This is a genomic window from Streptomyces sp. NPDC058239 (assembly GCF_042882185.1).
Taxonomy (GTDB): Bacteria; Actinomycetota; Actinomycetes; order Streptomycetales; family Streptomycetaceae; genus Streptomyces.
Window position 1 is genome coordinate 49,467 of the sequence record NZ_JBHVWS010000039.1, and the last position, 42,646, is coordinate 92,112.

Annotated in this window: 51 protein-coding genes (1 of these 51 running past the window's edge); 8 read left to right on the plus strand and 43 right to left on the minus strand. The window is 68.6% G+C overall.

Annotated elements, in window-relative coordinates:
• From ACFVYE_RS32320 to ACFVYE_RS32360, 9 genes are all read right to left on the minus strand, one after another.
• Positions 1–246 carry the 5' portion of a hypothetical protein gene (locus ACFVYE_RS32320; RefSeq protein ID WP_389607918.1) on the minus strand. 192 nt of this gene lie to the left of the window's left edge, so 246 of the gene's 438 nt are visible here — the first part of the coding sequence; the start codon lies at positions 244–246; the stop codon falls past the left edge of the window.
• A gap of 449 nt (positions 247–695) precedes the next feature.
• Positions 696–1,115: a hypothetical protein gene (locus ACFVYE_RS32325; RefSeq protein WP_389607919.1), complete on the minus strand. Its 420-nt coding sequence runs from the start codon at positions 1,113–1,115 to the stop codon at positions 696–698.
• Positions 1,112–1,555, minus strand: a complete 444-nt coding sequence (locus ACFVYE_RS32330; protein ID WP_389607920.1) for a hypothetical protein — start codon at positions 1,553–1,555, stop codon at positions 1,112–1,114. The genes ACFVYE_RS32325 and ACFVYE_RS32330 overlap by 4 nt, the downstream gene beginning before the upstream one ends.
• Positions 1,552–2,475, minus strand: coding sequence for a WhiB family transcriptional regulator (locus tag ACFVYE_RS32335; RefSeq protein ID WP_389607921.1), 924 nt, complete (start codon positions 2,473–2,475; stop codon positions 1,552–1,554). Before ACFVYE_RS32335 ends, ACFVYE_RS32330 begins: the two co-directional genes overlap by 4 nt.
• Positions 2,472–2,771, minus strand: coding sequence for a hypothetical protein (locus ACFVYE_RS32340; protein ID WP_389607922.1), 300 nt, complete (start codon positions 2,769–2,771; stop codon positions 2,472–2,474). Before ACFVYE_RS32340 ends, ACFVYE_RS32335 begins: the two co-directional genes overlap by 4 nt.
• A 41-nt stretch (positions 2,772–2,812) precedes the next feature.
• Positions 2,813–3,031 (minus strand): hypothetical protein, encoded by a 219-nt coding sequence (locus ACFVYE_RS32345; RefSeq protein ID WP_389607923.1) that lies wholly within the window; start codon positions 3,029–3,031, stop codon positions 2,813–2,815.
• A gap of 269 nt (positions 3,032–3,300) precedes the next feature.
• Entirely contained in the window at positions 3,301–3,933 is a 633-nt protein-coding gene (locus ACFVYE_RS32350; RefSeq protein ID WP_389607924.1) for a WhiB family transcriptional regulator, read from the minus strand.
• On the minus strand, positions 3,933–5,024 hold the full coding sequence (locus ACFVYE_RS32355) for a hypothetical protein (protein ID WP_389607925.1): 1,092 nt from the start codon (positions 5,022–5,024) through the stop codon (positions 3,933–3,935). Before ACFVYE_RS32355 ends, ACFVYE_RS32350 begins: the two co-directional genes overlap by 1 nt.
• A gap of 78 nt (positions 5,025–5,102) precedes the next feature.
• Positions 5,103–5,885, minus strand: a complete 783-nt coding sequence (locus ACFVYE_RS32360) for a hypothetical protein (RefSeq protein WP_389607926.1) — start codon at positions 5,883–5,885, stop codon at positions 5,103–5,105.
• 230 nt (positions 5,886–6,115) lie between these two features.
• Here ACFVYE_RS32360 and ACFVYE_RS32365 point away from each other — a divergent pair, with 230 nt between their 5' ends.
• The 3 genes from ACFVYE_RS32365 (at position 6,116) to ACFVYE_RS32375 (ending at position 7,629) form a co-directional block, all read left to right on the plus strand.
• Positions 6,116–6,559, plus strand: coding sequence for a WYL domain-containing protein (locus tag ACFVYE_RS32365; RefSeq protein WP_389607927.1), 444 nt, complete (start codon positions 6,116–6,118; stop codon positions 6,557–6,559).
• Between the two features lie 326 nt (positions 6,560–6,885).
• A complete protein-coding gene (locus ACFVYE_RS32370) occupies positions 6,886–7,092 on the plus strand; it encodes a DUF6011 domain-containing protein (protein WP_389607928.1) in 207 nt (68 codons plus the stop codon).
• A 12-nt stretch (positions 7,093–7,104) separates the two neighbouring features.
• Entirely contained in the window at positions 7,105–7,629 is a 525-nt protein-coding gene (locus ACFVYE_RS32375; protein WP_389607929.1) for a hypothetical protein, read from the plus strand.
• Here ACFVYE_RS32375 and ACFVYE_RS32380 read toward each other — a convergent pair.
• The 5 genes from ACFVYE_RS32380 to ACFVYE_RS32400 all read right to left on the minus strand — a co-directional run bounded on the left by ACFVYE_RS32380 (position 7,626) and on the right by ACFVYE_RS32400 (position 11,329).
• On the minus strand, positions 7,626–8,708 hold the full coding sequence (locus tag ACFVYE_RS32380) for a hypothetical protein (protein WP_389607930.1): 1,083 nt from the start codon (positions 8,706–8,708) through the stop codon (positions 7,626–7,628). The two genes, ACFVYE_RS32375 and ACFVYE_RS32380, sit on opposite strands and share 4 nt — an antisense overlap.
• Positions 8,705–9,856, minus strand: coding sequence for an integrase (locus ACFVYE_RS32385; protein ID WP_389607931.1), 1,152 nt, complete (start codon positions 9,854–9,856; stop codon positions 8,705–8,707). Before ACFVYE_RS32385 ends, ACFVYE_RS32380 begins: the two co-directional genes overlap by 4 nt.
• 22 nt (positions 9,857–9,878) lie before the next feature.
• Positions 9,879–10,331 (minus strand): hypothetical protein, encoded by a 453-nt coding sequence (locus ACFVYE_RS32390; protein WP_389607932.1) that lies wholly within the window; start codon positions 10,329–10,331, stop codon positions 9,879–9,881.
• Positions 10,332–10,589: 258 nt separating this feature from the next.
• The gene (locus tag ACFVYE_RS32395) at positions 10,590–10,943 is read right to left on the minus strand and encodes a hypothetical protein (RefSeq protein WP_389607933.1); all 354 of its coding nucleotides are present in this window, start codon (positions 10,941–10,943) and stop codon (positions 10,590–10,592) included.
• A gap of 236 nt (positions 10,944–11,179) precedes the next feature.
• Positions 11,180–11,329: a hypothetical protein gene (locus ACFVYE_RS32400; RefSeq protein ID WP_389607934.1), complete on the minus strand. Its 150-nt coding sequence runs from the start codon at positions 11,327–11,329 to the stop codon at positions 11,180–11,182.
• 160 nt (positions 11,330–11,489) lie between these two features.
• On the opposite strand from ACFVYE_RS32400, the gene ACFVYE_RS32405 reads away from it, so the two are divergent.
• The 4 genes from ACFVYE_RS32405 to ACFVYE_RS32420 are packed head-to-tail and all read left to right on the plus strand — an operon-like array spanning position 11,490 to position 12,732.
• The gene (locus ACFVYE_RS32405; protein ID WP_389607935.1) at positions 11,490–11,912 is read left to right on the plus strand and encodes a hypothetical protein; all 423 of its coding nucleotides are present in this window, start codon (positions 11,490–11,492) and stop codon (positions 11,910–11,912) included.
• 33 nt (positions 11,913–11,945) lie between these two features.
• Entirely contained in the window at positions 11,946–12,248 is a 303-nt protein-coding gene (locus tag ACFVYE_RS32410; protein WP_389607936.1) for a hypothetical protein, read from the plus strand.
• 11 nt (positions 12,249–12,259) lie between these two features.
• A complete protein-coding gene (locus ACFVYE_RS32415) occupies positions 12,260–12,544 on the plus strand; it encodes a hypothetical protein (RefSeq protein WP_389607937.1) in 285 nt (94 codons plus the stop codon).
• A gap of 11 nt (positions 12,545–12,555) precedes the next feature.
• A complete protein-coding gene (locus tag ACFVYE_RS32420; RefSeq protein ID WP_389607938.1) occupies positions 12,556–12,732 on the plus strand; it encodes a hypothetical protein in 177 nt (58 codons plus the stop codon).
• Between the two features lie 52 nt (positions 12,733–12,784).
• Here the strand turns inward: ACFVYE_RS32420 and ACFVYE_RS32425 are convergent, their stop codons facing one another.
• The 28 genes from ACFVYE_RS32425 to ACFVYE_RS32560 all read right to left on the minus strand — a co-directional run bounded on the left by ACFVYE_RS32425 (position 12,785) and on the right by ACFVYE_RS32560 (position 41,219).
• Positions 12,785–12,991, minus strand: coding sequence for a DUF6207 family protein (locus tag ACFVYE_RS32425; RefSeq protein WP_389607939.1), 207 nt, complete (start codon positions 12,989–12,991; stop codon positions 12,785–12,787).
• A 178-nt stretch (positions 12,992–13,169) separates the two neighbouring features.
• Positions 13,170–15,494, minus strand: coding sequence for a glycerophosphodiester phosphodiesterase family protein (locus ACFVYE_RS32430; RefSeq protein ID WP_389607940.1), 2,325 nt, complete (start codon positions 15,492–15,494; stop codon positions 13,170–13,172).
• 9 nt (positions 15,495–15,503) lie between these two features.
• Entirely contained in the window at positions 15,504–16,190 is a 687-nt protein-coding gene (locus ACFVYE_RS32435) for a hypothetical protein (RefSeq protein ID WP_389607941.1), read from the minus strand.
• On the minus strand, positions 16,190–16,534 hold the full coding sequence (locus ACFVYE_RS32440; RefSeq protein ID WP_389607942.1) for a hypothetical protein: 345 nt from the start codon (positions 16,532–16,534) through the stop codon (positions 16,190–16,192). Before ACFVYE_RS32440 ends, ACFVYE_RS32435 begins: the two co-directional genes overlap by 1 nt.
• Before the next feature lie 29 nt (positions 16,535–16,563).
• Positions 16,564–16,923, minus strand: a complete 360-nt coding sequence (locus ACFVYE_RS32445) for a hypothetical protein (RefSeq protein WP_389607943.1) — start codon at positions 16,921–16,923, stop codon at positions 16,564–16,566.
• A 38-nt stretch (positions 16,924–16,961) separates the two neighbouring features.
• Positions 16,962–18,341 (minus strand): peptidoglycan-binding protein, encoded by a 1,380-nt coding sequence (locus tag ACFVYE_RS32450; RefSeq protein WP_389607944.1) that lies wholly within the window; start codon positions 18,339–18,341, stop codon positions 16,962–16,964.
• Positions 18,338–19,162 (minus strand): hypothetical protein, encoded by an 825-nt coding sequence (locus ACFVYE_RS32455; RefSeq protein ID WP_389607945.1) that lies wholly within the window; start codon positions 19,160–19,162, stop codon positions 18,338–18,340. Before ACFVYE_RS32455 ends, ACFVYE_RS32450 begins: the two co-directional genes overlap by 4 nt.
• Before the next feature lie 152 nt (positions 19,163–19,314).
• Positions 19,315–20,985 carry a hypothetical protein gene (locus tag ACFVYE_RS32460; RefSeq protein ID WP_389607946.1) on the minus strand — a complete coding sequence of 557 codons (1,671 nt, stop codon included), beginning with the start codon at positions 20,983–20,985 and terminating at the stop codon, positions 19,315–19,317.
• The gene (locus ACFVYE_RS32465; protein WP_389607947.1) at positions 20,982–22,082 is read right to left on the minus strand and encodes a hypothetical protein; all 1,101 of its coding nucleotides are present in this window, start codon (positions 22,080–22,082) and stop codon (positions 20,982–20,984) included. The genes ACFVYE_RS32460 and ACFVYE_RS32465 overlap by 4 nt, the downstream gene beginning before the upstream one ends.
• Complete coding sequence (locus ACFVYE_RS32470) at positions 22,079–23,014, minus strand: hypothetical protein (protein WP_389607948.1); 936 nt, start codon at positions 23,012–23,014, stop codon at positions 22,079–22,081. Before ACFVYE_RS32470 ends, ACFVYE_RS32465 begins: the two co-directional genes overlap by 4 nt.
• Positions 23,015–23,026: 12 nt before the next feature.
• The gene (locus ACFVYE_RS32475; protein ID WP_389607949.1) at positions 23,027–23,938 is read right to left on the minus strand and encodes a hypothetical protein; all 912 of its coding nucleotides are present in this window, start codon (positions 23,936–23,938) and stop codon (positions 23,027–23,029) included.
• Positions 23,919–28,340, minus strand: coding sequence for a hypothetical protein (locus ACFVYE_RS32480; protein ID WP_389607950.1), 4,422 nt, complete (start codon positions 28,338–28,340; stop codon positions 23,919–23,921). The genes ACFVYE_RS32475 and ACFVYE_RS32480 overlap by 20 nt, the downstream gene beginning before the upstream one ends.
• A 401-nt stretch (positions 28,341–28,741) precedes the next feature.
• Positions 28,742–29,302, minus strand: coding sequence for a hypothetical protein (locus ACFVYE_RS32485; RefSeq protein WP_389607951.1), 561 nt, complete (start codon positions 29,300–29,302; stop codon positions 28,742–28,744).
• A gap of 101 nt (positions 29,303–29,403) precedes the next feature.
• Entirely contained in the window at positions 29,404–29,883 is a 480-nt protein-coding gene (locus ACFVYE_RS32490) for a hypothetical protein (protein ID WP_389607952.1), read from the minus strand.
• Between the two features lie 136 nt (positions 29,884–30,019).
• Positions 30,020–30,469, minus strand: a complete 450-nt coding sequence (locus ACFVYE_RS32495; RefSeq protein WP_389607953.1) for a hypothetical protein — start codon at positions 30,467–30,469, stop codon at positions 30,020–30,022.
• Positions 30,466–30,855, minus strand: a complete 390-nt coding sequence (locus ACFVYE_RS32500) for an HK97 gp10 family phage protein (protein ID WP_389607954.1) — start codon at positions 30,853–30,855, stop codon at positions 30,466–30,468. The genes ACFVYE_RS32495 and ACFVYE_RS32500 overlap by 4 nt, the downstream gene beginning before the upstream one ends.
• Positions 30,852–31,310, minus strand: coding sequence for a DUF6093 family protein (locus tag ACFVYE_RS32505; protein WP_389607955.1), 459 nt, complete (start codon positions 31,308–31,310; stop codon positions 30,852–30,854). Before ACFVYE_RS32505 ends, ACFVYE_RS32500 begins: the two co-directional genes overlap by 4 nt.
• On the minus strand, positions 31,310–31,687 hold the full coding sequence (locus tag ACFVYE_RS32510; protein WP_389607956.1) for a hypothetical protein: 378 nt from the start codon (positions 31,685–31,687) through the stop codon (positions 31,310–31,312). The genes ACFVYE_RS32505 and ACFVYE_RS32510 overlap by 1 nt, the downstream gene beginning before the upstream one ends.
• On the minus strand, positions 31,684–32,238 hold the full coding sequence (locus ACFVYE_RS32515) for a 3'-5' exoribonuclease domain-containing protein (RefSeq protein ID WP_389607957.1): 555 nt from the start codon (positions 32,236–32,238) through the stop codon (positions 31,684–31,686). The genes ACFVYE_RS32510 and ACFVYE_RS32515 overlap by 4 nt, the downstream gene beginning before the upstream one ends.
• Positions 32,235–33,065 carry a hypothetical protein gene (locus tag ACFVYE_RS32520; RefSeq protein ID WP_389607958.1) on the minus strand — a complete coding sequence of 277 codons (831 nt, stop codon included), beginning with the start codon at positions 33,063–33,065 and terminating at the stop codon, positions 32,235–32,237. Before ACFVYE_RS32520 ends, ACFVYE_RS32515 begins: the two co-directional genes overlap by 4 nt.
• A complete protein-coding gene (locus ACFVYE_RS32525; RefSeq protein ID WP_389607959.1) occupies positions 33,062–33,343 on the minus strand; it encodes a hypothetical protein in 282 nt (93 codons plus the stop codon). Before ACFVYE_RS32525 ends, ACFVYE_RS32520 begins: the two co-directional genes overlap by 4 nt.
• A 144-nt stretch (positions 33,344–33,487) precedes the next feature.
• Positions 33,488–33,862: a hypothetical protein gene (locus tag ACFVYE_RS32530; protein ID WP_389607960.1), complete on the minus strand. Its 375-nt coding sequence runs from the start codon at positions 33,860–33,862 to the stop codon at positions 33,488–33,490.
• Positions 33,863–33,865: 3 nt separating this feature from the next.
• Entirely contained in the window at positions 33,866–34,933 is a 1,068-nt protein-coding gene (locus tag ACFVYE_RS32535) for a major capsid protein (RefSeq protein ID WP_389607961.1), read from the minus strand.
• A 13-nt stretch (positions 34,934–34,946) separates the two neighbouring features.
• A complete protein-coding gene (locus tag ACFVYE_RS32540; protein ID WP_389607962.1) occupies positions 34,947–35,681 on the minus strand; it encodes a hypothetical protein in 735 nt (244 codons plus the stop codon).
• Positions 35,682–35,784: 103 nt separating this feature from the next.
• Entirely contained in the window at positions 35,785–36,606 is an 822-nt protein-coding gene (locus ACFVYE_RS32545) for a hypothetical protein (protein ID WP_389607963.1), read from the minus strand.
• Between the two features lie 61 nt (positions 36,607–36,667).
• Positions 36,668–38,539: a hypothetical protein gene (locus ACFVYE_RS32550; protein ID WP_389607964.1), complete on the minus strand. Its 1,872-nt coding sequence runs from the start codon at positions 38,537–38,539 to the stop codon at positions 36,668–36,670.
• A 597-nt stretch (positions 38,540–39,136) separates the two neighbouring features.
• A complete protein-coding gene (locus ACFVYE_RS32555) occupies positions 39,137–40,714 on the minus strand; it encodes a terminase large subunit domain-containing protein (protein ID WP_389607965.1) in 1,578 nt (525 codons plus the stop codon).
• On the minus strand, positions 40,695–41,219 hold the full coding sequence (locus tag ACFVYE_RS32560; protein ID WP_389607966.1) for a hypothetical protein: 525 nt from the start codon (positions 41,217–41,219) through the stop codon (positions 40,695–40,697). Before ACFVYE_RS32560 ends, ACFVYE_RS32555 begins: the two co-directional genes overlap by 20 nt.
• 112 nt (positions 41,220–41,331) lie before the next feature.
• Between ACFVYE_RS32560 and ACFVYE_RS32565 the strand changes: the two genes are divergently transcribed.
• On the plus strand, positions 41,332–41,988 hold the full coding sequence (locus ACFVYE_RS32565; RefSeq protein ID WP_389607967.1) for a hypothetical protein: 657 nt from the start codon (positions 41,332–41,334) through the stop codon (positions 41,986–41,988).
• A gap of 215 nt (positions 41,989–42,203) precedes the next feature.
• On the opposite strand, the gene ACFVYE_RS32570 is transcribed toward ACFVYE_RS32565, so the two are convergent.
• A partial coding sequence (locus tag ACFVYE_RS32570; RefSeq protein WP_389607968.1) for a protein kilB occupies positions 42,204–42,646 on the minus strand: 443 nt, incomplete at its 5' end.

Sequence of the window (42,646 nt, forward strand, 5' to 3'; positions counted from 1 at the left end):
GGCGTCCGGGTGGTCGGGGCACAGGTGAAGCCGGAAGCGGCCGTGTGACCGGAGAGACCTGGTGTCCAGGGCCCGCAGCAGGGTTCGCCCGGACTTTGCCGACGGCAACGGGGGGTGTGACTGGTGGGCGATGCTGTCGATCTCAGTCCACCTTGCGGGGACGTCAGTCGTCTCGGAGAGGACGGACACCGTGCACTGGGCTGCGTCGCACCGGAACCGGTACGTATGCAGCACCTCGGTGGTCACGCGGTGGGTGAAGTAGTGGTGACAGGGCCCGTGCAGTAAGTCGCCGGTGTGATCTTCACGGCGGACTGCATGGTCCCACTGTCTGTATCCCGGGTGATCCGGGTAGGCTTCGCCATAGAGCTGGCACCTTCATTCGTAGCGACTGTGTGGTGTCGGCGGGCCCCGTGTCCTGATGCGGCAAACATCTGGACTGCTGCGTAAGCAGCGAGCGGGGCCTTTTGACGTTGTGGGTGACTCCGTTGAACCGGTCCCATTTCTGAGTGGTCGTCTGGCGCCAAGCGCAGCTTACTCGTTCGGCTCTCCACTTGTCCCCCTCCTTGACGATCGTGTTGTTCATCCGACTTGTCATCAGATCGGCTGCTCATCGCACGGCTGTACGGGCGACGATCTCTGTCCTATAAAAATTCACACCAAGTAACGGGATCTTGCTCGGGTGGCTCGGTACCCCTTCAAGAAGCCCTGGCCAGCGAAAAGGAAGTAGAAGACTTGGGCTCGGGCCGGATTTCGTGGACCTGCCCCACCGCCTCGGACGGCCCCTCAGGCTCTTCGGGTTGGACGCCAGCGCGCCTCTTCGCGCGGCCTTTGGTGGCGGCGGTGCAGCACACATCACACCTGCACTTCAGGCAGTTGTACCGGTACTCGCCATGTGCCACGTTCTCCTGCCGGATCTTCTTCCCTGCGGCTTTGGCGTCGGCGAGGGCTTGGGCGAAGCCAGGGTCGGTGCGTTCGTGGCGGCGGGGGACGTTGTGGTGGATGCCTGCGGTGGTGGCGGCGTCGGCAAGGTTCATGCCGGTGGCGACGGCTTCGAGGTACCGGCCCCGCTTCTCCTCGCTGAACAGGTCCCTCCGGTTGGTGGCGGTGTACGTCACGGGTGGCCCCCGTCCCGCACGGCGCGGGCAGCGGCGTCGAGTTCGTGGTCGGCGGGGTGCCGTGGCGGGTGGATGGCGGCGGAGCGAGCGGCCAGGTTGCCCATGGCCTTGTATCCGGCGTCGGCCAGTTCAGCCCGGAGCCGGGTCAATGCGTCGGGGGTCCAGCGGGGTTGGCCAGCGAGCTTTCCGGCCCGGAACCCGACGGGAAGGGCTGCCTCCCACACCGCCCGCACGACGGCCGGGTCGTAGTCGGGGAAGAGGAGCTCAGGCAACTTGCGGGGGGTACCCGCGGCTTCGAGCGTTCCGGCGGCCAGGAGTCCGGCGAGGTAGTCCCCGGAGGACTGGCACCGGTCGGCGAGGGCCTGATCGTCGGTGGTGCTGGGCTTGGCCGTGAGGTCCGTGACGGGGCCGGCAGGGGCTGGGGTGCGGTGGGTGGTCATGAGGCGGGCTCCAGCACAGGTGTCGGGACGAAGGGGATGCGGGGCTGCAGGACGGTCCGTACAGCAGTGAGGCGGTGAAGCCGGGTACGGCGCGGCAAGGGGTCGGAGCCGGGGCCCCGACCTGCCGGTGGCCGGCCCGGGCGGACCGGGGCGCGGCAGGTGCGGGGCATGTCTTCCAGGCCGGGCAGGATCAGCTGGACGGGGCGGCCGGGGGCGATGCGGCGCTGCCGGGCCCCGTCCGTCGTCGGCGCCGCGGCGTATGCCCACGGGCCGTCGGGCCGGATGCGGGTCGAGCGGGGCAGCAGGCCCTGGTCGATGGCGGCGGCAAGGAGCTGGTCGCGGGTCGCGCGCTCCTTGTCGAGGCCGAGCATCGTCACCAGCGCGGAGCGGTGCCAGTTCGTGGCCCGCAGGTCCAGCCCTGCTCGGTAGGCGACGAGTTCGGGGTCGGTCTCGCGGGCAAGGGCGGCCAGGACGGCGCGTTTTTGCGGGGTGCGGCCCTCGGACAGGTCCCGCACCACCACCTCGCCCCGCACCTCCACGGCGATAAGGCCGCCGGTGGTAGCGGCGTGCCGGCGGGCGATCAGCGCACGGTGCCGGGTCAGGGCCAGCTCCCCGCCCATGACCCCCTCCGGCTCCACCAGGTGCTCGACACCCTCCGCGTCGACCGTGGTCGTGTTCGCGTAGGTGCGGCACAGGGCAAGAACCGGGCACCGGGCGCAGATCTGCTTGGCGGCCCTCTCCCGGTCGAAGCGAGTCTTCTGCGGCTCCGCCCCGTCACCGGTGTACGGGCCCCACGCATCCAGGGACACGTCCGGGTCCGCGGCCGACACGGTCGGGTCGTCCGCGTCGGGGGCGCACCCCCGGTACTTGTAGTGCCGGTCGTCGACGAGCTGCTGCCGGGCTGCGATCGGATCCGTCATGGTGTCTCCCCCTCCTGCGGGTTGTGGCGTGTGGTGCGGGCGTACTCGGCGGTGATGATCTGCTCGGCCTCGGTCAGCAGTCGGTCCCGCAGTTCGGCGTCCCGCTGCTCGGTGACCAGGCGGCGGACACGGTGCTGGAAGGCGTCCATGTCGCGGTGGTGAGCGGCCTCCGTCAGGCGGACCGTGGCCCGCTCCAGCCGGATCAGACGCTGCAGGTTGCGCAGCCGCCACCACGCCAGGCCGGCGCTCACGGTCAGGGCGGCGAACACGGCCACGGCTATCGGGTACACGGACATCGCCTCCTCCTCATCGGGGCGCCAGGAACTGTGGGTGGGTGTCATCGGGCCGGGAGACCGGACAGGGTGGGGGTTTCGTACAGCGGAGCCAGCTCCCGGTACGCCTGCCGGACTTCGAGCTCGGCCAGGACGACCGCGGGGTGCAGGTGCGGGCGGTAGGCGACGTACGGGTCGGGCAGCTTGCGCGGCCGCGCCCGCAGCGCGCCGACCGCGACGACTGCGGCACTGGGGGCCAGGCACAGAAGAACGACGATGCCCACGGCGGGCCTCCCAACAAGGGTGGAGAAGACTGCGGCCGGCCCCGAATGGGACCGGCCGATGGATCAGGATGGATGGGTCTACCGACGGCCGGCACGCCAGCAATCGGGGCAGACGTCTCTGCCAGTGCGCGTCCTGTGCCACCCTTCGCGACGGAGACGCCGACGGGCTTCGGTCGCACTTCGCGGCGAGCCGAGCGGAGAGTCTTCGGCCATGCAACGTTCGCCGGGGCTCGTCTCCGCGTCGCAAGCGATCACTGCGTAGTCGCTCATCAGGCGGCGCTCCTCTCGCGGACGAACCAGACGACGGCCAGGTCGGCCGCCGCGCATTCGGGGCAGGGGACTTCGTGGTGCTGGGTGTGCCACTGGTAGCCGCTGCGCGTACCGCACGCGGGCCGTACCTCCGGAACGGGGCGCGGGATGTGGTATCGGGCCCGCTGTGCAGCCGTGCACGCCGGGTCGATGTCCTGACCGTTTCGCAGATGCCGCTGGTACGCGGCCAGCGTGCCGCACGGCGCCAGTTCACGGCGGCGACTGGGTTTCTTGCTGGTTTCGGCCGCGCAGCACGCGAAGCACCGGCAGCCCTTCCGGTACGTACGACGCTCCCCGTGCTCCTGCCCGTCGTCCGGTATCGGAAGGGGCCTGCGCGGGAGGCGGTGACCGCGCTGCAGCGCGTACCGCTCCCGCCCGTCCAGACCACCCCGGATACCTACACGGTCCGCAGCGGCATCGCGCTTCTCCGTGGCCAGCGCATCGTCCAGGCACAGGAGTTGGACCGGGCAGCGGGCGCACACCGCCCGGGCCCGCTCGGCCTGGGCGATGGACGCGTTACTCACGGGGCCCGGCTCGAACAGACGGGGGCTCAGGCCACGGCAGGCTGCTCGCGTCTCCCAACCCCCGGCCATCAGGCGGCGCTCCTCTCGGCCTTGGCGCGTCCAACTTGGGCGATCTGCTCCAAGTACTCCGGCACCGCGGAGTCGCTCTTCGCTTCCTGCCAGATGCGGCGCACTGTTGCCGCGTCCGGGGCTTCATGAGCTTCGTGCAGGTAGTCCCGCCCACCCGAATCCGTCTTCGGTTCGGACAAGGCCTCCTCGCGGCGCATGAGGTAGGAGCTGAGCACGTCCGGCTCCCCTGAATCGGGAGCGAGGATGCCCGAGTTGTCGATGCCCTGCGCCTCTGCGGTGCTCCGCAGGCTCTCCACTGCCGCCACGTTCTCGGCGGCGGCAGCCTGGTCGGCGAACTCCTGACCATCCGGGTGCGGCTGGAACGCGTCCCGACGTACGACCGCGTTCCCGACCCGCACCATGTAGTCCTGAGCAGGAGCCTCCTCCCGAACAGGTTGCGGCGCCGGCTGCGGAGCAGGGCTATCCAGCGGCATCCCGTCCGCGTCGACCGCGGCCCCGATCTCCTCGGGCGTGTAGATCGCCCCATGCAGCACCTCCGGGCATGCCATGCGCACGCACTCGGAGATGGCGCGGGCCCGAAGCATCGCCGCCGGGTACTGCTGCCAGGTGTCCTTGTTCAGCAGCTTCGCCCTGGTGGCCTTGGCCGTATCCCACACCGAGGTGAAGGGGAAGTCGGGGTCGTCCGAGCGGTAGATGGTTACTTCCGCGCGGTCGTCGGTGCTTGTCATTCGCATCCGGTGACCGGCCCGGCGGGTCAGAGCCGCCATCAGGTCCGCAGACTGGGTGGCCTTGCCCTGGATGACGTGGACGGACTGGATGGTGGTGATGACGTCCAGGCCGATGCCGCGGCCGTACTCCAAGGCCCACAGAACGGATCCCGGGTTGTTCTGGTACTGCCTTGGCAGGAGGCTCGATTCGGCAAGGGCCTTAGCGAAACCCCATGCGTCCTGTACGGACATAGCGTTCAGGGACAGCGCCTGGGAAGCGGCGGGCGCGGTGCGGGTGGTAGGCACGAGCGCGGCTCGGTTTTGGGTGTGCGAGGTGGGACCCTCCGCCGTAATGCTGGCGGGGGCCTCGACGGCCATAGCCATGTGAGGTCCTTTTGTGAGGTTGTTGCTACGCGGAGTGGGCCCAGTTGTCGGCGTCCAGGCCCACCCCGGCAGGGATGCTTACTGGCCCGCGCCCGGGTCGATGTCGTACTTGTCCAGCACGTACGCGATGCCCACCTGCAGCGGGCGAACGCCCTCGACGGCGCGCATCTTGTCGTGAAGGTCGTCGTTCGGGGTCATCCGCAGATTCACCATGTCCGACGTGTCCGACCACTTCGGAAGGTTCGCAGTGAACTCGCCGTCCAGGTACTTCTGCCAGCCTTCGTTGACGTCGTCGGTGACCTTGTTGCCAGCGGCGGCTGCACGTGAGCGGATCTCGTCCCGCACAGCGCGCGGAACCTGCGGGTTGCAGACCGTCCCGGGCGGCAGTGAATCAGCTGCATAGTCCGCCGCGTACGGGCCGGCCTTGTACTTGCGCATCAGGTAGTCCGCCGCCACGTTCGCGGCTGACATCCCTGTCTCTTCCTCGACCCGCTGGCGCAGCGAAAGGGCCGGGGTCACGTTGAGATTGACCTTCTCAACGGCGGCGCCGTACCGGGCTCGGACCGGCTTGCGCGGGGTGTACTCGCCGGCCAGGACGCTGCGGTACCCCTCATTGACGGCGTCCGTCACCGACGTACCGGCGGCCTTCGCGGCGGCCACGATCTGATCCCGCGCAGCCTTGTCCATCAGAACCGACAGGTTGGGGCCGGCGGTTCCGTCGGTGTCCGTGGCGCGCAGAGCAGCCCAGCCCCTGGGGGCGAGCACCGTTTCGACGGCTGCGGCAAGGGCGGGCGAGTCGACTTCTTGGAGCCGGGCGGATGCGGCTGCGAGCTGGGCGCGCAGGTCGCGGTTGGTGGGCACGGGGCGGTGTCCTCTCGGCGAGCGCCGGTCGGACCGTTGGGTCGGCGGGCGCTTCTTGGGGGCGTTGGCCACGCCAGTTTCCTCCATTTCGATTGCGGGCGCCATGTTCGTTGGGGTAGCGCCTGCCGCCGGGGCTGTCCCGACAACAGGAACTCTACCCTGATTCCCATTGCGGTCACAAGAGGAATGTGGAATGGTTGTCACACACCAATCACACAGCGGGGGCACCGATGAAGAACACCAAAGCTCAGAGCAGCACCAAGACCCTCGCCGATCTGTACAGGGCCCTCGATGCTCAGCGCGCCGTCACCATTACCTACGTCGACAAGCACGGCGTTGAGACGATCCGAACGGTTGAGGTGCACGAGGTTCGCACCACCAGCGAGGGCATCGAGATCGTGGCCATGTGCCGGCTTCGTGCCACCGAGATGCAGACCGACCCGCGCATCCGTTCCGCCGAGCGCACCTTCAACGTCAGTCAGATCGCCGCCTACACGGTGCACCGCATGGCCTACGTCCTGGTCCGCCCCGAGCCCACCAAGTACGTCCGCCCCGCCCCGGCGCCGACCACGGACGCGCAGGCCCTGTTCTTCTACGAGCTCGCCCGCGACCAGGACGACGCCGACCACACCCCTCGCGCCCTGATTCAGGCCGACACCGACCTCGCCGCATAGGAGAACCGCCTGATGTCATCCCGCCCTCGCTGCGAAGGCACCCTGTCTAACTGCAAGACGTGGCCGACTTGGAAGATTCGATCCAAGGGCGACCAGCTGGAGCGCAACTGGCTCTACGCATGTGGCCGCCATATCCACTCGGTTGCGGCGGACTTGGCCACTGATGCGGGCGAGGAACTCAATCTCGTACGAGTTGCAGCCAGCGAATGACGAAGGCCACCGCCCCGAACCGGGTGGTGGCCAACTCTGCGGGCATGCCCGGCAGATGACGGCGATTGTAGTCCGCGCGCTCACCGCCCCGCCACCACTTTCAGGACACTGGCCTCATGGACCGAGACGATCGGAACCAGCAGCAGCTCAACCTCGACGACCAGGCCACCGGCTACAGGCACCGATACTGCCGCAAGTGCGGACGCCCGCTTACCCTCCTCGCCTCTCGGCTCAAGGGTTGGGGGCCCGACTGTGACCCCAACCGCCTACCCCGACCCGCCGCCGAACACCACGTCGACCAAGACCAACTGCCCGGCCTGTAGAGGAGCGCCGCCATGCACGACGTCTACGCCCAGATGGCCGCCATCACCGACCTTCACCGCCTCGTAGGCGACGAGTACGCCAAGAGGTGCACTGTTTGCGGTATCTCCATCTCGCGCCGCACCACCCCACGGCACGAGCCCGGCACCCGAACATGGCTGCGCTGGTACGCCCCTGATGGCCGGATCTGGGACTCGTTCCCCGAAGGGGACAGCTGGGTGACCTACCCGGACAATGCCCCCTCCTGCCCTCCACAGAAAGTCGAGGCGGCATGCCCATGGGAGGAGAACGCCCGCCGTTACGGCGGTGTGTGGGGTGACGTGCAGCTCGAAACCGCGATGCGGACCTGGTGCGACCGGCACCAGATGGCCGTGGCCGACTGCCCCGCCCCCGGCCCCGCCTGCCCGGGGGCGGCCGCGCACGAATACGAAGCCGAGGAAGGACGCCCCGGACCATGCACCGGCCAGCAAGACGGCTGCCTATGCATGTGCCCAGCCTGCTGCGGCGACACCCCCGACGTATGGGGTGCGCCCGTCTAATGATTTGGGGGCTCCAGCAACGGCACCGCGTCCACGGAGCGCCGGATCTGCTCCATCGTCGTCGGCAACGGCTCCCACCCGTACTGCCCAGCCATCACCCAGTTCAGCGCAGTGATCCCGCGCGAATAGGAACGCCGCAGCCCATCCGGGAGCAGCGTCACCCCGGCCGGTCCCGACTTCGACGGTTGCAGAGTGACCCACAGCGCCCTCTTTGACCCCGTCAACGGCAGCGCGTCCACGATGCCCTGCCGCACCTTCAGCCAGCGGCGCACCGCCACTTGGGAGCCTTCTCTCAGCGGGTACCACTCAACCTCTGGCAACGGCTGCAATTCCTCGACCGCGGCCAGGACCCGTTGCCGCGTCTCCTCCGATACCCGCTCCACCCAGCCACCCAGTACCGACCGGGCCGCCTCCGTTCCCACCTCGGCCAGGGCGGCGATCTCCTCGACCCGGTTCGGCGGGGCTTTCTGCTGCTGCCGGCGCACCGCCACCGCCGCCTCATCCGCAGCCAGATCTGTCAGGGACTGAGCGGCCAACTCCCCGGACCGTGGCGCAGCGTCGAGCAGCACCGCGACGATTGCGAGCAGCCGGGTGCGTTCCTCATACGACAGGGCAGTCCCGTCCCGCTCCAACGGACCATGGCCCGCCAGGCCCACCATCCTCCGGTACAGGGCATCCAGAGACCGACCGTCGACCGTGGCCTTCGGCTCCGGGTTCGCGATCGATGGCAACCTGACCGTCTTCCCGGGCGGGAGCACCTCGCGGGCCAGGATCTTCAGACAGTCCCGAACAATCCGCAGCGTCCACTCCGGCAACGGCTTCCCGACGTCCTTCTGCAGGTGCCGCAACTGCCCCTCTGCCGCGAGGTCCCAGAACGGGCGCAGCGACGCCCAGGTGAACAACTGGGCCGCGGTTCGGGACGCCCGGCCTGGCATCTCGTCCCGTCCCACAGCCCGGTCGAACATCCCGACCACCATCCGCAGCTGCCGCAGTCGGCCCTCCGACACCTGCCCGGCCATCCCATCGACCACCGCGGACAGTTGCCGGACCGACGGGGCGCTGTACTGCTTCGGGGTCACGGAGACTCCTCCTGCTCGGGCGCGGCGGCTCTCTTCGCGATCTGCGTCAGCGGGTTCCGCTCTCCCTGGCTGTCCTCTTCGTCGATGTACCCGATCAGGGCCTTCGACCTGTCGTCCCAGCCGCCGTGCCGACCGATGTCCACGATGTCGGCCCCGGCAGCACGAGCCGTCTTCACCAGGCCGCGACGTAGCGAGTGCGACGTCCACTTCCCTGGCATCCCTGTGCGGTGGATCGACCGACTGACGACGTCTGACGCGCCGTTGATGCTGATCCGCCCGGTGGGGTCACCGATCGGTTTGCCTTCGCGGGTCATCTCGGCGCCCATGTATCCCCACTGGTCGATCCGCATGAACAGCGGCCCGGAGGTGTGCCCCTCGTGGGCGAGGGCTTCCACCAGGGCCCGTACCGCAGTCACCGCGCACAGATCCGCGTCGGGGTCCGGGACGACCTCAACAGACTGCCACTTCTTCCGCTTCTTCCGGTAGACCTTCACCTTGAACCCGCCCTTCGGCAGGTCCGTGAAACTGGCCGGCCAGTTCAGCGGCACAAGCTCGCTGCCACGCGACCCGATGGCGTGCCCCAGCAGCATGAGGGCAGCGTCCCGTCTTCCGACGAGGGTGGTGCGGTCGAGGTGGGCGAGTGCTTCGCTGAGCACGCTTCGGTCAGCGGCGGTCGCCTTCTTCGGGGTGGCGGCCGGGTCCTGTGCATCGGATAGGGCTTCCCGGTATCCGGCGACGACCTTGCGGGCTCCCATGGTGTCCGGGGGCTTGTATCCGGCGGCCCGATGCGAGGAGCGGATCGAAGCGATGATGCGGTCCATGGTCGCGGGACCGTATGGCTTCCCGGTCCGTTTGCGGGGAGTGCGCTTCAGGTACGACATGTACGCGGTGACAGTCTGCGGAGCGGCGGGCATCACCCGGCGGCCGACCGTGGCGCACCAGGCGGCGAACCGCTCCATGTCGCCTTCGTAGGCCCGGCTGGTGTCGCGGGGGATGCCAGCCTGAACGTCCTCCTGCGCTTCGGGCGGCAGCCACGCATCGGGGTCCTCATTCACCTGCAGAATGGCGGGAGTTCGGTCCTCGGCGATGGCGGGGAGCCGGTCCTCCCCGACCAGCTCCGCGTCCACCACGTCTTCGTGTTCGTTCACCGTTGTGCTCCGAGCCAGGCGATCACTGGGGCTCACCCGGGTACGGATTGACCCCGAACCGCTTGGTGAAGTCGCGGTTGGCGTAGATGGATTGGTGCCCGCCGTGGATGCGGGAGGCGGCCCACACGAGAGCGGCGGCCCATGCGTCGGCGTCCGGGTCGCTGCTGGCCGTCAGGATGCTTGCGTAGTCGCGGAGGACCTGTTCCGAGTCAAAGGCTTTCGCGGCTACGGCGGCGCGGATGGAGGCGTGCTCGTCCTCGGTGCGGATGTGGTGGCAGGAGCATTGCCGGTGGGCGGGTGCGGGGCCGCACTGCGGGGTACCGCTCTGCTCGGGGGAGCCCGTGCATGCCACTGGGTCGGCGTCGGTGCATTCGCAGCCGAGGAAGGTTTGGACGGTCGGCCACTCGGTGCGGGCGAGCTCCAGTCGGGCGAGCGTCTTTGAAGAGGGCTGATAGGGCACGTGTTCCTCCGTCATGCGTGACTCCATAGAAGGAACATTAACTGGAGCTATCACATCTGGTGCCCCCCGGCGGGTCATCTGACGGAGGGTTGCTCAATAGATGCGGACTATGGTCCGTTTCTTCGCTGAGCGCGATCCTAAGGAATCCCACCTCTGCAACCATATTCGCGGGGGGCGACGGTGCTGAGGGTGTCACGCAGCCAGTACAGGGCCTCCTCGGCGGAGCCCGGCCGGGCCAGTTCTGTGCGGGGCGGTCGGTGACGGCGTGCTGGGTCATGGCGTTGGCGTGTCATCCGAAGGAAGTTCTTTCAACTGGTGTGCCAGCAGGGCGAACTCGGGGAGATAGTCCTTGTGGTCTTTCCACTCCTTCGCGATGCCGGCGAGCTCGTTCCAGGCGAACGTCATGGCCAGGTTCGCAGCCGCTTCCATGCTGGGGTTCTCCTCGATGCTCTGCACCAGTGCCCTCTTGGACCGCATCTCTTGGACCGCGCGGCGCAGACCCCGCAGCAGGCGCGAGTCTGGCTCCTTGTCGTAATGTCGCGACGCGAGGTCGCCGGAGAACTGCTCGTCGATGCGAGCCTCGACGAAGTCGGCAATGCGGTTGATGTGCTCTGCGATGTGCGCCACGGAGGCCGCCTTCGGTCGGCGAACGTTCAATGATCAGCCTACCGTTGACCTCACTCTTAGCACACGTTATGCGCTTCTCAGGGAACGATCCTGCGCGTCGGCGGAATCTTGCCGCCAAGCCCGCTTCTCTCGGGATCGTTGCGTCTTCTTCGACCAGCTTCGCGACGGGCAGTCCTCCCCGGCCGGGCCGCGGCAGTACGGGCACCATGGGCGGGACCAGGCGCCCAGCATCCGCGTCACGGGTACAGCAGTCGGGACAGTGGCATCGATCGGGCTCCCGGTTCGTGCGGGTGGGCCGGCGGTTCGTCCGGCTGCTCGACGGGGAGCCGGAGGTTGCCGGGGCGGTCGGTCGCCTCGACCTCACGGGAGGCCAGTTCTGCGCTCATGCCTCAAGGGTGCGCCTCGGTGGGGCGACTGCTGCCCCGGCTCGACTCCTTCAACCTCCCTGCAATGAACCTGAGTTAACGGCTGACAAACGAGGCTCAGTGCCGTACCGTCGTTCACGTAAGAACAACGTCTATCCACTTCTGTTGCCACGGAGGCCGCATGAAGATCACCGTCACGGTGGAGGACCCCACCAACGACTTCCAGGAACGGCTCCTCGCGCTCCTCGCCGAACACACCGGCCAAGTCCACACCGACACCACCTGGACCAAGGAACGAGCCAGCCGCTACTACCTCGCCCTCCCCGCCCGAGCCCAACGCATCGTTAAGGAAGCTGCCGACCGCAAGGGATACGTCAGCGCCGACGACCTCCGCGACGGCGAAGACACCAGCCTCCGCGGCCACAGCGCAGCCCTCAAGCGCATCCTCGACCGCGGGGTACGCGAAGGATGGTGGCCCGACGGCATGGAGCCGCCGATCCAAGCCCAGGGACCTGGCTTTGGGAAGGTTGTCGGCTACCGCATGCCGGACCACCTGACCGCCACGTTCCGCATGGCTATCAACAACTGGTCTCGGGACTGGTAGACCGCACACCACCGAGCAGCGAGGAAGACGACTATGGCCTCACGCGAAGATCTCCTGGCCGATCACGGCCACTTCACTAATCAGGGCGCCAAGGGCCTTGCCGCAGATAACGGGGCCGCTTCGCGCAGTCGGCGCCGAGCGGAACCGCAGCTCACGGTGACCTATACCGCAGATATTGGGCCGTTATCCGTGGCGGATCGTCACGGAGCGTACAGACGCCGGTTTTCGGTCCAATGTTCCTCGACCCCCAAGCTTCAGGCAGCACAGATCAAGGCCACTCTCGCCCTGGCCGCCGCCATCGCCGCCGGAGCGGCCGACCGCACCACCGAGCAGTGAGGACCACGGTCATGAGCGACGGCGCGCAAGTCACCTTGTTCTTCCCCGAAACCGAATGGTCAGGGCGCCTTCCTGGAGTCCCGCGCGTGGGTGAACGCCTCTTACGGGAGACCGCGGAGACTGAAGAGGAATGGGTCGTAACCGCGGTCGAGTGGTACATCCACCTCGACTCGGAGCCGACAGCAAACATCACGCTTGACCCAGCTGACGAGCACACGCGCAAGATTGTGGCCAGGCAGAAGGCCGTGCAGGAGGCGAAGAACCGCCAGCGGCGCCTCCGACCCACCGAGCAGTGAGGACCACGACCATGGACTACAACCAGGGCACACCTTCCACGTCGGCCGAGTGCGCCTGTGAGGCAGAGCGGCTCCTGAACCAGGCAGACCGCGCCAATGACGCGGGAGTAATGGGGCGCCGCATTGCCGCGGCCGCCGTCTGGGCAAACCTCTCCATTGCTGCAGCGCAACGCGAAGCATCCGAGTAGTTGCACAGAACGGTGCCTCCGACCAGGACAAGTGGTCGGAGGCACCCGCGCGTCAGCCTACCGGCGGCCTCACCTGCGCGTACGTCCGTACCCGCACCCCCGGTTCGCCCGGTACCCGCCACACCTCCGACGGGCCTGACGTCGCCCACCGCTCACCCAGCTCCGCGACCGCAGCCAAAGCCGTCTTCTCGTCGCCGGCCGCCACCTCCACCACGACCAGGCCCGGCTCGGACACATGCACCGCATCGAAAGACCTCATGCCCGTACCGAGGCGAGCAGACCGAAGCCCGGTTCCTGACCAGCGGGTTGTTCACCCGGATGGGGAGCAGGTGACATACGAGAGATGACGAGTCGGAGCGCTGCATGCGAGCAAGATCCCGTTACTTGGTGTGAATTTTTATAGGACAGACCCCCTGGTGGGGGCCCTTATCCGGCTGTCAGAGCTGCGTGATGACCATGTTCCGCCAGTACGGACGCGTCGCCACATCAGTGACGGAGCCATTGCTCAGCCCGAAGTACCCGCCCCTGTACGTGGTGTCCGCGATCGGGCCCGTCGTCCAGCCCGTCCCGTCCGTGCGGCGCAACTCCACCGTCGTCGGCGTCACGTCGAGCTGGAAGGACATTGCCGTGTCCGCAACCGGGGAGGCCGTGTTCTGTGCCGTGCCCAAGGTGGTTCCGGTGGTGGTACCGGCTGCGTGCCTGTTCAGCTGCATCTGCCCGTTCGCCCTGATCACGACGTGATACCCGCCCGTGGCGTTGGATGTGCCGAACCGGTAGACGTCATCGGCGGTCTTGCCGAAGTAGATGCCCGCGTGCTCGGTCAGCGTCGAAGGCAGCGCCTTGAACTTCATGTCGAACGAGATCCGGTAGCCGCCCGCGCCCGCGACGACCGGGCACTCCCCGCCCAGTCCATACGACTGGTTCGGAACGGCCGGAATGCTCACCCAGCCCGCATCGGCGCCCGTCCCGTACTGAAGGGCGTAGCCGTTGTCGTAGTCCAGGGCAGGCGTTCCCCCGGACTCCTTCACGGCCAGGTCCCAGCGGGGGCTGGTGCGCATCGCGGTGGTCGTGGACACGTACCGGGGGTCCGACGTCATGATGCCGACGACACCCAGGCCCAGGAGCCGGTCACGCTGGGAGCGGCGGTAGACGGGCCAGCAGAAGACAGGCTTCCCGCGGGCCACGACCTGCCCGATCCGGGTATCCGTCATCGTGGTCTGCACACCCCAGTAGTCCGTGTTCGCGTCAAGGGAGTTGAGGGTGGTGTCGGTGGTGGATGCGTCCATGTACACCCACGTTCTGTACCCTGCGGCCTTGGCCCACGGCAGCGTCGTGGTGGCCACCGGCGCTTTCCAGATCACCGACCGAGGGGCGTGCGGGTAGTACGTGGTGAGCAGGGCCTGAAGCGGGGCGACCGCGTCGGCCCCCTTGGCCTCCAGGAAGATGGGGATCTTCCCGAGGAACTCGTCCAGGACCTGACGGACGTTGACGAGTGGCTGCTCGGCCCAGCCTGAGCCGAGGAGGGGCTTGGCGTTCGTCGTGACGACCTGGGCGACCTCTTCCGTGGTGTACGTGTTCAGCGCGCCGGTGCGGTTGGTTGTGCGGTCCAGCGTCGTGTCATGGAGACACCACAGCTGACCGCCCGCATCCACGTTGGCAGAGACTTCCAAGGGCCAGCCCTGCGCGGCCGCCGCCCGGTACCCGGCCATGGTGTGCTCCGGGCGGACCATTCCGCCGCCCCGGTGCGCGAAGTACCGCGGGGAGGAAGCGCTGGCGCCGGTGAAGTACGCGTCGACCGTCGTGATCGCGTTGGGCAGGTAGAGGGTCGCTGCCGCTGCGGCTGCCGCGTTGGTTGCCGCTGTCTGGGCTGCAGCCGCGGCCCCGGCAGCGTCGAAGGCGGATACCGGCTGGGTGGCGGCACTGCCGAGCCCAAGATTGGTGCGGGCCGTTGCCGCGGACCCGAGGTCGGAGAGATTCGACGCCTTGGCCACGGCCCCGACATCTGCCGCAGTCAGTACGTCGCTTCCACCAACGCGGTGACTGGCAGCGTGTGCAGTCGGAGTGCGGGAGTTGGTCGTCGTCGGGTCAGTGGACTTCAGGGCGATGGAGTCCCCGGCGCCGGCCGATCCAAGCGGAGACTGCGGCCCGGTATCACCCGCCGGCCCCTGTGGACCCTGGGGACCGGTAGCACCGCTCACGCCCTGAGGGCCGGGATCACCCTTCGGCCCGTCCTGGCCTGTCGGCCCTGACTCGCCCTGGTCCCCAACCGGACCTTGCGGACCAGTGTCGCCGCGCGGGCCTGCTGCCCCCGCCGGTCCGACGGGCCCTTGGGCGCCCGCGGGGCCGGTCTGACCCTGAGCGCCGTCTTGGCCGTCGCGTCCCGCGGGGCCCGGAACGTACACGATGGTGCTGCCGCCAGTCGGCGCATCCCCGAGGTCGACACGCAGGTCGCCAATCCAGTACGGGCCGCCCGTCTCCGGGACGAGGACGTGAGTGAGGACCGGGCTGCCGTCGAGCGCCCGCCCCTCCATGACCGCCCACACCGTGTCCCCTGCTACGGCGTTGATCAGAGCGTTCGGCTGCAGGTCTACCTCCCATGTCCCGTCCGGCTCGGGGCGCACCGTGAGCGGGCGGACGATCTCGGCTTCCGCGCCGGCTACGTACCCCACAGCCCGGGTACCGGTCACGTCGACCAGGGCCAGGGACACCTCCACCCGGTCCGGGACGGACGGGCCGATGAGCTTGCCCTTCACGGTGGTCATCACGAACTCCTAGTCGCGGCGGCGGTCGAGCAGACCGGGCGGAAGCAGCCCCGCCTTGGAAGAGCCAGGGTTGGGCGTGGATGGTGACGAAGACGTGTCACTGGTCGGGCTGGGGGCCGGTGTACTGGTAGGCGTGCACTGGTACCGCGGGCTGTTCGGGTCGAAGCCATCGACGGGAACGCACCGGTAGGTAGTGCCGGTGGGGTCGGTGTATGTCCACTCGGCGGGCGGTGTGCCGTTCTTGCCGTCCTTGCCGTCCTGGCCGTTGGTGCCTGGTACACCAGTGGCGTCCTGTCCGGGTGGGCCGCTGGGGCCGGGAACGGTTGAGTCGGCGCCTGCCTGGCCTGCCGGTCCGGACGGACCAGGGCTTGGCGTGATCGTGGGTGCGGCCTTACCCGAAGCCCCTGTTGGGCCCGGTGAACCCTGCGGTCCAGGGGGACCGGTCTTGCCCACGACGGTCTCGCCAGCCTTGCCGCGGGATCCGGGCGGGCCCGCCACCGGCTTCTCCCCCAGTCCTTGCACCTGCCGGGCCAAAGCATCACGGGCTTGATTTGCCGCGTCGAGGTCATTGGAGAGCACGACGAACGCTGTGACGACGACGCCGAGGATGAGTGCGGCGAACAGGGCGGCCGCTGCGGCCATGTAGTCGCCGCGCTTGCGGGCCTTTCTGGCCTCAACTCTGGTGAGGCCGCCCATCACTTGCCTCCCAGGAGGAGGGCCACGATGGGGATGATGAGCCCCAGCACCGGGACGACGAACCCGGCGAAAACCCACCGGCGGGTCTGAATAGCCTTCTCGGCATCTGCTGTTCTCTGCGTGCGTATGCTCTCCACGTCCGACACCTGCTGCGCCCGCACACTCTCCACTTCCCTCTTCACCTCGGCGATTTCTCGCTCCAGTGCCGCCTTTTCCACCCCGTACACATCGGTGGACACCATGCGGTCGAGACGCGAGTTGATCTGGGCCATGTCGTCGCGAATGTCGCCACGCATGAGCTGGATGAGCCGCCCCAGCTCTCCCAGAGACGGCCCATCGTCCATGTCTTGCTCCGTAGATCAGGAAGGGTCGGTCAGGCAGCCGGATAGGCGGTCTTGGCTGCCCCTGCCGGTACGGGCGCGGTGACCTGCGTCCGGTCCCACATCCCGACGACGATCGTCACGGCGGTCAGGACGACGGCCTGCTTGTCGGCGGACCAGTCCAGGCCGAGGCCCAGGGCGAGCGCGAGGGCCGACTGCGCGAAGCCGACGATGGCGGCTCCCAGCCCGTCATTCGCGACGACGGCGATGGCGATACCCATGGCAGCGGCTGCCACGGCGTTGACGCACGCCTGCACGTCGATGGACACGTCCAGGCCGAACGCCGCGGCCAGCTTCACGACGATCGCAAACAGGGCCAGAAGCGCGGCCGGTTCTCTACCGAAGAACTTCACGGAGTACTCCTTGCAGGGTGGGATTGGACAGGGATGGGTCAGGACTTCGGAACGCGGAGCTTCTCCCACGAGGCCTTGCCGGGGATGCCGTCCGCAGAGGAGCCGGAATAGCCGATCTTCCGCTGCCATGCGGCGTAGGAATTCCGGTCGGCGTTCGTCCAGTTCGGGCCAGGCCCATTGCTGTATCTGCTGCAGCCCTCGGCGACCAAGCGCCTGCCCATCGCGGCGATGATCGGGCTGTGGCGGCCGCCGTGGAAGAATCCGGCGCCGGGGAAGGGCTCCAGAGGCTGCACGGAGGTGGCGCCAGGAAGCTTGAGCTTCTGCCCGACGGTCAGCTTGTTCGGGTCCTTTAGACCGTTCAGCTTGACCAAGGCGGCGACGGTCGTCTTGTGGCCGTCGGCGATGGAGGAGAGCGTGTCGCCCTTCTTCACCGTGTACGTGGCGCTCGAGCTGGTGCCGCCCCCAGTACTCGGCGGCGGCGTGCTGGTCGGCTTGCCCGGGACGATGCTGGTGTCGATCGCCCCCGGATCCCAGTGCGAATTGGACGGCACGTGGCAGTGCCCGAAATGGCCACCCTCGGTCTGCCACGTGGCCCGGGACCGCGGTCCGCTCGCCACGGCCGCCGCAGTGGCTGCGGGCTTCCCGGCCGGCCAGACATCGGGGATGCCGTGCGCTCGCATCGCGGCAATCAACTTGCGGTAGTTCGGCTTCTTCGCCGGGTCGAAGCCCTTCGTCCACGGGGAGGCGGCCCGGCCGAGAACCTCGACCTGAATGTTCACCTTGCCCTCGCGGTTCGTGCGGCGGTTTCCGTCGTTCTTCAGCGCCCGGCCGCTTGAGGTCAGCGGCCCGAACTGGCCGAGCTTGTCGGTGACGGGGTCGTAGATGACCTGCGGTTCGGCGCCGACGCGGATCAGGTACGCAGCGATCGAGGTGAAGTACGAGCCGCCCGCCGGGGATTCGGTGGTGTGCCAGGTTGCCCGGGGCGGGTTGCCAGGGGTGTCCATGGCGCCGCCGATGGACTGGTCGCCAAAGCGGACGGCACCGTCGATGTAGGCGGGGCCGGACGCCCCGCGCGGCATGGCGGGCAAGCATTCGGTGTCTTCGCCCACGGTGGCCGTGCTACCGGCTGCAAGGGAGCCGCTGGTGGCGAACCCGCCCTTCGGCGCCGGGTCGGGGTCGTACACCCGGTACTCGGCGGCGTCGGTCGGGACGTACACGTCGAGGTCGCCGTCGGCTCGGGCGACACAGAACGCCCCGTCGAGTCGCGGGTGCTCGAGGACGTGGCGCTCCGAGTCGGGCAGCGCTGCGATGGCGCGGACCTGGTCGACGTAGGCCTGGCCGACGGTCCCGCAGTAGGTGGTGGTGGTCTCAAGAGTGTCGGGGTCTATGTGGTCGACCGCGGCATGGAAGGTGGTCACGGGCGGGCTCCGTCAAGTCGGGGCTGGCAGATGTCGATCTCGGCGCGCAATGCGAGGTATGTGGACAGGCGAAGCCGGCCATCACCGTGATCTGCCCATGAGCCCCAGGAGTTCCGGAAGCGCAGGATCGTTTGCTCCGGTTTCAGCACGCCGTCCTCAACAGCGACGGCCTCGAGGGCAGTGACGCAGACTTCGTGGCCGCCCTCGAGCGGGGAAGCGGGCCAGTTCGGGTCGGCGTCGATGAAACCGTCGGGGTCCGTGGTGTCCGTGAACGCGGCGTACCAACTCATCCCCATGAGGACGGGACCGGTCTGCAGGAGCGTGCACAACTCCTCAGCTGTGGTGGCGTGCCCGTACTGGTCGATGAGGCCGCGGTCGCGGAGGACCTTGGCGACGCCGAGGCCGGATGAGCCGACGTCCTGGGAGGGCCACTGGGCGTCGCGCCACTGGTCGCGTTCGGTGGCGTCGGCGTACAGGCCGATCGCGTAGTGCTCGGCGGCGGTGGCGTCGTCGGTGTTCAGCCCGGCCGCGGTGGCCTGCTCCTTGGTGAGCAGGATCGACAGGAGCGCTGTGCCGGCGTTGCCGGTGCAGGAGGACAGGGCGTCAACGTCTTCGTCGAGGCCGTAGTCCTGGGAGGTGTAGATGCCCTGCGCGATCAGGTTCTGCTGGTCCAGGACGGGGATGCGCGGTTCCCACTCGGTGGCGCGGAGAGGTTGCCCGTCGTAGGGGCGCCGGTAGGCAAGGCTGCGCGGGTCCATGACCTGCTGCCGCCCGAGGTGCGGCGGCGTGTCGTACGTGCGGATCGTGAGATCGGTGGGCACTCGCCCGTGCTCCTGAACTCCCCGCGCCCAGAGCAAATGGTTGGCGTGCTGCGCCGGCCGGGGCCGGGTGGCAGTCCCTCGGGGGTGGAGCGTGGGCGGAGGGTCGCCCTATGGGTCAGCGTACGGGTGTGCGGGGCGGGTATTGCCCCCGGTCATGCCTCGCGGTAGCAGCCCTGGATGGTGACGGTGGCGCCGTTCAGGAGTTGGCTGCCGTTGAGGATGTTGTCGCGGTTGGCGGTGCCGTTGTTGGAGACGGAGATCCGGTCGATGACGTTTCCGCTGCCGGTGTCGAGGGCGACGGCGTTGCCGTTGGCGACAAGGCCGCTGACGTAGATGCCCTGGGCGTGGCAGGTGAAGAGCTGGCGGGTTCCCCGGTAGATGCTGCTGGGGGCGGTGACGGTGATTGCGGTGGTGCCGGATCCGTCTGCGCTGGCGACGAACTCGGCGGTGAAGTACACCATTTTGCCGAGCTTGTAGTACCAGCCGGTGCGGGAGGAGTAGGTGGCGGATCCGCCGTTGGAAACGGTCGGGGTGTAGGCGGTGAATGTGGTGCCGGTGACGGTGAGTCCGCCTTCGACGGTGACGCCGGTCGGGCGGACGCGCAGGGAGAGGTCTGCGGTGGCGTTGCGGGCCCTCAGCTGGATTTCGCTGCCGGACATGTTGATGGCGGTGCTCGGTCCGAGTGTCCCCGACCCGCCCGGCGCGCTGGCTCCATCAGCGCACGCCAGCTGAAGCGCCGAGGTGTCAGCGTTCGTATTGCCGACGTATCCGTAGATGTTGGCGACGCCGGTTTTACCGGCGTAGGGGTTGCGGTTGGCGTCGATCCTGAAGCTGCCGCCGCGGACTCCTGGCTGGCTGGACAGCAGGAGAAGTTCGGAGTCGATCGGCTGGTCTGGAACGCCGCCGCCGCCGGGTCCTGCGGTCGCAACGGCGGGAGAGCGGAGCGAAACGTACGGGTACGCGGAGGCATCGTCAGTTACCCGGGAGGACAGCAGCCCTGGCGTGACCTGGCTTGCCAGGCCGGAGTGCAGTTCCACGGCGGACACTGTCAGCGTCGGGTTGTCCGGGTTGGTTGCTTGCGGGTTCAGTACGACACGCTGGCCAGTGGACCCGGTTTGCACGATGCCGCCGGTAACGACCGCGCCAGTCACCGTTCCGCCGCTGATGGCTTTCCCGGTGATGGCGTCGGCCTTGAGAGCAGTCGCGTCGACAGATCCGGCAGACAGCTTGGCCGTGGTGACGGCGTTCGCGATGAGCTTCGGGGTGGTGACCGCCCCGTCAGCGATAAGAGTTGCCGTGATCTCACCGGCTCCGATGTCGCCCGCGACGGGTCGCGGCGCATACGGGCCAACCGCGTCGGTGGCCACGCTGGCCGAACCGGACGTGTTCCGTGCCAGGAGGCGCACGTACATGGGGGCGGTCGCGGGGACATAAACGATGCCGCCTTGAGCGGTTTCGATCGTTGCCTGCAAAGTGCTTGGCGACGTTTCGAAACCGGCGGTCGGTGAGGCGTGGACCTCGACACGGGCCCAGTCGAGCGGCATGACCACCCCGCCTGCGAATGTCCCGTCCCACCCGGCGGCGATGCCACCAAGAGCAGGCCCGGCCGACGGTGTCGACGGGGTGGGCGGCGTCCCGCCATTGACCACATTGACGGCGGTGGTTCCGTCGCCCTGCTGGCCAACCAGTGCGCGGAGGGATCCGCTGCCGTCGCGGACCTCGAGGGCGGTGTCGTCCAAGGAGGCGTAACCGAGGCGGGCCGCGCGCTGCAGCCGCTCGATGTCTTTCTTCATGTGGGCGAGCTCGGCTCCGATGTCTGTCATGCGACTCCTCCGTATTGGAATGATGCGGCGGGCTTGAGGCTGATGACGGCCTGGGGGCCGCCGGTGGCGTGGGGCTTCACGGTCCAGCCGGTGATGCGGCACCAGCCGGTGTACGACGTCCACGAGTTGTGGACGCGGGTGTACACGTCGTCTCCGACCTGCCAGGACCCGAACGGGGCCGCCGCTGTGTTCCGGACGGTGATCTGGGAGACGGAGCCGAGGGTCTGCCGCCAGGCCCGTTCAGCGGCGGCGCGGGTGCCGAGGATGTCGGTGCCCTTGATGTCGGGGAGGTCGATGGCGTGCTCCAGGCGGAGGCGGCCGTTGCGGACGGCGCTGATGGCGCGGCGTTTCGCGGATCCGTCGCCGGCCCCGTTCGCGATGACGACCTGGGCGTACTCGTCGGCGGCCATCTCGATTTCCGGGGGTTCGATGATGTTCTGTCCGGACGCGAAGCTGATGTCGGTGCGGCGGGCGCCGAGGCGGGGCCAGCCGAGCCGGATGCGGCGCACCGGCGCGGTCTTGGCCGTGTTCCAGGCGGTGGCGCAGGTGTAGTCGGGGGTGGCGTCACCGGACACCAGGTCATCGGCTGCGTCGCCGAGGACGGGGAGTTCCCACCACAGGGATTTGAGTGGGTCGGCGGGGGTGCCGACGGTGGATGTCGAGGTGGTGGAGTCGACGACGACACCGAGGTCCCCGTCGGTGACGGACTGGGCGTAGGCCCAGATGTCCCGGATCACCTGGCACCGGTCGGTGTACGTGTAGGGACCGCGGCCGCCGTAGTTCCCGTCGATGTCGTGCCGCCGCTGCAGGTACGACGACCACCCCGCGGCCTCAAGGGTGAGGGTGTTGTCCTGGGTGCGGACGTCCCACACGAGTCCACCCCACCGGAGTTCGCCGGCGGACTCCACATAGATGAGAGTGGTGCCCGGATCGGTGAGGGTCGGGTTCTGCGCGATCAGGTGCGGCTCCAGCTTCCCAGTAAGAGACCCGGGCCCGTTGAGCTCGTCGCCGTACTCGATGTCGCTGAGCGGCAGGGCGAGGGACTGCCACTCCCCCGTCAGGGCGTGCTGGGTGAGGACGCGGTCCGGGACGGTCATCGCGGCGCCTCTTCGAACTCCACCTGCGCGATCAGGGTTGTCGAGCCGTCGACCCCGACCTTGCCGGTGTTGCCGGTGTATCCGGCCGCCTGCAGGCGCAGGAGCTGGCTGGTGCCGCGGTAGGCGTCAGGGATCGTGAGCGTGTCGGCGGCGGCCACGGTTCCCCGACGGATCCCTGTCTGGTTGTCGTCGAGGTTGACGGGCTGAACGGTCAGGGAAGCGCCGAACGTAGCGCGCAGGCCTCCGTAGTACGGGGCGGTCGAGTACCGCAGCTGCGAGGCGGTGATGGTGATGCGGACGGTGCTCGCCCAGGACGGAATCGTGATGGTCCACCCGGCTGCTGTCGTGAAGTAGGAGAAGACGCTCGCACTGCCCGTGATCTCCGTCGATAGCGATGCCGGGGACTGTGTCCACAGTCGGCTCTCCCGGCGGGGTGCTGCCACCTGCCGGATGTCCTTGACCATGGCGGTGGTGATGGTGGATGTGGATGCCGGGATGTCGATGCGGGCGAGCGGTATCCCGGTGCGGCCGTCCGGGATGGTCGTGGCGGAGGAGCTGACGCCGGAAATCACCTGGAAGTAGTTGATCGGGTCGACGGCCGGGTTGAGGCTGCCTTCGTACTCCGGGTCTTCCACGCGGAGGATCACCATGTCGGAGCGGGCGGATCCCCCGGTCGCGGCGATGGGCACGGTGGCGGCGCCGATGTTGCAGACCGAGTACGTGCCCTGGAATGCGCTGACCCGGCCTCGGACGACTCCCGAGCCGTCGCCAACCAGGACGCTGCTGCCGGGGGTGCTGAGCTGGGTGACCTTGAGGTCGGTGCCCTGGGTGATGCCCTCGGCGCCGGACACGAGGTCGCGGACCATCATCCGGAACTGCTGGGCGCTGTGGGTGGCGCCATTGGTGAGGATCGGCACCTGGAACAGGGACATGGCGGTCGCTCCTCAGAGGGCGGTGTAGGCGTCGCGCCAGGTCAGGCGCATGCGGGCGGAGTTCGTGTTGTCGAATCCGGTCCAGCGCATCTCGGACTGGCCGGGCGGCAGGGAGAACAGGTCGATACGGGAGGCTGCGGAGAGCGTGGTGGAGGCGTTGCCGCCGTTCTCGCGGGTGATGGTGCGGTAGCCGGGCCGAGTGTCGAGTTCGATCCACTGGCTCGAGCTGGTGAGGTTCAGCGTGGGCAGGGCCAGCTTCCGGCCGGAGGCAACGTGAGCGACGGTGACGTTCGCGACCGGCCCAGTGATCCTGATGACTGGCCACGCGTTACCGGTCCCCGCATTCGTGACCCATCCCGGCCGGTCTGCGGCCGTGGTTCCGGACTGCACGAAGATCGGGGCGACCACTGGCGCGGCGAATCCTCCGCCGGTGAGCCAGCCGAGGGGGATCTCGGTGGTGGTCTCCTCGTCGGCGTAGTACGTCGGGTCTGTGGCGGCGAACTCGATATCCAGGGGGACGTAGCCATGGATGACCTGGGCGAACTCAGGATCGACCTTCCGGAGTCGGCCGTTGAGGCGCTTCACGGGTCGGCCGGGGCGCTTCATGCGCAGCGCCATCGTCGCCCCGCCGGTCAGGCGCACGGCCGGGTCGTCGGCTCCGGCCTGCAGGGCTGCCACGACGTTGTGGCAGGCGGCCGGGTCGCCGGGGATGCGCACCGCGGCGTCGAACTGCACCTGCCGGGTGGAGTAGTAGTCGGGGCCGGCGAACGCCCCGTCCATGCTGGGCTGGTCGGAATCGTTCTCCCGGGACGGCGGGCGCCCCAGCCCGGTCGTCTCGATGACCTGAACGCTGGTGCTGGCGCCCATCAGGACACCGCCCAGGTCGTACTGCCAGTCCGTGAGCTCAAGCGGCGGCACGGGCATTCACCCCTCCCCTGCGAGCCCGGCGCACCGAGCGGCCGACCTGGGCTCCGATGTCCGACGCGGACGCGCCGGTGCGTACAGCGGTGACGTTGACGTTGGTGTCGCCGCCGCCCTGGACGATGACGACCGGGCGGGTCGCGGACACGTCGGTGAGGCCGACGCCAAACCGGCCAGCCACGTCGCGCAGCACGTTGGTGGCGGCTGCCCTCTTGTTCGGGCCGAGCGGGATGTACGCCTCGCCTCCGGTCTCAGGCTCGGCCCAGCGGACCAGGCCGCCCTGGGAGGCGTAGATGCCTTCCCGGATCCCTCCGTTGGCGTAACTGAGGCCCTTGTTGGCGCGGGCCAGGTCGCCGAGGAACTTGGTGGCGCGGGAGCCAAGCGAGCTCTTGATCTGGGTCTGGGCCTTGGTCGCGGTGGCGATGATCTCGTCCTCGCCGAGCCCGGTGGTGTCCGCGACATCGTGAATGCCGGTCTTGCTGGTCTTGACGGCGGCGATGATGGCGACGAGCTGCTGCACCTGGTCCGAGGTGAGCGCGGCATTCGACTTCTTCGCCGCGGTATTAGCCGCCCCGGCCTTCTTGGGGTCCTTCACCGCGGCGGCGGCGAGCTGCTGCGCCGCGGTGTCTCCCTGCGCGGCCAGCTGTGCGGCGAGGTCGCCGTAGCCCTTGCCGGCGAGGGTGCTGAGGTTCTTCTGGAACGTGGAGTCGGCGGTGGTGGCCTTGGTGAGTTGCCGGGTGTAGTCCGTCAGGCTGGCTTTCGCTGTCTCGGCCAGGCCACGGAGCGCGGCCGCCATCTCGTTGATGTATTTGGTGGACCCGTTCGCCATCTTCTTGGCGAGGGCGACACCGTCCTTGCCCATCGCGGCGAGGGCGTCGGCGACGTCACCACCGACACGGTCGGCGACCTTCTCGAGGTCCTTGTTCCACGCCTTGGTGGCCTTCGAGTTGGTCTTGAGCTGCTTCTCCACGGTCTTGAGGTCGAAGTACTCGACGTCCTTGGTCTTGCCGCCCTTGACCTTGACCTTCTTGGTCTTGTGACCGGACTGTCCGGCGTCCGAGGACGAGTACAGGGATCCGGACTGGGGGTCGTACCGCCAGTCCGTGACGTTCCCGTTCGCGTTCCACTGGATGGCCCGGGGGTCGCCGCCGAGGCGCCGCACGGTCTCCTCTGCGATGGCACGGGACCGGGGGCGCTTTGCCGGGCTGAGCGGGATGTAGGACTCGCCGCCGGTCTCGCCCTCCGCCCATACTCGCCAGGCGCCGGCAGGGGCGATCTGTGCGACGTGCTGCTCGCTGCGCTCGTTCATGCCGCCGCGGGCGTAGAAGGAAAGGACGGAGCCGTTCGCCTGGTGGGGCGCCTGCACCATGTCCGGGACGCCGTTGGCGTCTTTGTCGGACACGGTGCGCTTCCGGTAGGTGGTCGTGACCGTGATGCTGATGGACTTGTCCTTCAGCCCATCTCGAGCAGCCCTGACCGCACCCAGCCCTGCCAGCGCCGAGCCCGTCAGCGCAGTGACCTTCACCTTGCCGTCCGGGAGGGTCTCCGTCTTGTAGCCAAGCGACTCCAGCATCGCGATGGCGGTCTGCGTGAGCGCGTTCACGGTCACCGACTTCTCGCCCGGCGTCGCCTGGATCTTCGCAATGACCGCGTCAAGGCCCGCGATAGCGTCTTCCCGGTCCATTTCGATCCGGGTCTTCTTGTCGTCCGGGATGTCGAGGATGCTCGCCGCGAGGGACGTTGCCTGGGCCTTGGTCAGGCCCATCTGCATCGCTGTGCTGATCAGGGCGTCCCGGCCGCGGGAGTAGATGCCGTTGACGTACTCCCAGGACTTGCCGGACTCTCGGGCAGCCGTCGCGGCCGCGTCGGTCTTCGAGCCGAGATCCTGCAGCGCGGTCGCAGCAGCCTGGGCCTTCGGGGAGTTCAGGTCGAGCTCGCCGTTGACCATGCGGAGGGAGCCGGCGTTCTCCTTCGCGGCCTTCGCGGCGGCGTCGATCCCCGCCTCGAACCCGATCATGCCGCCCAGCGCGGCCCGGTTGACGTCGTTCAGGGCGACGATCGATTGCCGCAGCCCGTCCGTGGACGCCCTCTGTGCGTCCAGCTTCGACTTCGTCGCGAGGGCCTGCTCACCGAAGACACCCATGCCTGCTGCGGCCAACTGCTGCTCGGCCTTCAGCGAGGTGAGGGACGCCTTGTACTCGGGGAAGAGCTTGGCGATGTCCTTGGTGGACCAGCCCGCCTTCTTCCCTGCCCGGCTGAGCAGGTCGAATCCGGCTGCGGCCTCCTTCGTGTTTCCACTGGATGCCAGCTGGGCGAGCGCCTCGTCGACACCCTTGAAGTCGTCCTTCAGGGCGTTCAGCGACTTCTCGCCCTGGGAAATGTCGTTGGCCTTGTCGCCGAACCAGTCCGCGACGTCGTCGAGGACGGGGATCCGGAACCCGAACGCGCCCTCAGACGCCTTCTTCGCCTTGCCCGCCTCGATCTGGTACTTCTTCATCGAGTCGATGAGGCCCTCGAACCCACCGAACGTCGCCTTCAGCTCGCCCGTCATCTTCCCGGTGAGGGCGAGTTCCTTGAGCGAGGTGGTGAGCCGGTCGACGTCCGGGGGCGCGCCGCGGGCCTTGTCGGCGAGCTTGTCGATGCCGATCGCGACTAGTCCCAGGGCACCGAGGCCGACGGCGGCCTTCTGCATGGCAGTCATGCTGGCGGCGGTGGCGCGCAGCGTCGTGCCGACACCTGCGGCCCGCATGACGGCGAAGTAGGCGCCGAGGCGGGCAATGGCTGCGGATCCGGTGACGGCACCAAGGGCTGCGGCGCCGAGGGAGACCAGTTTGAACGCGGCGTACAGCTGCAGCATCGTCGACAGGACGCTGGTCGGAATGGCGGTTACGAGCTGGGCAAAGACGTTGACGACCTGGAGGACGCTTACGCCCATGTCGGATGCGGCGACCAGGAGGTGCGTGGCCGCTTGGGCGAGGTTGCCGAGGGTGTCCGCGACGAGGGGGCCGTTGGTGCGGGCGTAGTCGAGGAACTCCCTGAGGGAGCTGCCGATCTGTCCGGTGTCGAGGGCCTGGGTGAACTTGATGAGACCGGTCGTACCGCGGGCCAGGGACTCGTTCGCGAACCGGGTGAAGGACGTGACGAACCTGTCGAAGCCCGGGGTGGACATGCCCCCGGCGGCAACGTTGAGAAGCCGGTCGAGTTCCTTCGACGTGCCCTTCACCAGTGGCGTCAGGCGCGGCAGCATTGCTCCGAAAAGAGCCATCGACTTCGTGACGACCGGCATCGTGTCCCCGGCCAACGAGTTCGACCACGTCTTGTACTGGTCCTTCAGCGCCGCCAGACCGGCAGCAGCCTCCCGGGTCGCCGGGGGCATCTCGCTGATGATCCGCAGGTACTCCTTCTCCGCCGTCGCGGCCTCGGTGGAGGCCTGACCGTGCTCCCGGACCGCCTTCTCGTATTTCTCTTCCGCGTCGGCGGACTCCGAGAGGGCAACGATCTGTCCGGCCACGGCCGCACCGAACGCACCGACAGCGACACCAGCAGCGGTCAGGCCGGCTGCGATCGGCACGACGGAGGCCGCGACAGGGATCAGCGCGGTGGCCAGTCCGGCAACGGCAAGCATGAGCTGCCCCGTCTTGCCGCTGGCGCCTCCCGCAGAGTTGCCGAGGGTGCCCAGGTTGCCGTTGAGTCCGCCCATGCGCCCGGCCAGTCGGCCGACCGAGCCGTCGAGGTCGTCGAGGTCGCCGCGCAGCGTCCGGCTGTTGCGGGACAGAGTGGTCAGGTGGCCGTCGGAGAGGCGCGCAGCAGCACTCAGGGCCTGGAGTCCCCCGGCGGCAAGGAGTGCACTGTCACGGAGGCGGTCGAGGGCATCGGCGACATCGAGGGCACGGGTGCGCAGGGCGCGCAAGGTGCGGGTGGTGTCCCAGACCGACCCCTGCACACTGTTGAGGGCGGCAGTGACCCGGGCGAGGTCGGTGTCGAACTGGACGTCCAGCCTGATCGGGCCCATCGCCCGTACGCGTGCGATCGCAGACCGGACGGCTGCCATGCCGGGGGTGGTGTCGTCGTCGATCTGGACTCTGATCCGCACGTTCCGGGCTACGGCCAGTAGATGCGCCTCGGCCTGCTGGGCGGCGCGGGCGAGGTCGCGCAGTTCCCCGGCTGCGGTGCGGGCCTGGGATGCCATGCGGGCCAGGCGCCGGTGCGTCGCAGAGGTGGCGGTGCCCATGCGGTTCAGGCCCTGCTGAGCGGTCCGGGACGAGGTGGCCAGTCCGCGGATCTCCTGCTGTGCGTCGCGTGCTGCGTCGGCGAGGTCGCGGGCGTGGCGGGCGTTGGTCTGCAGGGTGCGGGCCAGGTTGGTGCCCTGGCCGCGCAGGTCAACGCTCAGGTTCCAGTTGGGCACCGGCCCGCCCTCCTCTCCGTCGGTTACTGATCAGGCCGTTCAGGCCAGGTGTTGCTGCACTTCGATTGCCGCGGCCACGGAGGCCGGCAGGAGCATCACTTTCATTCCGGCGCCCGCCGCTCCGTCGGGGATGTGCTGCTGCTCGCGGCCGATCTCTTCGCAGCCGAAGCACTTACGGACCGTGGCGACGTAGGCGTACGGGTCGCCGCCGAAGTCGGGATCCCATTCGGATTCGCGGGTGCCGCACTGCGGGCACAGGGTCCGCTGGTACGCCTGGTAGGCCAGGGCTTTGGACCGGTCCTTCGGCGTCCACGTGCCGTCCCCTGCCCCTTTGAACTGGGAGTGGGGAATGCCGAACTCGTGGCAGAGTTCCAGCTCGGCGCGCAGGACGTCATCGGCGATCAGCCTTTTCCCAGGTCCATGCGCTCCTCACGCTGCACCCCGAATGCGGCGTTGAGAAGGGCTTCGGCTTCGGCCTGCGACCAGTCGTCGAGAAACTGCGTGGCGTCGTCTTCCGTGATTCCGTCCAGCGACGACGCGGCGATGAGAACGGGGCCGAGGGTGTCCAGGTTGAACGCGTAGCCGTCCTCGGCCTGGTCCTCGGTCGGCGGGTGCGCGGCGAGGAGTTCCTTGTACGTCTTGCGGTCCAGGGCCTGGAACCGGAGCACGATCGACGCCTCGTCAACGGCTGCCTGGGCCTTGGTGAGGGCGGCTGCGGCGGCGCGCACGGTGGCCTTCGCAGCCTCGTCCTCGGGGGCCCGGTCAGCTTCGGCCTGCGCCTGCTGGTGGACGAACCGCGCTTCGGCAAGGGCTTCCTTGACGTCGTGGTCGTCGCAGATGGTCAGGCGGACGGTCGGCCGGGTGCGGTTCAGGAGCCGCTCCCTGGTGGCAGCCCAGTGGGCGTCGGCCGCCACTGCGGCGGCGGGCGGCTTGGGCGCGGCGGTCTTTCGTGCAGTGGTCATGAGGTGGGTCCTCCGTCAGGGGAAGGGGGGCCCGGCCGGGCGCCGTGCGGCGCCCCTTCCCGAACACTGCTCGGGCCCGGCCGGGAGCTGAGAGGGGCAGATCAGGTCGCGGCGGGTACCGCGGCGCCCTGAAGCGGCCGGGAGGTGATGCTGCACGTCACCGTGAACTTCGCGGCCTCGTTGTCGGCGGTGTACTGCGGCGACTGGGAGGCGACACGGATCGGGAAGACGTCCATGCTCTTGTTCGTCGGGACGTCGCCCTTGCGGAAGATGACGACGTACCCGACGGTGCCCTTGGCGAGCATCTCTTCGATGTCGGAGTCGACTTCGTCCTCGTAGAACGTGAACGTGCTGGTGTCGGCCTTGTCCGAGCCGGGGATCGTCGAGTCGTAGGTGTCCGCCATATTCGGCGTCTCGATCTCATTGTTCTGGACGGTCCAGCCGTCCATCGCGGCGATCTGCTCCGAGAACTCGGTACCGGCGGTGATCTCGGCACGGGTCGGAATCATGGTGGTGGCGGTGATGGTCTCGAGGAAGAAAAACTTCGACGTTCCTCGCCGCATGTACTTCTTGACCGGCATGGGATGGACCCCTTGTCCCGGGGCGATCCGGCAGTGCGGACCCGGCCCCTTACACGTGGTGTGCGGGTGCGGCCACCTGCGTGGGTGGCGTCCGCGTGGGATCCCGCCGCGGTGCGGTAAGAAGGCCTGACCGGGGTCAGATTGAGGTCAGGTCGAACCTGAACCTCTGTGCGTAACTCATGATGGCATCGGCTGGATCATTCGTTCCCCCCGGTTCGGTGTCGAGGCTGCGCCCGATCACCCTGGCGCCGGGGATGGTGAGTTCGTTGACCCACAGGCCGGTTGCCGGGTCGCGGCCGAGGATCGCGGTGCGCGCAAGGTCCGCCATCCACTCGGCCTGGTCCGCCACCCCGTACGAGTCAGGGTTTGCGGGGTCGGGGCCGGACACGGACGTCACCTGATAGACCAGGGTGGAGTCCTCGTTCAGGTCGGAGAAGGGCGCTCCGTCGGTCTGGGCGGTGACCCCGTACAGCAGGTAGTACGGCGGACTGGTGTCCTTCGGTTTGCGGCCGCGGCCGACCGGAATCCTGGTGGCGGACGTGAGCAGCGCGGACAGCGCCATCGTTACGGGCAGGCGTGCGATCACGACAGCACCTCCGATACGGCGCCCAACATCTGTTCCCGCAGCACCGCCTCCATGCGCGGGATGGCGGGTCCGACGTGCGGATAGGGCGGCTGGAAGAAGTGGCGGCCAATGCTGTCCGTCATGTCCCAGAACCCGAACTCCAGGCGGCGCCCCTGCGGTGCGTTCGTGCCGATGGTGCACTGCGCGCCGTACGGGATGGTGCGGCCGACGACTTCCCACGACGAGCGGTACTTCCCGGTGATGACGTTCGGCCCAGGCCGCCCGGTGGCGTTGGCCCGGATCATGCCGCGGCCGAGCTCGGCGGTGTGCACGACCCGGCGGGCTATGGCATCGCCAAGCTGGTCGGCGGCGTCCTCGAGCCGGTCGGCGAGTTCGTCAGGTGTCACGGGGCACCGCCTGCGGTCGACGGCAGAGTGTTCTGGTCCAGGGGTGTCTTGCGGACGACTTCGACGGTGCTGGCCATGCCCGGCCCGGCACACGTCCACGTCCGGCCGAGGAGTGCGGTGCGGGACGGGTCGTGGACGGCCACGACCGACGCCAGGGCGTTCTCCGGAGGGACGGGTGCCGTCAGCGGTGTCAGGAGGAAGTACGACAGCTTGGCCTGCTGCGTCCAGGGCTGCACGGCATCCTGGACCGCTGCTCGCTCTGTCGTTCCGCTGGACGGGACCACAGCGCCCGGGCCCTCGTAGAGGACGTCGCCCTCTGGGTACTCGAGCTGCCCAGTGGTCGTGTTCAGGACGGGTTCGCCGGTGGCGGGCAGGGTGATGCGCACGGTGTCGATCAGAAGGGTTTTCCCGATCCACCGTGTGACGCCGGCGAGCGCCTGGTCGAGGCCGGCCATCAGGTTTTCCCCTGCGCCCAGTCGGCAAGCTGCGCCAGGATCGCCCGGGTGACCTCGTGCTTGCTGCCGTCGAGGTCGTCGCGGGCCAACGCGGCCTGCTGGAGGGAGCCCGGGTCGACGTTGGCGAGGAACGCGGCGACCGCTTCCCCTGGGTCCGTCTGGTCACCGATCGCCACGTGGGCGAGGCCTTCGAAGTCGAGTCCCCGGTGGGGGGTGGCGTAGAGGACAAGGAGCGGTGCCGCACCGACGCGGTGCTCCAGGTTGTAGCCCTGGACCGACCTGCTGATGTCGGTGCCGTCGATCGCCACGGTGCCCATGCCGCCGTCGGCAGTGATGCGGACGTGACGGGGCTCGTCGGCCATGCTCGGGGCGGTCATCGGCCCTCCCCCGCGCGGGCAACCAGCCATCGTCGAACCGCCTGGTTGTGGCGGGCATCGGCGAGGGCGTTGTGCTCAACGCTCTCCTGCTTCGGCAGGTCGTCCCAGGCGAGCCCCTGCCGGGATCGCTCCTGCTGAATGTCGTGGGTGAACATCGGCACGCCATCGGGGAGCGCGATCATCGGCCCCCAGAGCTGCGCGAGCGCAACGTGGTCGTAGGCCCCGTAGTTCGCCCACAGTTCGACGTCCGGCCCAGCGTCCTGGATGAAGGCGGCCACCTCTGCAGCGATGGTCTTGCGGGCCTTCACCGTCGGGTCGAAGTAGTCGATCAGCCACCTACGCGGCACGTGGTTTCGGCGGTCTCCGCGCCCGCGGGGCAGATGCGGGACGACATTCGCCATGAGCCACTCGTGCTTTCGGATGCGCTTCACAGGCATGTCCGAGTTCACGGCGTAGTACTCGCGGCCGTCGTCACAGACCATGCCGATGGAGATCAGCTCGATCGTCCGGCCGTCTTCCAGGAATTCCAGGTCGTAGTCGATGGCGGTCATGCGAGTCCTCCGAGGGCGGGGCGTTCGAAGTGCGGCAAAAACTCCCTCACACAGCGGGCGTGAGCTGTGGGGTGGGCGAGGGCGTCGTCGATGTCGCGGATGGTGCCGTCGGCCCGGTCCGGGTCCTTGTGCGAAGTCCATCCGCAGTCGGCGCCGTCGCGTACCTTGACCTGGGTGCAGGCGAGCTGTTCGTAGGCGGTGGCGATGGCCCCGGCGTTGGCGGTGGTCACGGCCTGCCAGGCAATGGCTGCGCCCGCCCACGATTCGACGGGGTGCCGTGCGTCGTTGGCGTAGATGACAGTTCCCAGCGGGTGTTCCTCGCGCAGGGTGTCGCGGTTGAACGATCCGTATTCGAAGCGGCTAGCGCGGGCGCGGGCGGCGTCCACGGCGGCGCGCAGGAACGCCTGGGCGCGGCGGATCACTTCCTGCAGTCGGCCCATGAGGTCGGCGTAGTACTGGGAGGACAGGGTGGTGATGGCGCTCTGATGGCGGGTGGTCCAGGACCACATGCGGCGTGGCCGGTCGGCCCGGTCGAGCATGCCGAACGCGCCCTCGCGGTAGGCGAGGGGTAGGTCGGTTGCGGCCCAGCGTTCGGTGAATGCTCCGACGGCCCGGTTGAAGTCGGCGAGGCTGCGCTGGAAGGCGAGCTGCGCGGCACGGATGCGAGCGGAGGCGCTGCGCCCGGGCCGGATCGCGGCGAGCGCGTCCAGGAGCCGGTTCTGTGCGGTCGTAAGGATCCGCCACGCTGCGGTGATGCGGCTGGTGGCGTCACTGATGAACGCCATCAGCCGGGCGCGCAGGGTGCGGCGGCGGGTGGGGGTGGTCATCGGCGCGGCCGTTCCACCAGCTGGATGATGCCGAAGTCGCCGTCGTCATCAGCGTCAGGGTCTGCGGGATCGTCCGGGGCAGGCGGCTCTCCAGCCTCAAGCGTGGTGATCTGCCGTTCGTACGCGGCGATGTTCGCGGCCACGTTGATGGAGACGACGCCAGGAACCGATACGGAGCCTGGCGAGGAAAGGAGCTCGGAGAGGCGTTCGCGGACGACCTCGAGAGCGACGGCCCGCGCGGTGCCGAGGCGGGTGTAGCGCAGTTCCAGATCTGCCACGTCGGTTCCGCGGCCCAACTGGGAGAGCAACCAGGCTTGTACGGCTGTGTCCACCAGGTCCTCCGGTCGGGTGTGGGGGCGGGAAGGGGAGCAGGTGCGGGCCCGGCCTCTGGCGCCCCACCAGGGGGCCGGGCCCGCCACCACTTACTGGCCGCTGGTGCCCTCAGCAGCGGCCGTCCGGCCCCGGGCCGGCTTTCGGGCCGCCGTCTTACGGGCGGCCGGCTTGGTGTCCTCGGAGTCGTCGCCCTCGTCGGGCATCTCGTCATCGGACGGGGTGTCAGCGGCGCCGGAATCCTCCGAGCCGCCGCCAGAGGCGCCGCTCGGGTCGCTTCCGGAAGGGCCGCTGTCGCCCTCGGTCTTGGCCTTGGGCAGGCGCGGGAGCTTCCCGTCGACCCACGCGGCCGGGTTCGTCACCAGCGCGGCCAGGCGCGGCTCCGGGCTGGTGCCCGGGGCCAGTTCCGCCGTCTGGTGCGTGTCCGGGTCCGTGACGTACACGGTCCCCTTCAGCTGGGCGACCATGGGTCACCACACCGTCGCGGCGATGTGGATGTCCGGGACGTACATGACCGGCAGGGCGGCGGCGGAGCCCTTCGTCCACACCTGCGGCGGGTCGTCCTGGTAGCCGCGGGTGACGACGATGCCGGGTGCCTCTTCCCGCACGATGGCGGGGTTGCCGCCCTTGGAGAGGATGAGTCCGTCGGCGGTGAGCCCGTACTGGGTCTCGGCCCACTGGGTGGGGTTCGGCGGCAGCAGGAAGAACATGTTGTCGGGGAGGACGCGGACGTCGGTGCCGTTGTCGAGCTCGATCTTCACGTCGTACCGGGTGATCGGCGGGAGGCCGTACCGGGCGCGGACGACGTCGACCTCGTTGGGGGCGAGGACGGCGGTGGGGATGGTCGACGCGGAGTTCACCGACCCGTAGTACGCGGCCCGGTAGGAGTTGTTGCTCATCATCAGGGCCCACGTCTTGTACGACGTCAGCGCGCGGGCCGGCTCGGGGGCGCCGGAGGAGCGCAGGACCTCCATCCACCGCATCTCGTCGCCGAGGATGTCGGCGGTCGGGTCGGTCCACGCGGTGGGCGCGGTCGGCATGTTCGCGGCCGGTACGGCGTAGTCGGCCTCGATGGTGAGGCCGTTCTCGCCGACAAGGGTGAACTTGCCGTCCTTGAGGAGGTCGCCGACGGCGAGCTCGAGGCGCTTCTTGATGGACAGGACGTGGGCGCCGACGTCGTCGTAAACAGCGTTCACGAGGTCCCGGCTGTCCATGCCGCGGTCGAGGTTTTCGAGGATGGTCTCGAACTCTCCGACGATGTACTTCTGCCCCAGGGGCAGGAGCTTGCCGGAGGTCGCGAACTGCGTGATCTCGCGGGTGGCGACCTTCGTCTGCGCGTCCCACGCCCGGTAGGAGGCGGCGGCGATACGTCGCCGGTTGCCGCGGGTCTCCCACTTCACGGAGTCGATGGTCCGCTCGGGCATGACGGACAGCGTCAGCGCGTAGTCCGCCGGTGTCTGAACCGCGCGGGCGAACGCCTGGATCTCGGTGGGGCTGATGTCGCGGAGCAGGAGCTCCATCATGTCGTCTGTTGCCATGGTGGGCTGCTCCTCAGACCTTGTAGATGAACTGGGTGTTGGATCCGGCGGGGACGTCCTTCGGGTCGAAGGCGACCGGGAGCTTGGCCACGTCGATCTGGCCGTGGACCATCAGCGGTGCGGCGCACTTAGTGGACGTCGGGAAGAAGCTGACCTCGGTGAAGAGGAACCCGGCGAAGAGCTGCGTGCCGTCCGACGCGGTCGCGGTGCCACCGGCGGTGGCGGTGGCCATGGTGACGCCGGGGGTGGTGCCGCCGGTCAGGGACGCGGTCGCGGTGAGCGAGGCGACGTTGTCACCGAGGAGGGTCCCGCCGAACGTCAGCGTGTACGGGCCGCCCGCGTTCCCGGTGACGACGACGTCGCCGGGTGCCAGGTTCGACAGGGCGATGAGCGCGGCCTGCACGGTGGCGGCGGTCGCGTTGTAGGCGATGGCGGCGGTGGTCTGCCCGTTGTACGTGAGGGTGAACGTGCCGCCGGTCGGTGCGCCGGTGATGGTGGCCGTCTGGACCTCGTTGGTGAGCGCGGCGTACGGCTCGTACAGGCCGGACGTGGCGTTCTTCCCGAGGGGAATGCCGGAGCGCAGCTTCCGCTCGGGCTGGTACTTCGACGCCTCCGTCCAGTGGAGGGTCTGGTCGAACGCGGTGAGGTCGAGGGTGATCGTCTGGTTGGCTTCGATGCCGAGCATGCTCATCAGCCACGGGCGGCCGATGGCGAGGGTCTCGGTGCTGGTGTACGGCTGGATGTCCACGCCGTAGCCCCTTTCGCGAGTGTTCGCGGAATGTGAGAGGGCACCTGCTGGGTGCCGTCCACGGGGGGTGAGGGCGTGGTCCCTGGTCTACGGGTGGTACTGGTCAGGCAGCGTCGTCCGTGCGCAGCCCCATGGCGCGGGCGCGTTCGCGGGCGGCTTCCTGGATCGCGTCCTTGCTGCCAGTGGGGGTGCGCGGTGGCGGGCCGCCGGCCGGGGCGCCACCGGGCGCCGGGGGCAGGGTCTGCGGGGCGGGCGCGCCGCCGAAGTCGCCGGGGCGGCGGGCCTTGAGAGCCTCGGCCTTCTCCCGGATCTGGTCGTCGGTCGGCTGGTCGATGCCGTGGAGGTCGTTGCGGAGCAGCGCGGTGACGTCGGCAAGGTCGTCGGGGTTCGCGCCGAGCCGGATGAGGGCCATCTGCTGCTGCACCTGGAGGGCGAGCGCGTTGGCGGCGGCGGCCTTCGTTTCGGCGTCGGCGACCTGCTGGGCCGCGGCGGTGGCGGCGGCCTGGGCGTCGGCCTCGCGGCGTTCGACGTCGCTCATGCGTTGCCGGTTCGCTTCGCTGGCGTCCTTGATGAGCTTGCCGACCTGCTCGAGGTCGACCTGGTCGGGGTTCAGACCGGCGGACTCGGCGAGGGCGCGCAGGGCGCTGCGGCGTCCCTCTTCCTTCTCCGACGCCATGATGGTGTTCAGGCGGCGCTGGGTGAAGGTGACCTTCTCGTCGTCGGGGTCGACGGACGGGGCCGGTGCAGGTGCGGGAGGTGCGGTGCGGGCCGCGAGTTCAGCGGGCGTCGGTACCGGCGCCGGAGCAGCAGGCGGGGTGCCGCCGCCGTCGTTGTAGAACACCCCGAGACCGGCGACGCCGGTGTACGGGTGCACCCACGCCGATCGGATGGCGGGGATGTTGTGGTGCTGCGTGGGGCGACGCATGAGCGCAAGTCCTCCCAGACTCGTACCAGGCCCCGCGCCTTGATCCAAGGAAAGCATGGGATCACTCATTCGCTCCCCCTGCTCCCCCGCTGCCCTGGAACGCCGGGTCGTCTGTCTGCTCGTCGGCGGGGACCGTGGGTAGCTGGACGGCGGGCGCGGCGAGCTCGTCGGGGGCCTGGCGGCCGAGGAATGCGGCGACTTCGTCGGGGTTGCCGAGGGCGTCGGCGAGGAGGCGGGCCTGCTCGAAGCTGCGCGATTCGATCTGCTCGATCTCCTTCTCCGCATCCTCGATCGGCCACCCGGCTTCGGTGAGCATGCGGATCGCGGTCTCGAGGCTGATGACCTGCGCCTTGTACGCGGTGGTGACCTGCTCGAGCGCGGCCGCCTTGTCGGTCGGCGTGTACGGGCCGCGAACCAGCTTCGCCGGGAGCGGGGTGATACCGCCCCAGTCGGGGTGCTGCCCGGCGATGAACAGGCGCTGCACGAACCGGAGCAGCAGCATGTCCTTGTGGGCGCGGGCAAGCCGCATCCCCCCGATGAGGGAGTCCAGCGGGCCGAGGGACAGTTCCAGGGCGTACCCGGACGGGACCTTGGAGGGGTCCATGGTGCCAAGGGATACGGCGGGAAGCCGTACGACGTTCGCGGCCCGGTCGGCGAGGTCGTGCCCGTGCTCACGGAGTTCACGGAGCGCCGGCGACGTGTCGACAGTGGTGAGCCTGCCGTTTTCGCCGAGCTTGAACATGGCGCCGGGGCCGACGTTGTACTGCTGCTTGGGGTCAGTGACGCCGGAGATGCCGATCATTGGAAGGCCGGTGGTCGCAGACGCGCGGGCGGCATCGGTGTCGGTGGATGCCAGCTCATCGAACGCCTGCAGCGCCTTCGCCAGGCTGCTCTGTCCCCAGTGTTCCTCGGCCGGCGGGACCGTGTTCGGGGTGTGGAGGATCGGAATGAAGTCCAGGTACAGGTCCAGGTGGTCGAGGACCTCCCCCGCCCCGTTGGTCGCGAAGTGCGCCTTGTCCATGGGCAGGGTGTCAACGTCGACCGGGCCCTTAAGGTCTCCGAGTTCCCATGTGGCGTCGGTGAGGTAGCAGGTCCGGTAGGTCGGCCGGTCGTTCCACGGGTACAGGCGCGAGATCCCGCCCTGTGCGTCGACCTGGTCCCCCTGGCCGATCACGGGTACGGACGGACTGTCGTTGGTGGCCTCGGACATGACGGGGGCTCGGACAGCCCGCCCCTGCCGGTCGACGCCGGGTGCGGTGGCCGGGCGGATCCAGTCCATCTCGTACGTGATCCGGCGCAGGCGGGCCTTGAGGCCGCGCTTCGGGTCCTCGGGAAGGTCCCAGGCGAGGTGGACACGTTCGGGGAAGTCGGCGCCGTCCCCGTCCTCGGGCAAGACCGGAAAATAGAATCCGGGGTCGTAGGTGCGCAGGCGAGGGCGCTGCTTGTCCGGGTCCCAGTACAGGAGATACACCCCGTCCCCGAGACCGACGGCCTTCCGCTCGCACTGGAGCATCCGCATCGGCAGGAGCTCGTCCTCCGCCCATGTACGGAGGAGGGTCTGTACCCGCTCGGCCGCCGCGGCTTCGGTTTCACTGTCGGCGTCGGTCTGCTCAGCCCCAGGCACGGTGATGTGCTGCTCCCGGCCCATGACGTGGGCGACGAGCGTGTCGATGAACATCGACGGGTCGCCGAACTCGCGGCGTTCGCGCGCAGACGGCCCGTCCCTCAGCTCGGCAAGCTCAGAGGCCTGGTTGTTGTCGTAGGCGGCGAGCAGCTTGTACGCGGACAGGCGGCGTTCGTCGGCAGCCGGCACCCAGGAGGCGTGGGCTTCGGGGAACGCGCGACGGTTGGGCATGCCGAGGCCGGGGTCGCTGAAGATGGGCTTGTAGTTCAGCCACGACCACGCGTCGATGACCACCGACTTAAGGCCCACGGGGCACACCTCCGCACCAGGCCCCGCGCCATGTGATCAGGGTACGGGTGATGCGGCAGGGTGCTGCCCCTGCTCAATTCACGCAAGCCGGATTACCGCTTGAGCGTGATAATCCGTGATTGCGTCCACGGGGCTGACGCGCCCTCTAAAGTCAGTGTCCTGCGGCAGGTTCGTCCTCGTCAGGTTGTTCCGCTGTCCTCCCGTCGCCGCGGCCGGGAGGACAGGCCTCGCCCGGCTGTTCGCCATAGGAGGCCAGGGAGTCAGCATGCCTGAGGACGAACAGCCGGACTACACCAAATGGGCCTTCTACATCGCCCTGATCCAGTTACTGCTGGATCTGTGCGCTAGGTCCACTAGCTAGTCCGGCGTCCGCAGAAGTCGAGGCGGTGCCTGTTCTGATCAGTGCTGGTACCGCCTCGCACCTCACCCCAGCGCACTAGAGAGTGCGCTGGGGTGTGACATAGGCCAATGTAGCCATGTGACATTGGGTTTGCAGCGCCCCCCGGTGAATCTCCCCCGGATTGGTGGGCGAATTACAGTCCGGCAATGTCGGCACCTGCAATGTCGCAGACCAAATTCCCGGCAATGTTCACGTCGTCATCGGCGACCTGCCAGCCGCTGGTCGCTGTATGAGCTGCTCCCGACGGACGCCCCAGCAGGGTCGGCGAGCTCGGTAAGACCGTGCACAGCGGCATCCATGCGGTCCGGGGAGTCCATGCCAGGGATCCACGTGACCAGCTGCCCTTCAAGCTCGGTGTGCTCGCCGACGTGGTGGACGAGGCCCTGCTTGTAGAGCTGGGCGATCGGCTCGGCCCGCAGGCGCTTCCCCTGCTTCGCGTGGACCTCGATGATCGCGGGCATCAGCATCCGGTTCGTGCCGCCCTCCCGCTCGAGCTCGCTCCATGCCTGGCGGACGATCTGCGCGGCCATGTCGCCGCCGAAGTTCTTCTCGATGACGATGGCGTCGGCCTGTCGGTCGATCGCGAGCTGGCAGACCTCGGTGCCCCACGTCTCGGCGCCCATGTTCCGTGAGCGGTCGTCGAGGACGTAAAGGTGGCCTTCGGCGTCACGGGCTGCGCAGACGAGGCCGACTTCGTCGTTGCCTGCAGAATCACGGCGGACGGTGTCGCCGCCAGCGGTGTCGACTGCGACGACGACGCGGGTGGGTGTAATGCCCGGCCAGGCTTTGGGGTCAGTGCGGTTGTTGGTGATCCACGCCCACTTCCACACGCCACCTTCGAGGGGGCGGGGCTTCTGCTGGTACATGGCGTACCAGATGCGTTCACCAAGGGTCTGGCGGGTGTCTGCGAGGTCGGCTTCGTCGTACTGGCTGGGCCAGAGGGCCTGTCCGAGGCTGCGCCCGAGGGCGTCGTTGGCGTTGTCCGCGATGGCGGGCAGGTCGATCTGGATCCATCGTTCGGGTTCGTGGGCGAGGAGCCGGCCGGAGAGGTCGTCTTCGTGCCACCTGGTGTTGATCAGCAGGATGGAGGCGCCGGGGGCGCGGCGGGTGTAGAAGACGGAGCGGTACCAGTCGTAGACGCGGTCGCGCTGGGCTGGGCTTCCGGAGTCGTCGTTGCCTTTGAAGGGGTCGTCGATGATGCCGAGGTTGAAGCCCTTGCCGGTAAGGCCGCCTCCGACGCCTGCGGTGACCATGCCGCCGGTGACGGATGAGCCGCGGCGCTGCTCGAGGTCGAAGCGGTTCGCGGCGTGGGAGCCGGAGTGCAGGCGGATGCCGAGCGCCGTGGGGTATTCGCGGAGTTGGTCTCGTACCCACCGTCCGTGCCCTTCGGCGAGGTCGGCACCGTAGGAGGCGATCATGACGCGGTGCTCGGGGTGGCGCCGCAGGTACCAGAGGGGTCCCCAGCGCGAGGCCCGCTGGCTCTTTCCGTGACGCGGCGGCATCGTCAGCATGACCTGCAGCTTCTCCCCGGCAGCGATGCGCTGGAACGCCTGGTCGATCAGGTTCAGGTGCGGCGCCTGAAGTTCACGGCCTTCGGTGAGGACGGACGCCATGGCTCCGGGAGACCGGTCCATGGCCATGTTCCGCTCGACCGCCATGAGTTTGCGCCGCTGGTCCGGGGTGGCGCGGGCGGCGACGAGGTACCGCTGCTCGGCAGGCAGGGAGCGGTACTCGTTGAGGAACTCCTGGTGCCGCCTACTGATCGTCGTCGTCATCGTCGTCTGGCTCGTCGCCTGCGCTGTCCTCTTCCTCGTCTTCGTCGTCGTGTCCAAAGTCGGGTACTTCGGCGCCCGGCTGGTCGGAGATGGCGATGAGGGTGCGCAGCTCGGTCAGGTCGCCGCTGCTGAAGGGGATGTCGCCGCCGTCGGGGCCGGAGATCTCGGTGCGGACGGGAACCTTGACGCCGAGGAGGTCGGACAGGTCGGAGATCAGTTTCCGGGCGGTCTCGGATGCCTTCGGTTCGCCGGAGATCGCGTCGGGCCATACGCCGAGCAGGAGCGTCTCGAGGCGTCCCCGCTGGACTTCGCGGTACAGCTCGGCTTCCTGGATCTCGAGCTCACGAGCCTTACGGATGATGCGGCTGAGGTCCTTGGACGCGGTGGAGCGCGTCATACCGAAGTGTTCGGCGATCTGCGTGACCGACTTCCCGCTGAGCTTCATGCGCAGCATCTCGGTGCGGCGCTGTGCGGTGTCGGCTTGCTTGGCTCTGGAGGCTGGCATGGCGGTCGGGGCTCCCGCTTGTGTGGTTGTCAGGCCCCGCGCCTGTTACTGATGATCCCTGATGTGGGGGTTTTCCTTCCCCCTGCCCGGTCTGGGTGGCATCCTGCGCGCCATGAGGCATATGCGTGGGGTGGGGGCTGCTGTGGCGGGTATCGCTGCGGCAGCCGTGTTGTCGGGGTGCGGCGGGGATGGCGGTAATGACGCGAAACCGGCCGCCAGCCCGTCGGCGAAGTCGAGTGCGCCTGCGGCGGAGCCGGCCGTTGAGGAGCCGGCGACTCCGGAGGATGAGATCGACCAGCTGGCGGCTGAGAAGGGCTGGATGCCCGGCGAGTCGGCGTCTGCGTATGTGGCGGACATCTGCGCGTCGCTCCCAGAACGGAAGGCCGTGGACAGCGATCCGGCTGAGTGGCTGATGATGCGGAAGCCAAGTGAGGACGAGGCGGCGGTACTGAAAGCTGGGGTGCCGAAGCTGTGCCCCAAGTGGTCAAAGACTGTGGCGAAGGCGCTGGGTGGTGAGGCGGCCCGGTCGTACTCGGGTGGCACGTACAAGGTGAAGGCGGATCCGGGGACGGATGAGAACTCGATCGCGCCGGGCACGTACCGGACGGCGGGCGCTCTCGAGGACTGTTACTGGGAGCGGACGTCAAAGGCTGGGAAGATCCTGGACAACTCGTTCTCCACGTCGGCGCAGGAGATCACGGTGACGATCCGGGCGACGGATGGTCAGTTCACTACGCGGGACTGCGGAGTCTGGAAGCCCGTCAAGTAGCTGAGAACAGACTTCGGCCCCGCCAGCTCGGGGGGTGGCTGGTGGGGCCGGGTTGAGCCCTGTGCAGCGGGGTTGCCGCGGGTGGGGCTCGGGGGGTGGTGTGTGGCACGGCCTGGCCGGGGAGTGGGCGCGGGGACACCGGGGCTCCCTGGCCGGCCGTGCTCTTCAATCGTGGCGTATGGGTGGGGGTTTGTCCGGGCTGCTCTTCCCCCGGTTCAGGTGGCAACTGCGACCCCTGCGGTGGTGACGAACCGGTCGGCCTGCTGGATGGCGTGCTCGCGGGATTCGGTGAGGGCGATTTCGTCGTCGGCGTTTCGAAGCTCGTAGGCGGCCCGGGCGGCGTCCTGGGCAGTGGTGGCGACGTCGGGGAGTAGGAGCTGAACGCGAAGGAGCGGCGCGGTGATGGCGGAGCGGGTGTTGTGGCTTTCGGCTCGGGCGGCGGCCCAGTCCTCGCCGCGCAGTCGGAGGTCTTCCCTTACCCACATGGCTCGCCGGTGGTCGGCGAGGGCGGTTGCTAATGCTTCGACGGCGGCCAGGCGTTCGGAACGGCGGGCCCGTCCGTCGGCGATGCGGAGCTGGGAGCGCTGGCTGAGGTGAGCAATGGCGGATCCGGCGAGGGTGCCGAGGACTGCGACGATGGTGGTGATCATGAGGGCGT

What these genes read in the sequence shown, in the direction of transcription:
- ACFVYE_RS32330 (WP_389607920.1), bottom strand. Translation starts at nt 1,555, where the DNA reads ATGACCACCCACCGCACCCCAGCCCCTGCCGGCCCCGTCACGGACCTC.
- ACFVYE_RS32335 (WP_389607921.1), bottom strand. Translation starts at nt 2,475, where the DNA reads ATGACGGATCCGATCGCAGCCCGGCAGCAGCTCGTCGACGACCGGCAC.
- ACFVYE_RS32340 (WP_389607922.1), bottom strand. Translation starts at nt 2,771, where the DNA reads ATGTCCGTGTACCCGATAGCCGTGGCCGTGTTCGCCGCCCTGACCGTG.
- ACFVYE_RS32350 (WP_389607924.1), bottom strand. Translation starts at nt 3,933, where the DNA reads ATGGCCGGGGGTTGGGAGACGCGAGCAGCCTGCCGTGGCCTGAGCCCC.
- ACFVYE_RS32355 (WP_389607925.1), bottom strand. Translation starts at nt 5,024, where the DNA reads ATGGCTATGGCCGTCGAGGCCCCCGCCAGCATTACGGCGGAGGGTCCC.
- ACFVYE_RS32365 (WP_389607927.1), top strand. Translation starts at nt 6,116, where the DNA reads ATGAAGAACACCAAAGCTCAGAGCAGCACCAAGACCCTCGCCGATCTG.
- ACFVYE_RS32370 (WP_389607928.1), top strand. Translation starts at nt 6,886, where the DNA reads ATGGACCGAGACGATCGGAACCAGCAGCAGCTCAACCTCGACGACCAG.
- ACFVYE_RS32375 (WP_389607929.1), top strand. Translation starts at nt 7,105, where the DNA reads ATGCACGACGTCTACGCCCAGATGGCCGCCATCACCGACCTTCACCGC.
- ACFVYE_RS32390 (WP_389607932.1), bottom strand. Translation starts at nt 10,331, where the DNA reads ATGACGGAGGAACACGTGCCCTATCAGCCCTCTTCAAAGACGCTCGCC.
- ACFVYE_RS32400 (WP_389607934.1), bottom strand. Translation starts at nt 11,329, where the DNA reads ATGAGCGCAGAACTGGCCTCCCGTGAGGTCGAGGCGACCGACCGCCCC.
- ACFVYE_RS32405 (WP_389607935.1), top strand. Translation starts at nt 11,490, where the DNA reads ATGAAGATCACCGTCACGGTGGAGGACCCCACCAACGACTTCCAGGAA.
- ACFVYE_RS32410 (WP_389607936.1), top strand. Translation starts at nt 11,946, where the DNA reads ATGGCCTCACGCGAAGATCTCCTGGCCGATCACGGCCACTTCACTAAT.
- ACFVYE_RS32415 (WP_389607937.1), top strand. Translation starts at nt 12,260, where the DNA reads ATGAGCGACGGCGCGCAAGTCACCTTGTTCTTCCCCGAAACCGAATGG.
- ACFVYE_RS32420 (WP_389607938.1), top strand. Translation starts at nt 12,556, where the DNA reads ATGGACTACAACCAGGGCACACCTTCCACGTCGGCCGAGTGCGCCTGT.
- ACFVYE_RS32425 (WP_389607939.1), bottom strand. Translation starts at nt 12,991, where the DNA reads ATGAGGTCTTTCGATGCGGTGCATGTGTCCGAGCCGGGCCTGGTCGTG.
- ACFVYE_RS32430 (WP_389607940.1), bottom strand. Translation starts at nt 15,494, where the DNA reads ATGACCACCGTGAAGGGCAAGCTCATCGGCCCGTCCGTCCCGGACCGG.
- ACFVYE_RS32435 (WP_389607941.1), bottom strand. Translation starts at nt 16,190, where the DNA reads ATGGGCGGCCTCACCAGAGTTGAGGCCAGAAAGGCCCGCAAGCGCGGC.
- ACFVYE_RS32440 (WP_389607942.1), bottom strand. Translation starts at nt 16,534, where the DNA reads ATGGACGATGGGCCGTCTCTGGGAGAGCTGGGGCGGCTCATCCAGCTC.
- ACFVYE_RS32460 (WP_389607946.1), bottom strand. Translation starts at nt 20,985, where the DNA reads ATGACAGACATCGGAGCCGAGCTCGCCCACATGAAGAAAGACATCGAG.
- ACFVYE_RS32465 (WP_389607947.1), bottom strand. Translation starts at nt 22,082, where the DNA reads ATGACCGTCCCGGACCGCGTCCTCACCCAGCACGCCCTGACGGGGGAG.
- ACFVYE_RS32470 (WP_389607948.1), bottom strand. Translation starts at nt 23,014, where the DNA reads ATGTCCCTGTTCCAGGTGCCGATCCTCACCAATGGCGCCACCCACAGC.
- ACFVYE_RS32475 (WP_389607949.1), bottom strand. Translation starts at nt 23,938, where the DNA reads ATGCCCGTGCCGCCGCTTGAGCTCACGGACTGGCAGTACGACCTGGGC.
- ACFVYE_RS32485 (WP_389607951.1), bottom strand. Translation starts at nt 29,302, where the DNA reads ATGACCACTGCACGAAAGACCGCCGCGCCCAAGCCGCCCGCCGCCGCA.
- ACFVYE_RS32490 (WP_389607952.1), bottom strand. Translation starts at nt 29,883, where the DNA reads ATGCCGGTCAAGAAGTACATGCGGCGAGGAACGTCGAAGTTTTTCTTC.
- ACFVYE_RS32505 (WP_389607955.1), bottom strand. Translation starts at nt 31,310, where the DNA reads ATGGCCGGCCTCGACCAGGCGCTCGCCGGCGTCACACGGTGGATCGGG.
- ACFVYE_RS32510 (WP_389607956.1), bottom strand. Translation starts at nt 31,687, where the DNA reads ATGACCGCCCCGAGCATGGCCGACGAGCCCCGTCACGTCCGCATCACT.
- ACFVYE_RS32515 (WP_389607957.1), bottom strand. Translation starts at nt 32,238, where the DNA reads ATGACCGCCATCGACTACGACCTGGAATTCCTGGAAGACGGCCGGACG.
- ACFVYE_RS32520 (WP_389607958.1), bottom strand. Translation starts at nt 33,065, where the DNA reads ATGACCACCCCCACCCGCCGCCGCACCCTGCGCGCCCGGCTGATGGCG.
- ACFVYE_RS32530 (WP_389607960.1), bottom strand. Translation starts at nt 33,862, where the DNA reads ATGGTCGCCCAGCTGAAGGGGACCGTGTACGTCACGGACCCGGACACG.
- ACFVYE_RS32535 (WP_389607961.1), bottom strand. Translation starts at nt 34,933, where the DNA reads ATGGCAACAGACGACATGATGGAGCTCCTGCTCCGCGACATCAGCCCC.
- ACFVYE_RS32545 (WP_389607963.1), bottom strand. Translation starts at nt 36,606, where the DNA reads ATGCGTCGCCCCACGCAGCACCACAACATCCCCGCCATCCGATCGGCG.
- ACFVYE_RS32555 (WP_389607965.1), bottom strand. Translation starts at nt 40,714, where the DNA reads ATGACGACGACGATCAGTAGGCGGCACCAGGAGTTCCTCAACGAGTAC.
- ACFVYE_RS32560 (WP_389607966.1), bottom strand. Translation starts at nt 41,219, where the DNA reads ATGCCAGCCTCCAGAGCCAAGCAAGCCGACACCGCACAGCGCCGCACC.
- ACFVYE_RS32565 (WP_389607967.1), top strand. Translation starts at nt 41,332, where the DNA reads ATGAGGCATATGCGTGGGGTGGGGGCTGCTGTGGCGGGTATCGCTGCG.